Annotated in this window: 55 protein-coding genes and 5 pseudogenes (2 of these 60 cut by a window edge); 26 read left to right on the top strand and 34 right to left on the bottom strand. The window is 60.5% G+C overall.

Features of this window, described 5'->3' with window-relative positions; all coding sequences use genetic code 11:
- Window positions 1-26: the final stretch of a LysR family transcriptional regulator gene (locus DTA15_RS39510; protein WP_425127196.1), read on the top strand. It extends 877 nt beyond the left edge of the window; the window shows 26 of its 903 coding nt (coding positions 878-903); its start codon lies off the left edge, out of view; it ends in the stop codon at window positions 24-26.
- 1,332 nt (window positions 27-1,358) lie between these two features.
- Here DTA15_RS39510 and DTA15_RS32865 read toward each other — a convergent pair.
- On the bottom strand, window positions 1,359-1,709 hold the full coding sequence (locus DTA15_RS32865; protein WP_012493794.1) for a helix-turn-helix domain-containing protein: 351 nt from the start codon (window positions 1,707-1,709) through the stop codon (window positions 1,359-1,361).
- A 143-nt stretch (window positions 1,710-1,852) separates the two neighbouring features.
- On the opposite strand from DTA15_RS32865, the gene DTA15_RS32860 reads away from it, so the two are divergent.
- Both DTA15_RS32860 and DTA15_RS32855 read left to right on the top strand, forming a co-directional pair.
- Window positions 1,853-2,227, top strand: coding sequence for a hypothetical protein (locus tag DTA15_RS32860; RefSeq protein ID WP_034178654.1), 375 nt, complete (start codon window positions 1,853-1,855; stop codon window positions 2,225-2,227).
- Between the two features lie 122 nt (window positions 2,228-2,349).
- Complete coding sequence (locus tag DTA15_RS32855) at window positions 2,350-2,835, top strand: hypothetical protein (RefSeq protein WP_006482390.1); 486 nt, start codon at window positions 2,350-2,352, stop codon at window positions 2,833-2,835.
- 373 nt (window positions 2,836-3,208) lie between these two features.
- On the opposite strand, the pseudogene DTA15_RS32850 reads toward DTA15_RS32855, so the two are convergent.
- Both DTA15_RS32850 and DTA15_RS32845 read right to left on the bottom strand, forming a co-directional pair.
- A pseudogene (locus DTA15_RS32850) lies at window positions 3,209-4,152 on the bottom strand (IS3 family transposase); the annotation flags it as partial.
- 265 nt (window positions 4,153-4,417) lie between these two features.
- Window positions 4,418-4,558: pseudogene (locus DTA15_RS32845) on the bottom strand (IS110 family transposase); the annotation flags it as partial.
- Between the two features lie 94 nt (window positions 4,559-4,652).
- On the opposite strand from DTA15_RS32845, the pseudogene DTA15_RS32840 reads away from it, so the two are divergent.
- From DTA15_RS32840 to DTA15_RS32815, 5 genes and pseudogenes are all read left to right on the top strand, one after another.
- Window positions 4,653-4,931, top strand: a pseudogene (locus DTA15_RS32840) (transposase); the annotation flags it as partial.
- Between the two features lie 46 nt (window positions 4,932-4,977).
- Window positions 4,978-6,003 (top strand): IS110-like element ISBcen4 family transposase, encoded by a 1,026-nt coding sequence (locus tag DTA15_RS32835; protein ID WP_006482428.1) that lies wholly within the window; start codon window positions 4,978-4,980, stop codon window positions 6,001-6,003.
- Window positions 6,004-6,216: 213 nt separating this feature from the next.
- Complete coding sequence (istA, locus tag DTA15_RS32825; RefSeq protein ID WP_006482449.1) at window positions 6,217-7,245, top strand: IS21-like element ISBcen13 family transposase; 1,029 nt, start codon at window positions 6,217-6,219, stop codon at window positions 7,243-7,245.
- Window positions 7,242-8,015 (top strand): IS21-like element ISBcen13 family helper ATPase IstB, encoded by a 774-nt coding sequence (istB, locus tag DTA15_RS32820; RefSeq protein WP_006482411.1) that lies wholly within the window; start codon window positions 7,242-7,244, stop codon window positions 8,013-8,015. The genes istA and istB overlap by 4 nt, the downstream gene beginning before the upstream one ends.
- Before the next feature lie 214 nt (window positions 8,016-8,229).
- Window positions 8,230-9,173: pseudogene (locus DTA15_RS32815) on the top strand (IS3-like element ISBcen6 family transposase); the annotation flags it as partial.
- Here the strand turns inward: DTA15_RS32815 and DTA15_RS32810 are convergent.
- The 3 genes from DTA15_RS32810 to tnpA form a co-directional block, all read right to left on the bottom strand.
- A complete protein-coding gene (locus DTA15_RS32810) occupies window positions 9,165-10,139 on the bottom strand; it encodes a reverse transcriptase domain-containing protein (RefSeq protein WP_006482424.1) in 975 nt (324 codons plus the stop codon). The pseudogene DTA15_RS32815 and the gene DTA15_RS32810 sit on opposite strands and share 9 nt — an antisense overlap.
- A gap of 329 nt (window positions 10,140-10,468) precedes the next feature.
- Window positions 10,469-10,801: an IS66 family insertion sequence element accessory protein TnpB gene (tnpB, locus tag DTA15_RS32800; protein ID WP_006482416.1), complete on the bottom strand. Its 333-nt coding sequence runs from the start codon at window positions 10,799-10,801 to the stop codon at window positions 10,469-10,471.
- Complete coding sequence (gene tnpA, locus DTA15_RS32795) at window positions 10,798-11,205, bottom strand: IS66-like element accessory protein TnpA (protein ID WP_012493797.1); 408 nt, start codon at window positions 11,203-11,205, stop codon at window positions 10,798-10,800. Before tnpA ends, tnpB begins: the two co-directional genes overlap by 4 nt.
- Window positions 11,206-11,362: 157 nt before the next feature.
- Between tnpA and DTA15_RS32790 the strand changes: the two genes are divergently transcribed.
- The 3 genes from DTA15_RS32790 to DTA15_RS32780 are packed head-to-tail and all read left to right on the top strand — an operon-like array spanning window position 11,363 to window position 12,106.
- Window positions 11,363-11,659 (top strand): H-NS histone family protein, encoded by a 297-nt coding sequence (locus DTA15_RS32790; RefSeq protein ID WP_006482413.1) that lies wholly within the window; start codon window positions 11,363-11,365, stop codon window positions 11,657-11,659.
- A gap of 21 nt (window positions 11,660-11,680) precedes the next feature.
- A complete protein-coding gene (locus DTA15_RS39275; protein WP_012493798.1) occupies window positions 11,681-11,890 on the top strand; it encodes a hypothetical protein in 210 nt (69 codons plus the stop codon).
- 12 nt (window positions 11,891-11,902) lie between these two features.
- Window positions 11,903-12,106, top strand: a complete 204-nt coding sequence (locus tag DTA15_RS32780; RefSeq protein ID WP_006482384.1) for a hypothetical protein — start codon at window positions 11,903-11,905, stop codon at window positions 12,104-12,106.
- 64 nt (window positions 12,107-12,170) lie between these two features.
- Here DTA15_RS32780 and DTA15_RS39270 read toward each other — a convergent pair whose 3' ends face one another.
- From DTA15_RS39270 to tssF, 11 genes are all read right to left on the bottom strand, one after another.
- Window positions 12,171-12,635 (bottom strand): hypothetical protein, encoded by a 465-nt coding sequence (locus DTA15_RS39270; protein ID WP_012493799.1) that lies wholly within the window; start codon window positions 12,633-12,635, stop codon window positions 12,171-12,173.
- A 1,496-nt stretch (window positions 12,636-14,131) separates the two neighbouring features.
- Window positions 14,132-14,692 (bottom strand): imm11 family protein, encoded by a 561-nt coding sequence (locus tag DTA15_RS32765; protein WP_034178652.1) that lies wholly within the window; start codon window positions 14,690-14,692, stop codon window positions 14,132-14,134.
- Window positions 14,685-14,876: a hypothetical protein gene (locus DTA15_RS39535; RefSeq protein WP_489752844.1), complete on the bottom strand. Its 192-nt coding sequence runs from the start codon at window positions 14,874-14,876 to the stop codon at window positions 14,685-14,687. Before DTA15_RS39535 ends, DTA15_RS32765 begins: the two co-directional genes overlap by 8 nt.
- Window positions 14,877-14,926: 50 nt before the next feature.
- Entirely contained in the window at window positions 14,927-15,352 is a 426-nt protein-coding gene (locus tag DTA15_RS32760) for an NTF2 fold immunity protein (protein WP_012493802.1), read from the bottom strand.
- 69 nt (window positions 15,353-15,421) lie between these two features.
- Window positions 15,422-15,946: an SMI1/KNR4 family protein gene (locus tag DTA15_RS32755; protein ID WP_012493803.1), complete on the bottom strand. Its 525-nt coding sequence runs from the start codon at window positions 15,944-15,946 to the stop codon at window positions 15,422-15,424.
- Between the two features lie 9 nt (window positions 15,947-15,955).
- A complete protein-coding gene (locus DTA15_RS32750) occupies window positions 15,956-20,203 on the bottom strand; it encodes an RHS repeat-associated core domain-containing protein (RefSeq protein ID WP_006482389.1) in 4,248 nt (1,415 codons plus the stop codon).
- A gap of 21 nt (window positions 20,204-20,224) precedes the next feature.
- Complete coding sequence (locus DTA15_RS32745; RefSeq protein WP_006482386.1) at window positions 20,225-20,683, bottom strand: DUF1795 domain-containing protein; 459 nt, start codon at window positions 20,681-20,683, stop codon at window positions 20,225-20,227.
- A gap of 65 nt (window positions 20,684-20,748) precedes the next feature.
- Window positions 20,749-21,192: a hypothetical protein gene (locus DTA15_RS32740; RefSeq protein ID WP_012493804.1), complete on the bottom strand. Its 444-nt coding sequence runs from the start codon at window positions 21,190-21,192 to the stop codon at window positions 20,749-20,751.
- Window positions 21,193-21,235: 43 nt separating this feature from the next.
- Window positions 21,236-22,105, bottom strand: coding sequence for an ankyrin repeat domain-containing protein (locus tag DTA15_RS32735; protein ID WP_012493805.1), 870 nt, complete (start codon window positions 22,103-22,105; stop codon window positions 21,236-21,238).
- Window positions 22,105-25,104, bottom strand: a complete 3,000-nt coding sequence (locus DTA15_RS32730) for a type VI secretion system Vgr family protein (RefSeq protein WP_006493008.1) — start codon at window positions 25,102-25,104, stop codon at window positions 22,105-22,107. The genes DTA15_RS32735 and DTA15_RS32730 overlap by 1 nt, the downstream gene beginning before the upstream one ends.
- Window positions 25,105-25,251: 147 nt before the next feature.
- The gene (gene tssF, locus DTA15_RS32725) at window positions 25,252-27,132 is read right to left on the bottom strand and encodes a type VI secretion system baseplate subunit TssF (protein ID WP_006482408.1); all 1,881 of its coding nucleotides are present in this window, start codon (window positions 27,130-27,132) and stop codon (window positions 25,252-25,254) included.
- A 579-nt stretch (window positions 27,133-27,711) separates the two neighbouring features.
- Here tssF and DTA15_RS32720 point away from each other — a divergent pair.
- Window positions 27,712-28,167, top strand: a complete 456-nt coding sequence (locus tag DTA15_RS32720) for a hypothetical protein (RefSeq protein ID WP_006482406.1) — start codon at window positions 27,712-27,714, stop codon at window positions 28,165-28,167.
- A gap of 355 nt (window positions 28,168-28,522) precedes the next feature.
- Here DTA15_RS32720 and DTA15_RS32715 read toward each other — a convergent pair whose 3' ends face one another.
- The 7 genes from DTA15_RS32715 to DTA15_RS32680 all read right to left on the bottom strand — a co-directional run bounded on the left by DTA15_RS32715 (window position 28,523) and on the right by DTA15_RS32680 (window position 36,147).
- The gene (locus tag DTA15_RS32715; protein WP_006493005.1) at window positions 28,523-29,266 is read right to left on the bottom strand and encodes a hypothetical protein; all 744 of its coding nucleotides are present in this window, start codon (window positions 29,264-29,266) and stop codon (window positions 28,523-28,525) included.
- 357 nt (window positions 29,267-29,623) lie between these two features.
- Window positions 29,624-30,355 carry a lecithin retinol acyltransferase family protein gene (locus tag DTA15_RS32710; protein ID WP_006482388.1) on the bottom strand — a complete coding sequence of 244 codons (732 nt, stop codon included), beginning with the start codon at window positions 30,353-30,355 and terminating at the stop codon, window positions 29,624-29,626.
- A gap of 489 nt (window positions 30,356-30,844) precedes the next feature.
- Window positions 30,845-32,377 (bottom strand): hypothetical protein, encoded by a 1,533-nt coding sequence (locus tag DTA15_RS32700; protein ID WP_006482435.1) that lies wholly within the window; start codon window positions 32,375-32,377, stop codon window positions 30,845-30,847.
- 615 nt (window positions 32,378-32,992) lie between these two features.
- Window positions 32,993-33,430 (bottom strand): hypothetical protein, encoded by a 438-nt coding sequence (locus DTA15_RS32695; protein WP_006482456.1) that lies wholly within the window; start codon window positions 33,428-33,430, stop codon window positions 32,993-32,995.
- 505 nt (window positions 33,431-33,935) lie between these two features.
- Window positions 33,936-34,601 carry an RES domain-containing protein gene (locus DTA15_RS32690; protein ID WP_227743130.1) on the bottom strand — a complete coding sequence of 222 codons (666 nt, stop codon included), beginning with the start codon at window positions 34,599-34,601 and terminating at the stop codon, window positions 33,936-33,938.
- Between the two features lie 60 nt (window positions 34,602-34,661).
- Entirely contained in the window at window positions 34,662-35,348 is a 687-nt protein-coding gene (locus DTA15_RS32685; protein WP_012493808.1) for a hypothetical protein, read from the bottom strand.
- Between the two features lie 10 nt (window positions 35,349-35,358).
- Window positions 35,359-36,147 (bottom strand): hypothetical protein, encoded by a 789-nt coding sequence (locus DTA15_RS32680; RefSeq protein ID WP_012493809.1) that lies wholly within the window; start codon window positions 36,145-36,147, stop codon window positions 35,359-35,361.
- 239 nt (window positions 36,148-36,386) lie between these two features.
- Here DTA15_RS32680 and DTA15_RS32675 point away from each other — a divergent pair, with 239 nt between their 5' ends.
- A complete protein-coding gene (locus tag DTA15_RS32675; protein WP_006482430.1) occupies window positions 36,387-36,803 on the top strand; it encodes a hypothetical protein in 417 nt (138 codons plus the stop codon).
- Between the two features lie 81 nt (window positions 36,804-36,884).
- Complete coding sequence (locus DTA15_RS32670) at window positions 36,885-37,802, top strand: hypothetical protein (RefSeq protein WP_006482374.1); 918 nt, start codon at window positions 36,885-36,887, stop codon at window positions 37,800-37,802.
- Window positions 37,803-37,998: 196 nt separating this feature from the next.
- Here the strand turns inward: DTA15_RS32670 and DTA15_RS32665 are convergent, their stop codons facing one another.
- From DTA15_RS32665 to DTA15_RS32650, 4 genes are all read right to left on the bottom strand, one after another.
- Complete coding sequence (locus tag DTA15_RS32665; protein ID WP_006482402.1) at window positions 37,999-38,346, bottom strand: hypothetical protein; 348 nt, start codon at window positions 38,344-38,346, stop codon at window positions 37,999-38,001.
- 311 nt (window positions 38,347-38,657) lie between these two features.
- Window positions 38,658-39,185, bottom strand: coding sequence for a TniQ family protein (locus tag DTA15_RS32660; protein WP_011880225.1), 528 nt, complete (start codon window positions 39,183-39,185; stop codon window positions 38,658-38,660).
- Entirely contained in the window at window positions 39,163-40,032 is an 870-nt protein-coding gene (locus DTA15_RS32655) for a TniB family NTP-binding protein (RefSeq protein ID WP_006482415.1), read from the bottom strand. Before DTA15_RS32655 ends, DTA15_RS32660 begins: the two co-directional genes overlap by 23 nt.
- Window positions 40,033-40,040: 8 nt before the next feature.
- Entirely contained in the window at window positions 40,041-41,072 is a 1,032-nt protein-coding gene (locus DTA15_RS32650; RefSeq protein WP_227743131.1) for a TnsB C-terminal domain-containing protein, read from the bottom strand.
- Here DTA15_RS32650 and DTA15_RS32645 point away from each other — a divergent pair.
- Entirely contained in the window at window positions 41,071-42,096 is a 1,026-nt protein-coding gene (locus tag DTA15_RS32645; protein WP_006482370.1) for an IS110-like element ISBcen2 family transposase, read from the top strand. The two genes, DTA15_RS32650 and DTA15_RS32645, sit on opposite strands and share 2 nt — an antisense overlap.
- 162 nt (window positions 42,097-42,258) lie before the next feature.
- Here DTA15_RS32645 and DTA15_RS32640 read toward each other — a convergent pair whose 3' ends face one another.
- Window positions 42,259-43,032 (bottom strand): TnsB C-terminal domain-containing protein, encoded by a 774-nt coding sequence (locus DTA15_RS32640; RefSeq protein ID WP_227743132.1) that lies wholly within the window; start codon window positions 43,030-43,032, stop codon window positions 42,259-42,261.
- A gap of 224 nt (window positions 43,033-43,256) precedes the next feature.
- On the opposite strand from DTA15_RS32640, the pseudogene tnpC reads away from it, so the two are divergent.
- Window positions 43,257-43,960: pseudogene (gene tnpC / locus DTA15_RS32635) on the top strand (IS66 family transposase); the annotation flags it as partial.
- Between the two features lie 34 nt (window positions 43,961-43,994).
- Window positions 43,995-44,393: a hypothetical protein gene (locus DTA15_RS32630; protein WP_012493810.1), complete on the top strand. Its 399-nt coding sequence runs from the start codon at window positions 43,995-43,997 to the stop codon at window positions 44,391-44,393.
- A gap of 131 nt (window positions 44,394-44,524) precedes the next feature.
- Here DTA15_RS32630 and DTA15_RS32625 read toward each other — a convergent pair whose 3' ends face one another.
- The gene (locus tag DTA15_RS32625) at window positions 44,525-45,256 is read right to left on the bottom strand and encodes a hypothetical protein (RefSeq protein WP_006482391.1); all 732 of its coding nucleotides are present in this window, start codon (window positions 45,254-45,256) and stop codon (window positions 44,525-44,527) included.
- A 470-nt stretch (window positions 45,257-45,726) separates the two neighbouring features.
- Here DTA15_RS32625 and DTA15_RS32620 point away from each other — a divergent pair, with 470 nt between their 5' ends.
- From DTA15_RS32620 to DTA15_RS32600, 5 genes are all read left to right on the top strand, one after another.
- Window positions 45,727-46,242 (top strand): TetR/AcrR family transcriptional regulator, encoded by a 516-nt coding sequence (locus tag DTA15_RS32620; protein WP_227743142.1) that lies wholly within the window; start codon window positions 45,727-45,729, stop codon window positions 46,240-46,242.
- A gap of 196 nt (window positions 46,243-46,438) precedes the next feature.
- On the top strand, window positions 46,439-47,239 hold the full coding sequence (locus tag DTA15_RS32615; RefSeq protein ID WP_227743133.1) for an N-acyl homoserine lactonase family protein: 801 nt from the start codon (window positions 46,439-46,441) through the stop codon (window positions 47,237-47,239).
- A 174-nt stretch (window positions 47,240-47,413) separates the two neighbouring features.
- Complete coding sequence (locus DTA15_RS32610; RefSeq protein ID WP_006482372.1) at window positions 47,414-48,619, top strand: MFS transporter; 1,206 nt, start codon at window positions 47,414-47,416, stop codon at window positions 48,617-48,619.
- A 258-nt stretch (window positions 48,620-48,877) separates the two neighbouring features.
- A complete protein-coding gene (locus tag DTA15_RS32605; protein WP_006482404.1) occupies window positions 48,878-49,246 on the top strand; it encodes a CidA/LrgA family protein in 369 nt (122 codons plus the stop codon).
- Window positions 49,236-49,955, top strand: a complete 720-nt coding sequence (locus DTA15_RS32600; protein ID WP_006482383.1) for an LrgB family protein — start codon at window positions 49,236-49,238, stop codon at window positions 49,953-49,955. The genes DTA15_RS32605 and DTA15_RS32600 overlap by 11 nt, the downstream gene beginning before the upstream one ends.
- Before the next feature lie 102 nt (window positions 49,956-50,057).
- Here DTA15_RS32600 and DTA15_RS32595 read toward each other — a convergent pair whose 3' ends face one another.
- From DTA15_RS32595 to DTA15_RS32580, 4 genes are all read right to left on the bottom strand, one after another.
- Entirely contained in the window at window positions 50,058-50,345 is a 288-nt protein-coding gene (locus DTA15_RS32595) for a putative quinol monooxygenase (protein ID WP_006482378.1), read from the bottom strand.
- Window positions 50,346-50,539: 194 nt separating this feature from the next.
- Window positions 50,540-51,076, bottom strand: a complete 537-nt coding sequence (locus DTA15_RS32590; protein WP_006482423.1) for a carboxymuconolactone decarboxylase family protein — start codon at window positions 51,074-51,076, stop codon at window positions 50,540-50,542.
- A gap of 354 nt (window positions 51,077-51,430) precedes the next feature.
- Window positions 51,431-51,799 carry a BON domain-containing protein gene (locus DTA15_RS32585; RefSeq protein ID WP_012493813.1) on the bottom strand — a complete coding sequence of 123 codons (369 nt, stop codon included), beginning with the start codon at window positions 51,797-51,799 and terminating at the stop codon, window positions 51,431-51,433.
- 436 nt (window positions 51,800-52,235) lie between these two features.
- The gene (locus tag DTA15_RS32580) at window positions 52,236-53,168 is read right to left on the bottom strand and encodes a LysR family transcriptional regulator (protein WP_012493814.1); all 933 of its coding nucleotides are present in this window, start codon (window positions 53,166-53,168) and stop codon (window positions 52,236-52,238) included.
- Window positions 53,169-53,307: 139 nt separating this feature from the next.
- On the opposite strand from DTA15_RS32580, the gene DTA15_RS32575 reads away from it, so the two are divergent.
- The 4 genes from DTA15_RS32575 to DTA15_RS32560 form a co-directional block, all read left to right on the top strand.
- Window positions 53,308-54,315, top strand: coding sequence for a zinc-binding alcohol dehydrogenase family protein (locus DTA15_RS32575; protein ID WP_006482443.1), 1,008 nt, complete (start codon window positions 53,308-53,310; stop codon window positions 54,313-54,315).
- 61 nt (window positions 54,316-54,376) lie between these two features.
- Window positions 54,377-55,600: an L-dopachrome tautomerase-related protein gene (locus DTA15_RS32570; RefSeq protein WP_006482453.1), complete on the top strand. Its 1,224-nt coding sequence runs from the start codon at window positions 54,377-54,379 to the stop codon at window positions 55,598-55,600.
- 36 nt (window positions 55,601-55,636) lie between these two features.
- Window positions 55,637-56,290: an oxygen-insensitive NAD(P)H nitroreductase gene (gene nfsB / locus DTA15_RS32565; RefSeq protein ID WP_006482441.1), complete on the top strand. Its 654-nt coding sequence runs from the start codon at window positions 55,637-55,639 to the stop codon at window positions 56,288-56,290.
- A gap of 72 nt (window positions 56,291-56,362) precedes the next feature.
- Window positions 56,363-56,389 carry the start of a DMT family transporter gene (locus DTA15_RS32560; RefSeq protein WP_006482417.1) on the top strand. 894 nt of this gene lie beyond the right edge of the window, so 27 of the gene's 921 nt are visible here — the first part of the coding sequence; it begins with the start codon at window positions 56,363-56,365; its stop codon lies off the right edge, out of view.

The raw sequence follows: 56,389 nt of genomic DNA, 5'->3' as shown, positions 1-56,389 counted from the left end.
GCTTGCGGTTGACGCGTGCCGCGTAACGCGGACGCTCCCGCGATGGTCGTCAGGATAGCCCCAATAATCTACACACGGCACCTTCAAAGCCGCGTCTTGCCACGCAGCTTCGACGGCCCAATCCCCGGCGCAAGCATGCGCCAAATATTGTTCCAGTGGCTTCGTCATAAACGATCGCACCGTCGTCGACATAGGCCGACGCAGCGCGTGGGCACTTCGCCCAGACTAATTCGAGAGCCTGAGCCTCCGCCTCGCGGCACAATGGGCTACGGTTGCTCCACATGTCGCTTCCCGATTTCGCGCACGCGAAAATCACCGTCCGCCCTTCTATCGCACCGTGCCGTTCTTGCAGTGTCCACGTCACATGCCTTTGCTCGCATTGCACAATGCGGGGCGGCCGCAATACGGGCAACGGCTGGGGATTGCTCTTGGATACATCGCATTTCCTCGCTCAGAACGGGATCGTCAACCGGTACGTCGGTCCCGTGGCGCATCAGGACTACTTCGGGCAAAGCTCGCTACTCCTTGGCGCCAGCCGCCTCGTGTGCGCAATGCAGGCGCTGGTCCGCGCCGCCCAACTGCTCAGCTAACACCGGCTAACTTTACGACCACGACCGATCAACCGTTCATCGCAAACCGAGGTGCGGGAGTGAGTCGACATCTGGCTGCGATCGGCCCAACTGTGACTGCGGATGGAAGCGACGCAAGGAAGCGCCCTTCTGAGACTCGTGGCCTGGAACGCATGAACCGTAGCGCCAAAGGGAACGAACTAGCAGTGCCGACCTCGCAAATTTAACTCGACCAAGCGTCTGCACCGACGGAAGACGCGAGCAGACGTTCTGCCGGTGGCTAACGAAAAGGCATGGACGACCTCGCAGACTCCACGCGCGGACCTCACGAAAGCATCGGTCGAAGCACTGGAAAAACGGCATTGCAAAAGTGATAGCAGGATAGGTTCGCGTCGGTTTTGGGCACCATGCACGTCTGAACTGCCCGGAATAAGAGTTCGAGCGACGGAAAGCTGCACCGCGACCAGTGGAAGTTCCGCTACTGTCCGGCTGTACCTCAGTCTTGCAATAGCCGGATCACCCCTCTGATAACGTATGTCAATGGCCAGCGGCACACATTAGGAAATACATCGGGCCCGCGCCATCGGATGAAGTACCGCCACCGAAGGCGTCTACATCCAACGAGACCCGCCACCATCATAGCGGTGCGCGGTGGCGGACGGTTGCGTCAAAAAAGCCAGTCGTCGTTCCTGGGGAGGACCGTTGACGCGGCTTGCTTCAGCAGGAGAGTCATCGGCCTTAGTGGGGCCCGATCTCATCTACAGGTCGCGCGTCTCGTCGTCGGCCGTCTTAGCCGCCCTTCGACTCACCGTTCTGTTTCGTACGGTGTGTTGATACACCCATGGTGTCTATAAGCGCCAGCACTGCAATGCGCTGATCTGCGTCGAGAGCCCTGTATCGAGACAAGATCTGCTGTTCCTCGACGGTCGATGCAAGCGTCGCAACCCGCCCAGTAAGCAGGTAGTACACATCCACGCCGGCAGACGCCAGCCCGACGAGGTAATTGGAGTTCGGTCGGCGGGTCCCTCGCTCGTAATGAAACTGGGCCTGCTTATGAACCCCACCCAGCTCTGCGAATTCGGGCTGAGTCAAGCGCATGCGCTTGCGTTCCTGCTTGAGGCGTGTCGGAAAATCATCCATTTGTCATGTTTTGCTGGTTGACATAGGTACAAACGAGTACTAATCTCGTCATACCATTTGACTTCTCGATGTTACCGCACGCTGTCGAGCGAGGCGCCACTGCGCTCTACTCACGCGAGCGGAGAATCGGTCCGGAGGAAACCATGGCCAACTACATACTCCGTGGCGCGCTACCGGTCCGTGCCCAATTTCGCCATGCGCACGCCGAGAACCTCGCCAACAAGTTGACCGAACACGTTGATGCTGACTTTTATTTTGCCACCGACACCGTGGCGCGCTGTCTAGTCATCTGCCTCGCCGGCGCACTATTACCGAACGAATGGTTTGCAGTCGAGCAAGTGCTTGCCGACTTTGCGCAGAAACATGGGAGCGCCGCTGCAATTTTCACAAGGAACTGGGCCGGCGACGTTTCATTCTTGCCGCTCGGCCTTGACCGCCATATCGACCTCTCCCGAGATTCGATCAACTGGACACGCAGACTAGAACGTTGCGCATCGACAGGGGATGGCGACTCCTGACTTTTCTGCCGAATGCCCAGCACGGCAGCACGCCGTTGCGTGGCCGCTGGCCGAGTGTCCCACGCCGGAGCATCGAGCCAGCCGCTTGACCTGTCCGGCGAAACATCAATGGAGTGACAATCATGGAGATCGAAGATGCCCTAGACAAGGGCGAATATGTATTGTGCGGCGCGATGCCAGTGGATGCAGATATGGAGCTCGAACATCTCGAAAGCGTTCGCCGGCACTTGGGCGGCATTGCCGACGTTTATCTCGCGCGTGACGATGCGGCGAGCACAGTCTCGATCCGCCTATCTGGCTCCATTTCGCGTGACGATGCAAAAGTGGTCGACAGACGGATCCAGAAGTTTGCACACGATCATTGCAGCGCCGGCGCCATCCTGTGGCGCGGATGGAACAATTCGTGGAAATGGTTCGTGGTCGGGTTGGATTGGCAAGCCCAATGCCTGCTGAAGCTTGCCGCAGCTGAGGAACAGTTCGAGCGCCTCGAGGAACGGGGTTTTGATTACATTTTCTGGGTCCATCTAGATGCGACAGCCCACGGCGATCACACCAAACGTGGCAACCGGGTCGGCCGCCTTTCAATTAAGACAGAAAGACGAGAGTGACGAGTGACGGACCGGTTCTACGCCGGCGGCGAAGCCGGTCCGTCCCTGATAAACGAGAAGTGGACGTTTCAACTTAGCCACTACAAGCGCTTCCGACGAGAGTGTTAATTATGTAAAATTCAGTGTTCCTAATTAAATTGCCTCGTTGGCAGCGTCCCACCCGCCGCGCCACCCACAGGCTCACCGAATTCTGGTCGCCCGCCAAGCCCACGAGCTGAACAATAGCGCGACCGATCGAGTGCCCTCGCGGGACTATAATGTGCGTGGTGTATGCGACGCCGCGTCGAATACCGATGGGCTTTTTACTCACTGTTAATTTTCTAAGAAGACATCCCTGCACACTGGAGTTGACCCTGTAATACCGGACACGACATCACACTAAGGTTGCTGAATCCATCGAGCGCCGGAACTCGCGAGGCGAGCGGTATTTCAGCGCGCTATGGGGATGCTTCTCGTTGTAATGCTCGAACGCGATGGCCAAGTTGCGTGCAGCAGTCGCTGCGTCCGGTTTCGGCATGAAGGCGACGTAGTCGCGTTTCATCGTTTTCACGAAGCTCTCGGCCATCCCGTTACTTTGCGGGCTGCATACCGGCGTGGTCAATGGCTTCAGGCCGATGGCCACTGCGAACCGGCGCGTGTCGTCGGCCGTGTAGCCCGAACCGTTGTCGCTCAGCCACTCGATTTCGGACGGGGTATGCAGTTCGTTGCCAAACCGATTTTCCACTGCAGCCAGCATCACGTCGCGCACGATGTCGCCGCTGTGGCCTGCCGTCGTGGCCGCCCAGCTCATCGCCTCACGGTCACAGCAATCCAGCGCGAACGTTACGCGCAGCGGCTCGCCATTGTCGCAGCGGAACTCGAAGCCGTCCGAGCACCATCGTTGATTGCTGCGCGCGACGGCCACCTTGCCGTCGTGTCGACGTTGGGGCCGAGGTGGAATCGGTCGGCGCTGCATCAGCAGCCCATGTGTGCGCATGACGCGATAGATTCGCTTGGCATTAAACGGCACCAGCCCTACCGCGACGCGCTCGTTGCGCAATATGCCCCAAACCCGGCGATAGCCATAGCTGGGCAAATCGCCGATGACCCGGCGGATTTCCTCGACCGCGGCCGCGTCGTCAGTCTGCCTCGATTGACGGCCATCGCGCCACGTCGCCGGACGCGACACTCGTGCCGATACGTTCGAGCGCGACACGCTGAGAACTTCACAAACCAGTTTCACTGGTCGTCCTCCGGCAGCGAGGGCGAGTGCGCTATCCATTTTTTTGCCCGGCCGTACTCGACTGCTTCGCGGAGAATCTCGTGCTCCATGGTCTTTATATGGACGCCTCCGGCTTGCCAAGGTTTGTTGCTCTGTCGAACAGATACAGGCTGCGGTTTTATATCCGGCCCATGCAGGTCGAAGCCCGCTGGCCCCAATGGAATCCGCTGACTCATGCCTCATTTTTGCCACGGACCGTGATGTCCAGAAGACGATGCAGGTTTGATGAGTCCCGGTCTTACCTGTTTGCCATTACAACACTACCTTGCGCAACCTTGGACTACAGATCGGTGATAGAACGCGATACGATCTCGACACACATCATGCTGCAGTAACTGGAGGCGGATAGCTCTCGCAGTATGAGCGGCCATGAGCTAGCAGAGCCCAGATCGTCCGCGCGATCTTGTTGGCCAGTGCAACGACTACGACATTGAGCGGACGCCGCATGCTCAACTGCACTGCCTGGAGCAGCCCCTGAAACACCGGACATAGCCTCTCACTTAAACTAGCGGGTAGGCATAAGACTGTGTTTTTGACTAACACCAGGCAGGAAGTGATGGAAGTGTTGACGGGCCCTGAGCGTCGGCGGCGCTGGACGGCGGAGCAGAAGCTGGCGATGGTTCGCGAGAGTTTCGAGCCGGGGAAATCGGTTTCGATGGTCGCGCGCCAGCACGGCGTGAATCCGAACCAACTGTTCCACTGGCGCAAGCTGTACCAGGATGGGAGCCTGTCAGCGGTCAAGGCCGGCGAGGAAGTAGTCCCGGCCTCGGAACTGGCCGATGCACTCAAGCAGATTCGTGAGCTGCAACGGATGCTCGGCAAAAATGGTATGGACGCCTCCTCATCGCATAATGAGGCGTCGTTCAACCAGGAGAACGCAAATGGAACCGACAGTCGTAGGCGTAGACATCGCCAAGCGGGTCTTCCAACTGCACTGGATCGCTGCGGACACCGGCGAGGTGTTCGACCGGCAGCTCCGCCGCAGTGATTTTCTCGAGCACTTCGCCAATCGTGAGCCCTGTCTCATCGGCATGGAGGCCTGCGGAGGCTCACAGCACTGGGCACGCCGTCTCACCGAGCTCGGCCATCAGGTCAAATTGATGCCAGGCAAACTGGTCAAAGCGTTCGTGACAGGAAACAAGAACGATGTCGCCGATGCGCGCGCAATCTGGGCAGCTGCACGACACCCGGGCGTGAAAGCCGTCCCGGTGAAGACCGAGGCCCAGCAAGCGGTTCTGGCACTGCATCGTATTCGACAGCAGTTGGTTATATTTCGGCGCTCTCAATCTAACTGCCTGAGAGGCTTGCTCGGCGAGTACGGAGAGGTCATGGGCGTGGGACGCGCAGCAATGAATCGCGCCATGCCCGACCTGCTGCTACGCCTCGAATTGCGCCTGCCGCGAGTCTTGATCGATTCCCTGCGGGAACAGTGGCAACGCCTTGTCGACATCGACAAGCAGATAACCCTCATCGAGCAGCGACTCCGCGCGTGGCTGCATGAAAACCCGGCCTGCAGAACGATTGCCGAAATCCCCGGTGTTGGGTTCCTGACCGCCACTGCTGCCGTAGCAGCTATGGGCGATCCCAAAGCGTTTCGGTCCGGCCGCGAATTTGCAGCATGGCTGGGTCTCGTCCCTGCGCAGTTTGGAACTGGTGGCAAGGTCCGGCTGCTCGGCATCAGCAAGAGAGGCGATCGATACCTGCGCACGCTGATGATTCATGGCGCACGGTCCGTCATGAAGCACGCAAAAGACCCGGGTTCCTGGGCAGTGCAGTTGAGCATGCGGCGTCCGCTCAATGTCGTAGTCGTTGCACTGGCCAACAAGATCGCGCGGACGATCTGGGCTCTGCTAGCTCATGGCCGCTCATACTGCGAGAGCTATCCGCCTCCAGTTACTGCAGCATGATGTGTGTCGAGATCGTATCGCGTTCTATCACCGATCTGTAGTCCAAGGTTGCGCAAGGTAGTGTTGTAATGGCAAACAGGTAAGACCGGGACTCATCAAACCTGCATCGTCTTCTGGACATTGTTGGGCGCAAAGTAATAATGAGCCACTTCGCGCGAAGTAAATCTGAGCCACCTTTCAGTACAGTCAGCCTTTTGCGCGCAAAGGCTGGCGATGCTCCAGAAGGAACAGTGGATGCAAATCCATGTGCTCAAAGCCCAAGGCGTATCGGAGCGCGAGATCGCGCGGCGCCTGGGTATTTCTCGCAACACGGTGGCGCGGTACCTGTCGGCCGAGGACGTGCCGCGCTACAAGCCGCGTGAACCGCGGCCAACCAAGCTCGGAGCGTTCGAGGCGTACATCCTCGATCGCATGAGCGCCGCAGCACCCGAGATCATCGCTGCGCCGGCGCTGCTGCGCGAGCTGCGTGCGCGCGGCTACGAGGGCCAACTGCGAAGCCTGCAGGCTTTCATGAACGCGCATAAGTCCGTGCCCAAGCCAGACCCGGTCGTGAGGTTCGAGACCGAGCCTGGCCGGCAGATGCAGTGCGATTTCGTGGTCTTCCGCCGAGGCACCGACCCGCTTTACGCCTTCACCGCCACGCTCGGGTTTAGTCGGTGGCGCTGGGCACGCTTCACCACCGATGAACGCGCCGAGACGCTGGTCGCCTGTCATCATGCGCTGTTCGAAGCCTTGGGTGGCGTTCCTCGCGAGATCCTTTACGACAACGCCAAGACTATCGTTGTCGAGCGCGATGCATATGGCGACGGTCAACACCGCTGGCACGCCGGCATGCTCGATCTGGCCAAGCGGTACGGCTTCCTACCCAGACTGTGCCAACCGTACCGCGCGCAAACCAAAGGCAAGGTCGAGCGATTCCACCGCTACCTGCGTGGCAATTTCTATGTGCCGCTGGCGAGCCGGCTCAAGCAATCCGGCTTGATGCTCGATGCCGTGACTGCGAACGTCGAGGTGAGTAAATGGCTGCGCGACGTGGCTAACCAGCGAGTGCATCCGGTTACAGGGCTGGCACCCGCGATTCTGTTGGAGCAACGCGAACGGGCTTGCTTGCGCGATATGCCGGGTTACGCGGTGCCCCGATTGCCGGCTCGTGCCGTCGCTCGGCCACGCGTTGATCCAGCAATGTCGATCCAGCACCCGTTGTCCGTCTACCAGCAATTACTGACCGAGGTGCGCGCATGAACTTGCAGCAGGAACGCATCGACGGGCACTGCCAGAGTTTGAAGCTCGAGGGGCTCATGCACCGATACGTCGCTCTGGCCAGCGACGCGGCGGCCAAACAATGGAGTTTCCTCGATTTCCTCGAGAACGCGCTCGCGCACGAACGAGAGACGCGGCAAGTTCGTTCGCGGCAAACACTGGTGCGCATGGCGGGGTTCCCCGCTCTCAAGACACTGGATGACTACGACTACAGCTTCGCCGTCGGGGCCCCGCGCAAGACGATCGACGAGCTCGCCACCCTGCGCTTCATCGAACGGGGCGAGAACGCCGTGTTGCTTGGCCCGTCAGGCGTGGGCAAGACGCATCTCGCGATAGCGATCGGATACGCTGCAACGCAGGCCGGCATCAAGACGAAGTTCATTACGGCGGCGGATCTAATGTTGCAGCTCGAGGCCGCACGCCGACAGGAGCGATACGACGCCGTACTTCGACACAACATTCTCGGCCCGAGGTTGCTCATCGTCGACGAGATTGGCTATCTGCCACTCTCGGGAGATCAGGCCAGCCACTTCTTCCAGATCGTCGCCAAACGCTACGAGCGCGGTTCAATGATCCTGACCAGCAACCTGCCGTTTGCGCAGTGGGACGAGACCTTCGGTGGCAACACCACACTGACTGCAGCGATGCTCGACCGCATCCTGCACCATGCCCACATCATCCAGATCAAAGGAGACAGCTACAGACTGAGACAGCAACGTCAAGCCGGTCACGTCTCGTCATCGAAGAAGTAACGACTGGCTCAGTTTTACTTTGCGCGATCAGGCGCGAAGTGGCTCAGATTTCAAATGCGTTTGACAACATCACGGTCCGTGGCAAAAATGAGGCATGAGTCAGCGGATTCCATTGGGGCCAGCGGGCTTCGACCTGCATGGGCCGGATATAAAACCGCAGCCTGTATCTGTTCGACAGAGCAACAAACCTTGGCAAGCCGGAGGCGTCCATATAAAGACCATGGAGCACGAGATTCTCCGCGAAGCAGTCGAGTACGGCCGGGCAAAAAAATGGATAGCGCACTCGCCCTCGCTGCCGGAGGACGACCAGTGAAACTGGTTTGTGAAGTTCTCGGCGTGTCGCGCTCGAACGTATCGGCACGACTGTCGCGTCCGGCGACGTGGCGCGATGGCCGTCAATCGAGGCAGAGTGACGACGCGGCCGCGGTCGAGGAGATCCGCCGGGTCATTGGCGATTTGCCCAGCTATGGCTATCGCCGGGTTTGGGGCATCTTGCGTAACGAGCGCGTTGCGGTCGGACTGGCGCCGTTTAATGCCAAGCGAATCTATCGCGTCATGCGCACACATGGGCTGCTGATGCAGCGCCGACCGATTCCACCTCGGCCCCAACGTCGACACGACGGCAAGGTAGCCGTCGAGCGCAGCAATCAGCGATGGTGCTCGGACGGCTTCGAGTTCCGCTGCGACAACGGCGAGCCGCTGCGCGTAACGTTCGCGCTGGATTGCTGTGACCGTGAAGCGATGAGCTGGGCGGCTACGACGGCAGGCCACAGCGGCGACATCGTGCGCGACGTGATGCTGGCTGCAGTGGAAAATCGGTTTGGCATCGAGCTGCATACGCCGTCCGAAATCGAGTGGCTGAGCGACAACGGTTCGGGCTACACGGCCGACGACACGCGTCGGTTCGCAGTGGCCATCGGCCTGAAGCCATTGACCACGCCGGTATGCAGCCCGCAAAGTAACGGGATGGCCGAGAGCTTCGTGAAGACGATGAAACGCGACTACGTCGCCTTCATGCCGAAGCCGGACGCAGCGACTGCTGCACGCAACTTGGCCATCGCGTTCGAGCATTACAACGAGAAGCGTCCCCATAGCGCGCTGAAATACCGCTCGCCTCGCGAGTTCCGGCGCTCGATGGATTCAGCAACCTTAGTGTGAGGCTGTGTCCGGTATTACAGGGTCAACTCCAGATACATACTGGAAACCAACAATGGTGTCGTCCGCGTAGCGGACGACGATCATGTCGGCACTCGCATGACGTTTCCGCCACGACTGGACCCACAGATCGTACACGTAATGCAGATAGATATTCGCAAGCAGCGGCGATATTACCGCTCCCTGCGGTGTCCCCTGCAACGTATCGATCCGCTCGCCCTGTTCCAGCACGCCCGCCTTGAGCCATTTCTGGATCAGGCGGATGATCCTTCGGTCGCCGATACGGTGCTCCAGAAACCGGACCAGCCATTCGTGGTTGATCGTGTCAAAGAAGCGGCTAATATCAGCATCGAGGATCCACCAGATATTGCGTCCCTTGATTCCGTACGCCAGAGCATCCAACGCATCATGCTGGCTGCGTCTGGGCCGGAATCCATAGCTAAAACCCAGAAACTCCGCCTCGTATATCGGCGTGAGGATCATGACCGTCGCCGCCTGGACGATTTTGTCTTCCATGGCGGCGATGCCGAGCGGCCGTTGTTTGCCATCTGCTTTGGGTATGTACACCCGCCGCGAAGGCAACGCTCGGTATGCTCCTGTGTGGAGCCGTCGATGCAGGCACAGGAGATTCTCTTCCAATGCTGCCTCGTACATTCCCCACATCATCTGGTCAACGCCTGCTGACGCGCTCTTCTTTAACGACAGGAAGCCCGCGCGCAGGATATCAACGTCGATGTGATGCAGGAGCGCTGTCAGTTTCTCCTTCCTGTTTCTGTTGACAGCTTCCCGTATGCGACTCTGCGCCTGTGACACGGCTTCCCGGCTCTGCGTCCGGACCATGCTTTGCATCATCGCATTCCCTTCGGTCCCGCTCCTTCCCTCCACCAGCTCCGCCACGGCTGACGCCGCTTTGTTCGCCGGCTTCCTCGGTACTATGAGCGAGTCTGACTTCTCCGGACCGTGCATCATGGTCTACGGCTCCCAGCCTTCACCATGCGGCCCGTCGCCCGGCTGGCGAGGGCGGTCCGGAGATCTCGCGGTTCCCGCTCAAGAGACGTACACGCATGCCAGGGTCTACAGACGACGCGGAGCCGCCCGCCACTCGCGATATCGCGGCGGGACGTATTGCCTTCTGCTGACTGGAAAGCATCAGCACTCCGATTGGGAAGTCTTTCGTCGCTCAATGGCTGGCCTACGTGCGCCCCTGTCAACGCTTCGGTGACACCCTCGCGAGTGCCCCCGCATGACTCGGGGTCGATGTGATTCGCTAGTTCTTCATCGTAAAGGACTTTCACCTTCTATCTCTTGACGGTCTCCCGTCGCACCCAGTCGATACCTTCGAGCAGCATCGACAGTTGCGCCTGGCTCAGGCACACCACGCCACCATCGGCACGTGGCCACACGAACCGACCGCGCTCCAGACGTTTCATCAGCAGACACATGCCGTCGCCGCTCCACCACAACACTTTGACCAGATCGCCACGCTTGCCGCGGAACACGAACACGTGGCCGCTGAACGGGTCTCGCTCCAGCACGGTCTGGACCTTCGCGGCCAAGCTATTGAAGCCCGAGCGCATGTCGGTCACGCCGGCGGCCAGCCAGATCTTCGTGTGGCTGGGTAGTCCGATCATGCTGTCGGTCCCGACGTGCCGCGCAACATACGGAGCACCAGCAACAGCGTGGCTTCATGCGGCGAGCCTTCGATGCGCACTCGGGTGTTGCCTACGCTGATCTCGATGGCGCCCGACGGAGCGGCACTGGCGACCGGCGCCGGGGCCGGTTGCTCGATCTCTTGCGCCGGTGCCTCCACGGTCACGGGCAGCAAGTCCACCGGATCGTATTCGCCGGCACGCAATGCTCGACGCCATTTGAACACCAGGTTCGGATTCACCCCATGCTCCATCGCCAGACGCGCCACCGATACGTCCGGCTCGCAGGCCAGCTTGGCCAGATGCCGTCGAAATTCGATCGGGTGATTCGGGATGCCTTTGCGTGAAGTTCTCTTCGGCGTATCTGTTGCCACTTTGGTCCCCACTACTTTGGTGGGGACTACTCTGGCAACTTCCTTTCACATCGTCGAGACGGTGCTGGGGACACGCTTACGGTGTTAGTCAAAAACACAGTCTTATGCCTACCCGTTATTGTAAGTTGGTGACTGTGTCCGGCGTTTCAGGGGGCTGCTCCACACACTTATGGCTACCTATCTCGAACTGAAGGCGCAAGCCGAAGCGCTGGCACAACAAGCGGAAGAAGCGAGGCTCGCAGAGCTGGACGCCATCATTTCCTCCATCCGTGAACAGATTGCCGAATACGAGATCACGCCTGAACAACTCTTCGGTCGACGTCGCGCCGTTGCATCGAGCCCTCGTGCCCCGATCGCGCCGAAGTATCGCGATCCGAAGACCGGTGCGACCTGGAGCGGGCGCGGCAAGGCTCCCCATTGGATTGCGAACGCGAAGAACCGCGAACGCTTTTTGATCGAACAGTAAGCCGATAGGCGGTTCGGCGCGATGTCTTCATCTTTACCCGACGGGACATACTGGGCGACATGTCGTGAGCGGACGATCTTTGCAGCGTCCGCAAACGGCCACGGCGACATATTTCCGCGCGCAGAGATGATCGTGAAAGACGGATGGGCTACGTTCACCCGTGACGGCGTCGAAGTGTGGAACTGCAGCGCGCGCTACGCCGCTGCGCACTTCGACGTTCAGTCCGCTTAGGAAGACCTGCCGATGAGCCAGCTTGTTCAGATTGCGCCTGGTGTCGTGTTCTCCGCCGATGTACTCGGGGCCGACTGGGCACGTAAGTATCAGCAGATCACCGAAATTGAAGTGCCAAACGGGCATGCGCAATCCGCAACTCGGCGGAACCGGCCCGCCAAGGAAACCGGTCAGGCGATCGACGAAGGCACTTCGAGCCAGATGTCGTTGTTGTAGGCGACGACCGGTCTGCCAACCTATGCCCGTCCGCCTCGCATAGAGAAGATCAAGCGGCGCATGTTCATTGTTCGGCCAGCCGTTCGAGCTCGTCGAATTCACCAAAGAAGTCCTGCTGCCCTGGCAACGGCGCCGGCGGCCGACGTGCTGCTCGCGGCCGCGGATGCCCCGCTCTCTTCAACGTGCGCGCAATCGCATTAAGCTGCGCCCAAATCTGATCTGCTTCGGCGCTCGACAAAGTGTCGGCCGCCACTTCGAGCGCACCAACGAGCCTCTCGAGCTTTTCGGATGCGCTGGCCAGCACGGGGCGCACTTGATCGCGCGCCTTGCTTTCCCGATAGGCTGCGAGCCATCGCTCAAGCAGCTTCCGCTCGTCGCGGGACAAAGCGTCAAGCAAACCAGTCGGGACAGGTTCATCGGCACGAAACGTACCGATGACACATTCGCGGGCCCGCGCCCTGATGGAAGGCCGCTTGGGGGGCTCGGCCCGAAGCAACTTGATGAGGCGCCCTTGTTCTCGAATGAGCATCGTTCGTCTCTGATTCCATGCGATCACACCAGAGCATAACAAAACAGTACGCCACGAGCGATTGAGCAACGGCTCATATCCTATCGCGTCATTGTCCGCCAACTACAATCTCACTGAGCTGAAACGCGCCGGTGCGTCGCGCATCCGGTTGAAAAGCTCACCTCCCGACCGCTTCATGTCGCCGCTTGCGGCGAGTCTCTTCGGTTGTCGTGATACTGATGAAATAACACCGAGCACACCAGTGGCCACGTCGAATCGTATTCGGTGTGGCGAGCCACCGATGGCCTCGGGCACATTCCCACTCAAGTCTGGTTGCGCTATTCACATAAGTCGCTGAGATACACTTCCCACCACGCTCAAGCGCAATGTTCTTCATCAGATCAAGCCCAAGCCTCGACGCGTCGCGGCTACACACAGGGCACCAATGCCCCCGTACAACTGCCGCAGGAGCAGCCTCCCAACGATGGCCGTACTCGCACTCCCATTCCAGCCGAGTCGCCGCGTTTCGGTATGTTTCAGACAAGCACCGGCCGCCGAGCTCCCTCGCCCGCTGGCGCATGCGCTCGATACCAAAGCGCATTGCCTCCCGCTGACACTCCGGGCACCAAGCACCACGAAAGATTCTCGCGCCTTGGGTTTCCCACTCGTGATCAGCACCACACCGAAATCTGTAGTAGGCCTTGCTGCCCTCGTAGACCTTCGAGAGACAAACCCCACCGTGGCTCTTCGCTCGTTCACGTAACCTTGGCAGGCCGTCCTTGTGACGATATGCGTGCACCTTCTCTCGGTCCGAACAAATGCGACACCATGCACCCCGCACGATCTCGGTACCGGAAGTCTCCCATTCGTGTCCAAGAGCACACCGGAAACGATAGCGCTCTGTCAGTTTCGTGTAGCCGGTCGACAAACACTTGCCACCTCTCGCTTTTGCAGCGCCTCGCATGCGCGTCATCCCATCCGGATCGGCCATGCGCCTCGAATGTTGCGCCCTCGCGCAGAGTACGCACCAAGAGCCTTTTCGCAGATTCTCGGCAGTCTTCTCGAAAACGTGCCCTGCCTTACATACAAACTGGAGTGGTAAGCCTCGGCCCGCGTACTGCTCCGAAAGACAGCGCCCGCCGGCCTGGCGCGCAAGTTGATGGATCTGACGAAGTACCTCGTCGACGCGACATGTCGGACACTGGACCATCGTATAGAACAGATAGGAGCCGCATCGGCTCGATTCGTGTCCCTTGCGACATCGAAATCGATACTGCGCGTGCCAGCCTTTCCATTCCGATTCCAGCAACTTCAGTCCGTATGGACGAAGAGCCTCTCGCATTCGCTTCAACTGATCGAGTGACAACGTTGCAGCTCCGCTAAATTCCTTTCGTTGGCGTACCCGCGCATAGAGGCCTAGAAGTCGACCACCCCGATGTATGATTCTCACACGTTACTCTCGTGAAATCGAGGCCACCCGGGCCATTCTCTGACCAGTCACCGGGAGTTGCGAAATCCTACTTCTCAGATTGCGAAATGACCTCTCCGAAATCGAACCCTTTTAATTCATTTTGCTCTACAAGCTCCCTAAAACGCTCGGATACAAATACTGTAGCAAGACTTTCTTTTAGGCGAAATATATCAGCCCCTTCAATGCGACTCTTCAGAAGAAATATTTTATTAAAAACCGTCGCCTGAGGGTAGACTTTGAATTTTGATGCATCCATATCGACGGCATTCTCGATCACCCGGGTTACATGAAATCCGAACATGTCTTTTATCGGGGCCTCGACCTGCAATATCTCCCCGCTGTCACGAAGTACCGGCGCCAACACATCAAGCGCCCTCTCACTAAACAGGAGAAACGGAGATAGCATCGTATGAACGTCGCTGGTCTTTTTTCTGCGCGAAGTACCCCACGTAAGCTTAACGGGGTCATAATCTTGGCCAAACCCTCGCCCACATAGAGCGGTTGCTCGTATAGCTACGCTCTTGTCATATGCGATTTCACCGTCATCATCGACTTGAACGAGAGGCTGAAATGCTTCATCCTGCCTCAAACCGTAAACGTTACTCACGCACCGCCCCACATCCAAATTCCATAAATACCGAGAATCCATCAGCTATTATGGCGCGGTGCAGCTCCTCGTGCATCCCGGCCCCACACGGCTCAAGAAAAAATGTCGGCGTGTTACTCTCAGCACCCACGACATCCAGACCGATACTATTTACCTTTCTGCGCGGAACCAAAGGGTGCCCCATTCCGTCCGGCTTGACAACGCCCAATCAGAAAAACGGGGCGAACGACGTTGTTAGACAACTGAGCGCTGCCATTTGTCGTTAAAATTAAGAAACTCTTTTTTCTTCACCATCCATTTACCCGCCTTTTCCTTCATCGTGAATCGGGATATCGTCAACATTCCCAATGTCTGGCGAATGGTGAAAACCACCTCTCCGTCTGTCGATTCGGCGCTATCTTCAACATCAGTTTCAGGATCGTATGTCGGCGGATCCGAACAACCCAAGTCAATCAAACGACCTTGGTTTGTTTTTTCTTGGAACACCCATTTCTCCAAAATAGCAGAAAGATCCTTCCGTGCACGGTCATCAATACCAGAAACATCTCCGCCACTTTTCAGAGCGCTATGTTTTTTCTTGTAAAAATCCTTTTCCCACCGATTCATTTCCAATGTGAATGATCGCAATGCCGTTCGCGCTTGTTCAAAATCGTCATTCATCGCCTTCAACCCTTAATCATTGAAAATACCGCCCTAGTGCGAGATCTCAGCGACGATGACATCCATATTTTAGCCAGGCCAGTCGTCGACCGCGACGAACTGCATTTGCTGTGTTCCGGCGACGATCATATTCAGAAATGCCGAGAATCCATCGGCTACATTGTAGAGGTTGCCACATTCTGACACCTCTGCAATATCCGGCTTCGCTGTGTCATCCGCATGCAGATGCGTTCTATCCCAATATAGGACCTTTTCAACGTTATCGAATCGCGCCAGCGCGTAGTAATTACCCCCTGGATCATCTCCAATAACAAAGAAATCGTTTAGAAAATCGACCTCACCTCTGACACGTTCGTTTTGCTCGATTAAATCAAAATTCTCGTTACTCGTTCCGACGCCAAAAAGCGAAGCAAATGAAATTATTCCATTATCGACACCGGGAAAATCAAAATCGAGATAGTCGGCGCCACCAATGAATATGCCGTTCCACTTCTTCAAAAAATCCTTGTAATCCGCCGGAAGAACGAATCCGAGTTCCGCCTCCAATTTACCGAGGAGCGGCTGTGCAGGTTTTGCTCCATACAGAACTGGCACCTTACCTCCTTAACACGACGATTGATTCTTCAAATTAGAGACACCACCCCTATGGGTGAACTCACTGTGAATATCCTTCGGAATTTCCTGCATCGTTACCATGTTCTCGTGGTGGTGCCAAGTATTTTTTGTGTAGTCGGCGGGGCTTCCTGCCTTCGCATCCGCCAATCCAAAGTCCCCTGCTGGCGCCCTACTGTGATTTCCTTTCAGCCCCTCAACGTCTACAGATCTGACCTCATACGGCTTGAAATCAGGATAACCATTTGGATAACGGACAACCGTACCTTTTGCATTGGTATATACCCACGTCCCCGACTCCACCTCGACGTGAACGGTACCACCTTTTTCAAGCCATTTCGTCACATCCGGAGAGTTCAACGGCTTCTCCCCAAACCAGCCCCACGGATCGATCCATCCGGTAGGATTGGGGGCATACGCATACAAATTGTCGCCACCTAGCAGCCCGATCGGATCGTGGTTAATGAACCGGCCTACATCAGGGTCGTAGAACCTGAAAGTATTATAGTGAAGGCCCGTGCTTTCATCGGCATATTGTCCGGCATAGCGGAGCGGCTGATCCGTGCGTGCCGAAGTCAGTTCTCGACTGTTCGGCTTGACCTTGCCCCACGCCGTATATTGCCCCGCCCACGCTAGTTCTCCAGCTTCGTCTGTAACTTCCAATGGGGCGCCCACCAGGTCCGTATGGAAGTGGTATATCCGCGACGCCAGCTTCGCCGTGTCGATCGCTGCCGCCGCCAGTGCGTTCGCGATAACCGCATCAACGCGTGCCGCTGGAGAGTACGACGCATCTGGACTGTATATGTAACTGCTCACGCCAGTCTCGCGCACCTCTTGCGCGAGCCGTAGCCCCTCCCATACGAACCGCTTCGTCTCGCTGCGCAGTTTTACGCCACGCAGGTCGTAACTGGTATCCGTCTTCGCAATCCGCCTCCCGATCGGGTCGTATTCGAACCGAGATTCGACCGTGCCACGCGCGTCGTGCGTTCGGACTGCGATCAGTCGGTTCTGCCCGTCGTAGGTGAACCGCTGCGTCTGGTTCGCTCCGCGCAGCTTCGTCGTCAGATTGCCGAACGGATCGTACTCGAAACGGAGATCTTGCCACATGAGCAGGCGATTGCCTTCGACGTACCCCCGGCTGCTGCGCTGCGCATCGTCAAGCAGGTTGCCGGCGCCGTCCCACGCGAATTCTTCAACTTGCCGATCCATCGTGTTAACCCGCCGGGTCAACTGCCCGGCAGGATCGTAGTTGTACTGCGTACTGCCACGGAGGCCGTCGCTCATCTCGATGAGCTCGCCAGCGGCGTCGTACCCGTAATTCCGCCACAAGTGCCCGCGCCCACGACCCAGCGCTTCGGGTTGGAATCCTGCCGACTGCCAGACTTTCCGACCAAGCGGATCGTATGCGGAACGCTGAGTCAACCGCCCCTGTGTGCGCATCACTTCACGATGCAAATCGTCACGCTCGAAGTCACTCACCACCTGATCGCCACAGCGGATCTGGTGAACGTGGCCTGAACCATACCGCAGGATCTGCAAGGTCTGGGCGTGCGGCAGCGCTAGCGTTGTCACGTTGTCGAGCGCATCGAGCACATATTCGACTGTGCCGTTCACGCCGTGCTCGGCCATAAGGCGACCCGCTTTGTCGTATTCGAAGCTCACGACGTCAGGAGTGATGCCAAGCGCAATACCGGCTGGAGTTGGCGTACGCTCAACCTTCACCGTCCGGTCGCCCTTGTCGCGCTCAAAGCGGGTTACCTCGGTCGGCGTATGCTGGACCTTCAGATTGCCCATCCGGTCGCGCTCAAAGCGAATAGTGCGAATCGGGCGGTTCGCATTAGCGCCATTGACCGGGGCCCCTACGATGTCAAGCGTGAGCAATTCGCCAGCGTCCCCGTACCCGAACCGCCGTTCCACGCCGTCCGGTCGCGTCTCGGTCAAGAGCCGACCGCCGGCACTGTACGTGAACGCATAGCATGCGCGGTCCTGCAGTAGCTCTCGAAGCCGCCCGTCGGCATCGTACCGATAACGGGTTCGGCGCCCTGCTGGATCGCTTATCTCGACGACTTGGCCACGCGCATTGCGCAGCGACTGTCGGACCCTTCCGCCGAGGCCAACGTGCCGAACCATAAGCCCGGCTGCATCGTATTCGAAGGTCTCCGAACTTCCGTCGGGATAGGTAATGCGGAGCGGCTCGCCGGTCGGACGCACATGGTACGTGATGCGCTGACCAAGCGCGTTCTCACGCATAACCGGCAGACCGAACGGATCAAAAGTGGTTCGCGTCGCTTTGCCGGAACAGTCAGTGCGCGCGACGAGCTCACCGAGCCTATTCCACTCCAGAGTCTTACGCCCCCCCAGTGCATCAATGTGCGCGAGCGGGAGCGAGGTCAGCCCTTTCGGATACTCGTAGCGGTTTTCGCGGCCAAGCGGATCCTGACTCACCAGCAGCCGACCCTGCGGATCGTATTCTGCACGCCAGGCACCACCGTCAGGCCCGACAATCTCCACGGGCCGCATGCTGTTGCCGTCATAGCGAGTGCGTGTCGTGCGGCCGAGCGGATCAGTCTCGGCGACGATCCGGCCCGCGTCGTCGTACTCGAACTCGGCCGTGCGCTCACCGGGCAGCATCAGCATCACCGGCATGCCGGCGTCGTTGTACTTGATCCGGTAGAGTCCCTCGTCGAAGTCGGTGTACTCGACAATCTGAAACTGTGCGTCGAAGCGCCAGTGCGCGGTGCGACCATCGGCGTGCCGGACGCGCGTCTGCCGGCCGTCGACGTCGTATTCGAACGACCAGTCCTCGCCCTCGCTGGTGCGCGTTGCGACGACCCGCGGCTGCCCTTCGATCGTCGACCACACATAACTGGACGTGAAACCCAGTGCGTTCACATGACTCGCCATCAGGCCGTTGGTATATACGAACTGGCGCACGACCGCGCCATTTGCATCCGTCACCGACGCCAACTGGCCGTTCTGATCGTATCCATAAGCGACGGCCAGCCGGCGCTCATCGCCATGAACGAGCGTGACCGCGCCAAGCCGCCCGTGTTCCTGCTCGTAATCGAGAACGGCATTCAATCCGCCGCACGTCAGAATCTCGGTGACGCGGCCGCGGCTATCGCGCTCGAACTGGCACCACTGCCCAGCCTGATCCTCGATGCGGCGCACCCATGCGATGCGGCCGGAGTCCGGATCGTATCGGCCGAAGTCGTAATACGTCTCACCGATGTCATGCAGGATGTAGCGGCCGTCGGGCGTACAGGTCAGATACCGTTGCTCCGCTTCGCTGAAGGCGGCTTGCCCGGCACGCAGCAACGGAAATCCGCTCTCGCGCCCTTGCGCGTCGGTGTACCAAAGCCGCCCGTCGCGGGCATGCAGACGAAGCTCCCACGGCGCTACCCAGCCACGGCCAAGCGTCCCCGCATAGTCGATGCTGCTCGAATAGAACCGCTTGATCGCGACCGGCATCGGGCTCGGGATCACGAAGTCCGTTTCCGATTCGGCCAACAAGATCTTTCTTCCGGTCGTGACGTCGACCGGGTTGCCGAACATCCCGCCGAGCGCCTTGTTGATCGCCGGCCCCGCAACGTACCGCCCGAAAGCCTCCCCGAGCACGTACCCGCCGATGAACTTCGCAGCGCACGGCAGGACCGCACGCGACAGGCCGCCAGCCTGCTTCAACAACCCACCCAAGCCGCCGACCAGACCCGCCAGCACGAATGCCCATTCCGTCGCCGTTCGCAGCCACGGCGGCACTTCGTCGTCGACCGGCAGGTATGTCTGCGTGCCGCCGTGAAAGAACGTGTCGTGAGAACCGTCGCCGATCGTCGCGCCGCAGGTGATCTTGTCGTCCTTCCGCGCCGCGGGCCGCCCGTTGATGAAGATGTTCGTCGATCCTTGCGCGACAAGCGGAATGGGATTGTGCTTGCTGCATGCCACGCCGCTCAACGTCGCATAGGCCGCCGACAAGGAATTGACGTAGACGTCCGGCGAACCTGTAATGATGTTGCCGGATTGCGAGCTGAACATCTTCCCGATCGACTCCCCTATTGATAGGAGAGCCTGCGCTCCGATACCGGCCATCATGCCGGCCAGCAACGCCACGCCGAATCCGCATGTGAACGTGGCGAACGCCACTGCGGCGATCAGGGCGATGCCCAGCACGGCTCCGACCAGAAAGCCCGCAAGTGCGCTGGTGTGATCGATCGGATCAGTGACTCGTGCGGCTTCGTACACGATGATTGTCCTTTGCTGTTGTTATGCCGACTCTTGTTCTGCCGGACGGTAGCCGTCGAGCCAGTTGCGCCACAATGCGTCGAGCGTTTCGCCGAAGCTCTTCGCGCTCGACGCGGTAAAGATCAGCACGCGTCCCGGGGCAACGATGAATGCGCCTTGCCGTTGAAAAACGGTCTTCGGGCCGTTCCGATAGGCAGCATCGATGCGCTCCCCCGGCATTCCATCAGTTTCAGGCCCGAGCCGTTCAGCCTGACGCGAAAGCACCCGGTGTCCCTGCAATCGCGATTTGAGCAGCGCGATCTGACGATCGATATACGGCGCAAGGGTCTCTCCGTCCTTCAGCCAGTCGCGTGCGACACTGAGGTTCGGCTGCGCGGCTGTATCGGCCGGCACGAACAGGTTGGTCGTGCGATCCTCGAAACCGTTCGGCAGAACGATGCTGCCCTCGTGAATCCGGATACGGTTTTCGGAATCCGTCATGCTGGTTCTCTCGTCATGTGTAGTTGTTGGAATGAGTGGAAATCAGCGCGCACTCGCGCCACCACTCATTTTCCTTGCAGCGCGACGGCGCTTTCCCGACGCAAGCGCAAGCTGCCGGCGAGCAATACGACATGCGCGACGAGCCACGCGTAAAACGCAACGCCGTAGCCGGATATCGGCGTCGCAGCTGCTTCGTTGAAGTACCACTTCGTCGTGAACAGTGAGCAGAGCGCACACGCGAGCGCAGCGGCCGAAAACTGGCTCGCGCGGGTATGTCGGCTCCGAGCGAGCTGGACGGCCGCAACCACGTAGAGCGGATTGGCCAGCCATGCTGGATTGAGCATGAACAGTCCCAACCAGCCCTGGGCGAGAACCGACAGCCCGCTGAGCGACGCCTCCTTTTCGAAATGCATCGCCGGCAAAGTCAGCGAGAGCAGGTACAGCGCCCCGGATACGCCGAGGACCATCTCTCGCCTGACACCCGGCGTCGAATCAAAAGCGTTCATCATTTCGCGAATCCATTAGACGTCGCTTCAATCATCACGCGTGCGTTCAATCCGTCTGGCCGGCCGGCGTCACAACCTTCTCGCCGCGCGCGCGCATCGCCGCGCGTTGCGCCTTCGGATCGAGCGGCGGCCACGGCGCGCCGGCCGTTACGATCTTTCGGCGGATATCTTCGATGCGCGTACGCGCCGCGGAATCCGCAGTCGTATGGTTCTTCAACTCGTTCTGCAGCACCCACCCGTACGACACGCCGAGCTGGCTGGCAATCTTCGGATCCGCGCCGTGCGAGAGCAGGTAGTCGACGACGTCCCACTGCTGAATCATCGTCGCCTCGAAGAGTGCGGTCTTTCCGAGCGAATCGCGGGCATTCACGTTCGCCTTGTGCTCAATCAGCAGCTTCAGCTGGGGCAGCAGCCGGTTCTCTGCAACTGCAAAAATCATCGGCGTGTCGCCGTTGTATTGCCAGTTGGGATCGAGCCCACTGTTCAACAACACGCGCAGGAGGTTGGGCGTATCGGCCCGCAATGCGACATCGACTACCGATCCGCCGCTGGCACCGACCGGCGCCTTGGGATCTGCGCCGTTCTTCACGAGCACCGAAATGATCTGGTAGCGCGGATTGGACGCGTCGTTCTTGACAGGGACGATTTCCTGCACGGCATACGACAGCAGCGTCGTATTCTTCGCGCCCGGCGCATTCAGATCGGTCTTAGGCGCAAGCTGCTGAACGCGAGTGAGATCGCCGTCATGAATGGCCTGAGCCAACGTGAGTTGCTGCCCCGAAAAGAAATCTTCCGGTGCGTAACGCTTGAAGCCAGTCATGTTCGTCCCTTGGGCTTGAGTAGGCCACCAGAGCGGCGAGGACACTCCAACGAGTGCGGCAATCGCGCCGGCGGTTATCGCTTTTTTGTATCGCATCAGTGAGATGAATTCAGTTGGGAGACCAAGTCGAGCTGATCCTTCGCGACCTGCTGGTTGATCCCGTTCGTCACGTCACCCATCAGGTGACGGCCGACCGTGGTCACGCTCTCACCATCGAGCGTGACGGGGCTACCAACCGCCTTGGGCATCAGCGCCGCCGTACCATCGCTGATCGGCCCGAGCCGGCCTTCCTGCAGGCCGGTCAGGATATCGCCGTCGACGCGGTAGGCCGTGATGTTGGCCGGCTGGGCGGTCCCGCCGTATTGTGCGACGGTCTCCGGATTGAGGCCGGCAGCATTGAAGGTCACCGCCGAACCGCCGCTGGCCTCGGCTGCAGCAGACGCCAAGCCACCGCCGAGCGAATGCCCGGTGAAATCGACGCCGGCCGACGCGCCCGTGGTCTCGATGTTCTTGCCGATCGTGACCGCATTGCGGTAATACGGCGCATCGGCACCGAGCCCTTGCGCCATGTTGTTGCTCATGTCTTCGCCGAAGAGCTGCTGCGTCCCCTTGAACGCGACCGTCGGCTTCATGCTGTCGCCGAAAACATTCGGATCCGGGATATACATCTGCGACCCGAAGTTGCTACCGCTTTTCTCGAAGTCGCTCGGCTTGAGCCCGAACGCCTTCAACGCCTCCGGATCGTTCGTCGCCATCTTCCACCCGGTCGGCGGCGGATCGTTCGGGTGATACACGTGATCCGCGAGCTTCGCCAGTTGCTGCGCCTTCAACGAGCTCGCCAGTTTGGCCGCCGCCGCGCGCGTCGCCGGATCGGGGCTCGCCAGCCCCTTCGCGATCGTCGCCTGCTCTGCCGCCCATTCGAGCGCAAGCGCCTGTTCCGCGGATTGCGCACTGCCGCGATTCAGATGGATGACCGGCCCGTCGAGATAGATGCCGTTCGCGTTGATGACGATCGTTGACGGACCGAAGGTCAGCTTGATGCTGTCCGGCGTCATCGTCACGACGCCATCGCCGACACGATGCTCGATGCCGTCGCTCGCCTGATGGCTTTGCATGCCGGGCCCGGCCTTGCTTGCGATGGCCTTCGTATTGATCACGTTCGCCGTGGTGTCGCGCGTCAGCGCGATGGTTTCCTTCAATCCGCCCTGCGCGATCTGCTTCGTCTCGCTGCCCTTGAGCAGCGACACCGTGCGCCCGCCGGCTTCGACCGTATGCGTTTCCGAATCCTTGATAACCGTGTTCATGTCTTTCTGCGCGTGCAGAAAGACCTCTTGCGCGCCGTTCACATCGGAGAACCGCAGTTCGTTCGAGCCGGCGCCCTTGTGCGTCTGGCTCTTGATCCCCATGGTCTGCCCGGCAGCCCCGTGATAAGGATTGCCCTGCTCGCCGTTGTAGACGCGGCCCACAATGACCGGATTGTCGGGGTCCCCTTGATTAAACGCGACCAAGACCTCCTGATTGATCCGTGGGATGGCGGCCGCCCCCCACCCGTCGCCCGCCCAAGGTTGGGACACGCGGATCCACATCGAATCCGAGCCGTCCAACTTGCCGCGGCGATCCCACAGGAAGTGCACCTTCACGGCACTGCCGTTCGTGTGAATTTCTTCGCCCTTTGGGCCGACCACGATTGCCGACTGCGTGCCGTGAATGACGGGCTTCGGCGTATTTCTGGGCGAACGATACGGAAACTTCTTTGGAAGCAGAGAAAATGTATTGCGGTACGGCAGTTTGGCGTTGTGTTCCGTGTAATCGTTCACGGCCTCGTGACGAACGTGCAGGACTGCGTATTCCTGATTGTTGGCCATCACTGGATGGTTGGTCACCGTCACGCTGCCTGCAGCGCTCATCCGCCACGCATAGCCGCTGCCCGTATACCGATGTGCGCTCGCTTCTTCTGCTTGCATCGCAATGCGTGCGTAACGGTCACCGTCATCGCCGTGGTCGAACAACGACTGATGTTCGAAACGCTCTGTCGTTTCGAGCCCCGCATGCCGGAGATTCTCCGGCTCGGCCTGCGCCAGCATCAGCGGCGACGACGGATTCTGGTGATTGAAGTCGCGAAAGGCGATCTTGCCGACGCCAAAACGCCGGCCTTCATGCAACTGGTCGATACCGTTGTCTTCACTCGCCGCGCTGGCGTTATACGGCAAGTTGGCCAGCCCGTCGATCGGGCGGAAAACGAAATTCGTATCGCCGATGACAAGGAAGTGCTTTTCCTTCTCGAAGCGGTGCGTCCAGATCAGGCCTTCCTGCTCCATCAGACGCGCACAGAAGTTGTAATAAGACTCCTGGTACATCACGATGTATTCGAGCGGCTTCTGCGCGGTCCGGATGTCGAACTCGAAATCGGTGAACCCGTGATCCTGGAAAATCTCGGTGAGGATGTCCTGAGCGGTCTTGTTCTGGAAAATCCGGCAGTCGGTCGAGCGCGTCAAAAACCAGAACCACGGCGCCACCGTCATTTGATATTGCGTCACCTTGCCCGGGTTACCCGCCCGGTCGAACGACGTGACGTAGCCGTCGAAGTAACGGATGCTGTCTGCCCCGCCTGACGAGACGATGCGCTCAAGTGTGGACTGCCGCGCGCTCTGGTCGAATCGAATCTTGATCGGTTGCCCGATCAGCTGATCAGGCACCAGGTCATGCTGGTGTGACAGCAAATCGAGGTGAATCTCCGGCAACCGATTGACATGTTCGTCGATGACCGCGGTGCTGACCAGCAGCACGTCCGGACCAAGCGGCGAGTCGATGGTCACGTATCGATTTAGCTGAGTCAGCCGAGCAACGCCACCGGCCGCATTGTTGAGCGCGTCCGCAATCGCGGCCGGCGTTTTGTTCATCAGCGAGAAGCCGGTCTGCGCAAGCTGAACCGCGCGTTGCACGGTGTCGATATGACTTGCGACGCCGGCGAGCGGGCCAATCTGTCCTGCCACCGTGGATGCGACCGGCCCGGCAAGGCCGCCAAGCGCGCTCAGCGAGCCCAACAGATTTCCGCCGGAACCGGCCGGAATACCGCCATTCGGGGCGAAACTCATTTGAATTCCCTTTATTTTCGTCTCAGGTTCTGTCCCCAATTGGCTCACCAGCTTGAGGCCCCGCTACTGTAGGACAAAACGTTTGCAAGCGAAAGATACCTGAAATTCCTTTGCAATTTCCCTGCTGGCACCCTCTTCCGTCACCAGTCAAATAAGCGGTTGGGAACCGGCGCAGGGTTCGCCGCGTCGCAGTACCACACCGGTCTCTGCCGAGATCAACACGATTTGCACAAAGCTGGTGACTGGAACGTACGGGGAAAATAGTCGATCCATCACGCGCCCCAGTCCGGCGAGACTGAATTGGACGAAACGCTGCTCGTCGATCACGAGCCGGACCTCCAATCCTTGGACGAACGCTGAAGCGGGCTTGCCCGGCATCCAGCGCCGCATCCGTTCAGTCGAGAGGGACACGAGCGCGTCGAATCGCCGGCCGGCATCGGGCGCAAACATGCCGAAGCGGGCGCACAGCCGCTTGAGCTCATCGAGGCCTTCGGCGTTTAGCCGCGCTGCCTGCGGAACCAGCCACGACAGCAATTCCCACAGGTCGCCGCGGCGAAGAATCGGCGCGGGACTTGCACTGGGCTGAGCCAATAACTCGATCTCGTCACCCGAGTCCCCATCGCGCACGGCCAACTGGCGCTCGCGCATGTCCGCCAGGTTGCCATTTGTGCAAGACAGCACGATGTCGAGCTGGCGCTGCGCGGCCGGATCAACGGGCTCGCCGCGAGCGTTCACCAGCGCGAGTTCCAAGCCACGCAATCCGTCTGCGCGCGCTCCAGTTGCCTGTCCGCGCAGCGCTTCCTGTCCCGGCTTGCCGGGCTCGGAAGGCGGCTTCGGCGCGCGCCGGGCTTCGTCCCGCAAAACAACCCAATACGGGCCTGGCGCTGCGCCAAGCGCGTGCTGCAAGGATTCGAAGGGCGGCAGAAGCGCGGCGCCCTGGGCGGTCGTTATACGGACCTGATCAACTGACCAGATCTCGGTCGTGGCCGCGGTCTTCAGCGAAAACGGTTTCAGCGCATAGTACGCTTGCCCAGCCTTCGTTTCGATTGGCTCCGCATTGCTCGAGAACAAGTTGACTACTGGTGTGCAAAACAACCGGAGATTGTCGGCCGACGCTGCAATCAGTCGTTGGGCGCAACGTGAGTCAGGGTGGACGCCGGCAAGGGCCAAATGCAACGTGATACGGCGCGCACCGCCCGCCAACCGTTTCAACCGCGCCAAATCCAGATCGAGGTTGTCAAATCGAGCGGGAAACGCGCCGTACTCCCTCAACAAATGAAACGGAGCAGTCGTGTTGTCGCGAGGCGGCGGAAGCAGCGCGTCGGCATCGTCGAAACCTGCGGCCGCCAGCGGCATGTCCACCCGACGCCAGCGCCCGTTGCCGTCCAGTTCAACGAAGGCCCGCGTGGCGTGCATCAGCACGCCGTCGGCGAGCGCAGCCACCACCTCCCTCTCCCCCGCCAAATGCAACCGCACCGTATCTGGAGCGATGGAGAACTGGGCTGACGGTGCCGTGAGCTCAAGGGTGAAAGACAAAATCCCCGTAGTGTCGGCCGGCAGTGTGGTTTGCATCGGCGCGACGGTCGACGTCGCGTAACGTACACCGGAGACGGTCAACGGCACCAACGTGACGTCGGCGGCGGTGCGGAACACCAGGCGGCTATTCGGCGCCACCAGTTGCGTGCCGCGTGGAACAATCCGCGGCTCGGTCTGCTTGCTGTCTCGATCCACGCGGAATTGGGCCATCGCACAAGATGGAAACGGCCGCAGGAACGCTCCGTGGATTGTGTTAATCAACGCGTGCGTAAACTCCGGCACCTCATCTTCGAGTCGGATGTCGTGCCGAGCGCACATCAACGCGAACGATTGCAGCAGCCGTTCGACATGTGGGTCATCCGAGTGCTCACCTGACATTGCAAGGCGAGCTGCGATTTTGGGGTAAAGCTCGGCGAATGCGCGCGTCGAGCGGCGCAGCAGACCCAACTCACGCTCAAAATGCGGTAGAAGATCCTCGGGTTCGATGGCCATACGCGTTTCAGACGGTCACGCCGATCTGTCAATCAGTACCGTGCTCATGGGTAGACGCAGCGATTCTAACCGGGCGTCGCGCACGCTTATCTCGAATTCTATCGAGTCGGGAGCGAAGCAATCATAGTGTTTGAATACGCAAGCCATGGAGCATGCCGTGAAGCGAGGGCCGCCACTATGGCCCTCGTGACAGCCCTCTGGGCTTCGGGAGGTTCGGTTGCCCATCGCCAAGCGAGCAAAAGCGATGAGCACGCTCTCGAAACTTCTCGGCATCGTAGCAGAGCACGTTCGTTCGTCGAGACCGTTTAACGATTGTTCACCGATTGCCAGCGATGCGCTCAATATCGCCCGTCCGCGGGCACCGATCTCGAGAACGGTTTCCACCTCGACACAACTCTCCAGTTAGCCAAACGATCGCCGCAGCGCGTACGTCCCTGTTCCTCGCGCCTCCGACGGCCGACACTTTCGGCCAACGACTCGGTACGCAGAATATGCGCCGGACCGCAGCAGAAATGGTGTGCGCTTGCAGAACGACGCTCGCTCGCCTATACCGTACTCGATGCGGCACCGGAGGCCATCGTGATCGTCCCTTTTTTGATGCCACGCTTATTCTGTACGGCCTTCGAGTTGGCCGGCGCAATCTACGATGGCGAGGTGTTGGTCGATGCTCGCCGGGTTTCGAAAATTCGCAGGATGCTGATTTCGTTCTACGGTGCAGATCCTGGCCCTTACGAGCTTGCTCTCGCGACCGTCGCGACCGACGTGTTCTCGGACGAAAACACGCGGGCCTGTTTCCTCGAACGAGTCGATGCGTTCGACCGACTGCTCGGGAATAAAGGTTTAATTGAGGCGTGGGGAAAAACCGGCTGGGTGCGCCGCAATGCGATCGATGCAGATCGATTCGCTCCTGCTCGATTTGTTGTCGAGGCCGCAGCCATCTGCGCGTTGGACACGCGTCGCCGCGTATTCGACCTGCAGGATTTCCATCAAGCGGCGTACAAGCGAGCTGCTGCTAGGGGTGTCGAATTTTGGTAACCACCTAGCAACATGCGAGTGCGCTTTCGCATGTGAATCGTTAGGTGGCGCTGTTCCCCGCATGTTCCGACACACGCTTGCGATCACGGCTCCGTTTCCCCTGCGCTTTTTTAACAGCGGCTTTGCCAGTCGCAGCACGGACTTGCCAAAGCTCGCACGCCGAATTTACGGAGTCGTCGGGCCTCCCGCCAAAGCACCACGTCCCGCTGGGAAACCGTGCAACCGTCCAGAGTTTTTCGTTCATCGTCGTTTCCTAGTGGGACTGATTGAGAATTTCGAAGTCGAAATTCGGGTACGACATCCGCGTAGTCGTCATCGCGCGGCGCGCGCAAGCGCACGCACGCACGCTGCGCGACTACTTGGCCGCGCCGATGAGCTTGAGAAAACGCTTGCTGCACTGCTTGATGTGCTCGATCGACTGATGATCTCTCGGCGCATGAGGAACAGCCCAGTACTTCGATTCGTTCCATCCGTGCTCCCGTGTCTTGCCGGCCACGGTCTTCTGCGTCACGAAGCCCCAGAACCACAGATCATCCCATACCAGTAGTTCCCGATCGCGATACCCGAGGTCACGGTGGAAAAACCGCCCGACGTTCGATGCGGAGATTGCTTTCCCCCAATTGAGGTGCGGCGCGAGCGCCTCAAAGATCGTCAAGATCACCGCGTCGACCGGCAAGCGCAATTGGTCCCCCTCAAGGACACGCGTGTCGCGCCAGAACTTCGCGCGCAGGTTCGACGTCGATTCGATATACGCCAGGTTACGCACGAACAGCGCCGCCGTCTTCGTGCCCCAGCCCGGCTGCAAGGCAAGACCGTCGACCAGGCCCACGCTGCCCCCGACTGTAATGTGCTGGCGGAAGGCGGCGAAGTTTTCGGACGCGCCCCGATCCCTTATCTCGCGGAAAAACTGACAGATCGGGTCAAGCCTCGGTCTAGACTGGGTTTGCAATACGCGGTGCATCAACAACAACGCACGATCGTCGACGGTCGCCGGCGACAGCGACTCGCCGAGGAAGCCTTGTTGGATCGCTGCGTTGACGTGGTGGTGTTCGACCAAAAACGCATAGAGTTCCCTGATCGGCTTCGGCCGTGCTGTCATCGTGATTCCCCGTTCGTTGTGTGTATTTGAAGGCTCGCGTTTGGATCCGTAGAACCAAATAGACTTGTCACCGTTTGCGAAGCAACGTTGTCACTTCGCCAGTCGACGTCGACCAATCGTGCGGTCGTGATAGGAAATTTTATATTGCTCTACGGGGAGTCTTCGCGCCGACCCAGTCCGGCAGCTACGGGCGTCGCATGCCGTCGAGCGGCCGCGCAGCGCAATTGTGACTCCGCGCCCATTCTGGGTACAGGACATCGGCCGCGAATACAACAGCCGGAGCGATCTGAATCATCCGTATCAGCGGCAGGTTGAACGGGCACAGTGGCGCCCTAGCAGCGGCATCACCTGTCCCCCTTAATCAAAAATACTATCCCAAAGGGCGCTCGCAACACCGACGGCAAGACCGACACCAGCGGCCATTGCCACTACCGGAACACTCAACGGGACGGACATGATCCCCGCAGCGGCAGCACCTAGACCACCCGCAGCGGTAAAGCCGCTGGTAATCGCAGTGGCAGCGACCGGGGCCGACGAACTGAAGGCGGTGCTCACTGTGGGGGTCAGTGACGCGGCGGCCTTGACGGTGGTCGCCGCATTTGCCGCAGTCGACGCTTTGCTTCCCGCCCTTACCATCTGTGCGGCGACCCGGACCGTCGGGCCCATGGTCTTTTTCGTCGCCCATGTCTGGTACCATCGGTTCATCACCGCGGCGGCGGTCGCTCGCCCCGCGGTGCGAACCTTTCGGTTGACCTGTTCGCTGGTATGCTTGTCCTCGATGCACCACATCACGAAGTGCTCGCAGTTGTTGAACACGAGGTTGTACTCATCCTCCCCGATGCGTGCCCTCGCCCGCCCAACGCTGGCGCTACGGTTGTGCAAGCGGTTCGGGTGATCGACGAATCGGACTTTTCGGCCCTTCGCGAACGTCGATAGCAGGACCTCCTCGATCACCCCCGTCTCGAAGATCCCATCTTTCCCCGAATACTGAATTACCGTGTTGGACCCGGAGGCCAGCCCGTGATGCTCGTAGCCAGGGCGCTGCACCCACAAGTGGTCCCCGGCGCGAACCATGCGTTCGTCGCTCATGATGATCTTCCCGCCTGATCGTGTTGTTCGATTCCCGCTCTACGGCAGATCGTTGCTCAACTTTACAGTACCTCGGAAGCGCGCGGTGCAGCTGGCACACCAGCTGAGGCACGCCAAATCCGACAGACACTTTCGAGCTCGCCGGGCAAATTGGTCTGTCGCTGTAGGAGTTCACAATCAATGCTAGCCGTGCCCAAAGGAGTGCTAGCAATGTTCACTAATACTGCTAGCGTAATGTTTTGCTTATCTAAAAGTCGACGCCCATCTTCCACAACAGCACGACCCGCTTCCGTGAGTCTCGTCCGTCTGCCGCTGCGATCGAACAGCTCGACAAGGTACAGTCGACGTTCGAATGGCTGCTTGAGAGCGATTGCCTACGACTGTCGAGGCCGACTGCTGCCCGACATGAGCGGCAACAGCCGACCCACTGCTGCCGCCTGTATAAACGCTGCCTCGACGGCAGCTTTCAGGTGCGGAACGGACTTTCATTCAGTCACGCCTCTTGGGTGGCTCCATATCTGGGGGCGTGACCGGATGTCTATGACAGAAATCGGCTATTGCATGACGTACTTCGTCGTTGGCGCTCGAAATGGCATGCAGCCAACGAAACCATTGGTCCCGCCGGAATACCTCCGAAAACGGACTCATCAATTCGATGACTCTTCGCTGCTCGCGGTAATCCACGAACCGCCCTTTGTCTGGCATTACGAGCTGATGGACGTATGCATTCCGACAGTCATAGATGCCGAGCGCAGCATTAACGAATGCCTCCTGTGCACCCCCTCGGATCTGCGGCCACTCCTGTTTGCTCAGTTCCTCTAGTAGTTGCAGTCTCATACGATGTCCGAGTGATTTAACCCGGGATAGAACGCCATCGCAATCGTTCGCCGCAGTCTCGAGGGCAGCCGAAACACTCACCTCAAGAATTGAATTTATCAACACGAGTGCCTCCATGAGAAAGCCTCCTTCCATGAGCATGCGAAGGCGACTCAGCGAGCGTCGCATCGGATGAAGTGTCGGCGTCGTCCCGTCAGCTACTGACTCAAGCGCTCCGCTAAGATGCCATTCGCCCTTGAGGTTAAAACTATGTCCGGTGAATGATGAGTAGTGGCCGAGGCATTTCTGACCGGATCGCAACTTGTGGATAACTGTGAATCTTCGCTGTAGCGATGACGGCGACACATGAGCAATCGGGACCCCCCCGTATTCCTGCCAGAATGCCTCTATTACTCTGTTAGAGAAGTCCGCAAGAAACGGTTGAAGATAGTTGTTGGCCATTGCAACATGCCATGCAGTCGATGGTCCGTCGGTGGGCCTGCGCCCACTGCGCACTAGCTCCATATTGAACTGGTCACGTAGGAATTCATAGAGCGGATCGTCGGCGTCTGCCAACACACCACGCAGTATCTTTCTTAGGCGCCCCGCGGGTATTTCGACTTCGAACACCCCACCCACTGGCACCGCTGGCTGTGCTAGACCTTCCGGACTCTCAATGCCATGCGGACCCAACAACAGCTGCAGCGGATGCTCTCCAGACGGATCAGAGATATTCCGGATAGTGAATGAGAAAGGCTCTGGTTTAGCGTTCCGGTTGAATCGAATCGGCAACTGGCCGTGGTAAGGCCCGGCCAGATGCGCCCATGGTTGATCAAAAAGCACCAAAACGATGAGATCGGACACATAGTCTGACTCGTCAATCGACGCGACCTTCGGGTCCGCATCCTCAGCGAATTCACCGGTATTTAGTGAGTCCATCAAATACCCGTATAGTGCATTGCTTGGTTCAACGGGCACAAAGCCGAGGTTCGTGTGATAACCCGTATGCAAGCCGGACTCTGAGTATGTTCGCTTTGCGTACGAAAATTTTGGAGGCTGTGCGAACAGCTTATGTGATTCGATTTCCTCTCGAATCCGGGTGCAATCTGAATTACTGACATCATTCGGTACCCATTTGGGTGGAAATCCATCTTCATGAACCTTGTAGCCTTTCAGATTGCCCCGCCAGTCTAGGTCGAGTTCCACACTTTTCACTTCTCCGCTCCCATTCAATCGTCGAGTCTCTACTGCCCAGTGAACTGACGTTTCGCATTATTATGCGGGCTTTGAAGCATGGTTGACCAGTCGCATCGATAACCCGCACGATACGAGTCATTGCGCGGTCCGGTTGTACCTGCAACGTGCCCCCGCGACGCTGGTCGTCACGGAATGACGGCATAAGTCCGCTACTGATCGGGAGCCGCCGTTCAAACGGCAAATTGACCATTTGAGCTAATGACCGACTCTGGCCGAGAGCAGCCGGACGCAATCGACCACGAACGTCCCGCAACACTGCTTTCCCAGCATAGGTGCCCGAGCTTGAGGCAGAGAGAAGAGAGTTCTGCTTGAACTCAGCGCTTCGGCCGGCAGACCGGTGCGTCGACAATCGGTCTAGAAATCAGGACGTTACGGCCGGAACGCTTGGTCCGCAACGCGAATTGACAAATTTACTGCGGACGTAGGCGAATTGACGACATTATTTTGGAACGACCGTCAATAAAGTCGTCAACTCCGGGGCCGGATGCCTAGATCGGCGGGGATTCTGGAGTGGCAGATTTAATGTGCTCTACGGTCGGCGCTGTATCGATCGGCTGATGCACGTCAACTGGCGATGCCATGGGAGGTCAGGAACTGTTCAAGGCGGGCGAGCACGCGGGTTCCGAAGCTCTGCATCTCCACTTCGGTGCCATCCGGCCAGCGCACCCATCGCTCCTCGCTGGCGTTGAACGCCACGCTGTTGAATGCGGCGCTGCCCAAGGCGCCGCTCACGCGATGCGTGGCCGGGTCCGGCCGACCGCGATCGAGCCTCATGTGCTTGGCCTTGTTGGACACATCCCGACACAGCTGGATATCCGGCTCGGCCAGCAACGTGGATCGATCGGCCTCGGCGACGGTGCCTTTCAGGTAGTCGGTCGCGGAATGTGCGGTGACGAAGAAGTTGAACACGTGGTCGATCGACGGCTCGCCGGCCAGGCGGTCAAGCTCGCGCCGCGCCTTGCACACCATCGCCGCGGCGTCCGTCAGTTCGAAGAAGCCCATCGGTGCCCTCGCGGGGAGGCCCGCTCCTCGCGGGGCGGGCCAAGGTTGAACAACCTGCGGCGTGACCGTATCGGAGACCGGCACGGTGCGCCACAGGGACACGGTCGCGGCCGCTACGCCGCGGCGCTCACAGGGCGCTGCAGCCGCGCAGCTGCGCGAGCAGCAGCAGCAGGAGCATCAGGACGGATACCGCCCACCCCCGCACGTTATTGGGCATCGAACACTTCGCCACTTGGGTCCGTCCGGGTCGCCCGCCGGCCAGTCTCGGGGCAGGTCGCCCTTCACGGCCTGCCAGTCGTATAGCGCGCGGCTACGCGTCGGCAAGGTGAAATAATCTAGGTAGTTTCCCTAATGCTCTGCCCCGCTCGCTCAGGGCCAAACCGCACATTGGCGATTCAAGGGCATTAAACGCAATGCCGATAAGCGGAGTTATCGGCATTGACGGCGCGCCACAAAAACCCGGCCGCAGCCGGGTTGGTCGCCGCCTGCGCTCGCACCCATCCGTTCACGGTCCCAGGTCCGCACGGCCGACGGTCGACTCGGGTGGCTCCCCCCTAAGCGGATCGGCCAGCAGTCGCGCATACGTCTCGTGCTCGACGAAGGGCGTCGTGGTATAGGTGATACCCGCCCGGAGCGGCGCAAGTGCCTCAAACGAGAGAATGATTGCGCCCTGCCCGGGGTAACGGCGTGACGGATACCATGCCCCGTCCGGTCGCTGCGCCGGCGCGACCTGCTGCATCGCCTGGTGCAGCTGCGCACCGAACCATTGGCACCAGTCATGGGCCGGCGACGACAACTCATCGTAGATCCCTAGCAGGCTCGACGCGGGTGCACCCAGATCCCACACTCGAAGCGCCCGCGGAAACGTCAACGTCGCAATCAAGCCGTTACGTTCGGCCTCACCGCTCAAGTAAAACGTCCCCGGCCGGCAATCGTTGCGCGCGAAGCGCGCCTCCCAGACCGTCGTTTCGGGCTCGAGAGCCAAGTACAGCCAGCCGAACGGCGAAGTGCCATCCGCCGCGATCAAGGCCTTCGGCGGACCGAACCGGTACGGGTTCCACACGCGATCGGGTAACACCCCCGCCGGTGAATAAGCGGCCCGATGCAGCACCGGGCCGACAGTGCGCGTACTACGCTCCAGCGCTGCGACGAGCTGGTCCACCGACGGCATCGACTCTGCTATGTCCGGCGGCGGTATTACAAGTTGAGGTTTTCCCATTTCATGGCCGTTTTAGTAGGCCACGCTCTCCCCGGCTCGCGGGATCGCGTCGATTACGCGACGCTGGCGCTCGACGGGGGACAGGTTCAACAGCCGACGCTGACTCGCGTGCGGCGCCCCGCGCCCCTCGAAAAGCTTCCCGGCCAACAGTTCCGCAGGCGCGAGCTCATTGAGCTCGTCGCACGCAGTCACGAAGAAGGCGTGGACTTCCGTTTCCAACGCCCCTCGGAACTGGTCGAGCACTTTGGGCAGCAATTCCGGCACGAACTCCACAAACTGCCATGCTGGAAACACCCGTCCATTGGTCTGGCCTCGCGGCCGGACGCAGTAAAACCGACCCGCCTCCACTGATCGGTAGAGACTCGCGATTGACAGCGCCACCAACTTTCGCTCGACAACTTCCGAAGGCTTCAAGTTGGCAACAGGCAACGCATCCGATACCGTCCCGGACGCCCCTTCCACTTCCGGAATCAGCATCGTCGCCAAACGGCGTTCCAATGTATCCCGAACGAGCAAGTGGAGCGTTTCGGCGCGGACATCCAGCGAGATCCGACCACGGAGGGAGCCCTCGATATCCGTTGCAAACAGTTCGGCGACGTCACGTGCGATTTGGGCAGTGTTGAGATACTGCCCTTCGCTGGGCACCGCCCGGATTTTGAGGTCGGCTATCCGGCTGGTTTCGTCAATTGCCTGTGCCATTTTGAACTCCTTAGGCGAAATGGGGAGGCGCGCCAAGCGGGTTCAAGCGCTTGGCAATGGCAGCGGCACTGCCCGTCTCTGAAGGTTCATCAAGCATCCGCCGGGCGGCCAAGGTGCGAACGCTGGCGGCCGCCATGGAAAGTCTTTCCCGGTGAGCGGAAACGAAGGGAGCGGCGACCTCTTCAAAGAAAAAATCGCGCGCGATGCGCCGCGCGATCCCGCTCGCGAGATCCAGGCCGACCGCCCAAGCGAGCTCGGCTTCGGGATCAAACAGCACCCCGGCGTCGAGCAGCTCTTGAGCAAGTGCGAGCTGCGTGGGTACCGGGAGCACATCGGTGGGTCTCACGTCGATCAGGTGCTGCCAGATGCCCATCGCAGGGCTGGCGACGTGGGACTCGGCCGGCAAGGCTTGCGTTCGCAACTCTTCGCTTTGCCAAGCCTCGAGCTCGTAAAGCGTCATGTACAAGATCTGCAGGCGCAGACGAACGGTCGACTGACGGGAATCGAGGCGCCATTGCTGAATAAACTTGGCTCTCGATGCGGTCAAGCTATCGACATCTCGCTGCTCGACCTCCAATGCCCATACTTCGGCGGTGAGGGAGGCGATCTCGGCGCGAACATCGGCGATCCGTTTGAGTCGCCGTCCCTGCTCCTGCGCCCATTTCCGGACGTGTGCCTCCGCTTCCGCAAAACGATGCAGCGCGAGCGGATCCTCGATCGATTGCGTGCACGGAATCTGCACAAGCGTGCTCATATGGCACGGCGGCGGTCCCAGGAAGTCGGCTTCGATCATCGTCATGGCGATCTCCAAACAGTTACTCAGAGTTTATCAGTTTTCGCGTAGTTTGCAAGTTTATCGACTGCCGCATTTTTCTCGCCTAACCGGTCCCGACAAGAACAATTATCAGAAGTGAGATTTTCTCAATTTGTCTGAATAAAACCAGGGGCGCCCCTCCAGAAACCGCCACTGCGGCCGTCATTCGGGCTAGGCCCGGCGCACGTACGCCGGCTTTCTCCGTTCTTCAGGACACCCGCCCCATGGCACTCGTACCGATCCCCCAGCTGCCGCACATCCAGCCGCCCACCACCTACGTGGATCCCGACCAGATCATCGCGCTCTACACGCCGAAGCAGCACCCGGGCTGCGCCGAGTTGATCCTCAATCTGCGTGGTGCGGACGGCAAGGTGCGGAGTGTGTTCGCGGACCTGACCGTGGCGGCTGCCGTTCTCGCCTACGGGCCGTTCGTGCCGGTCGAGTTGCAACGGATCACGAACGACGTCGCGACTGACTACCATGTGCGTGCGAGCGCGATCATCGAGCTAGCACCGCGTCCGGACGGCCACGCCAACCTCTGGCTGACCAACGGCGATTGCAAGGCGATCACGCCGGCGGCCTATGCCGCGGTGGTGGGTGCGCTCGCCGGGCCGGCTGTCGCCGCAGCCGGCCACATCTGACGCCGAGGCACACCGAGGCGACGTCGGCTCATGCGAGGCTCGCCGCGCCCTCTCGCCACCTGAATCCTTCAAGAGATATTGATGACCCGACCACCCCGCAAACTCATCCCGGACGATCAGTGCATCGTCGTGTTCGACACCACGCCCGTGCGCGCGCTCGCCGAGCAACCCACACTGCCCTCGTGGGTGGCGACGTTCGCAAAGATGTCGAGAGACGGCTACTCGTTCTCGCTCGCCGACAACGCGCTCACCGAGCTGCTGAACCAGCGTATCAAGAACGGTCTGGATGACGCCGACTTGCGCACAATCGTTGGGGCACTCGCGCAATTCCTCAACCCGAATGTCCCGGTCCTGCCGGGCAAGCGGGACCTCATGAGCATGATCGGAGAATCCGACGATCCGGCCTGGTCCGAGGCCGAAGCCGCAGCGTTCGCCCAGGCGGGATGGACGGTCCTTAAGGACCCGACACTGCTCGACGACGACAGCCGCAAGAAACTCGCCAAGGCCTTGCAGGAAGATCGCGACGATTGGATCGAGACATTCGAGACTTTCGATGCTATTCGTTCGAAATGGCTGGACCAGGATCCGGAAGGCGAGGCTAAAAATCCGCTGGATCAATACAAGCATCCGATCCTGAGTGCCGCTCTCGCGGACATCGCTTCCCGCGGCAAGTCACAATCACCGACGATGGCGGAGCGCCAAGATCTCGTCATGCGATATCTCTGGCGCCAATGGGTGCGGACGCGCAAGTCCGTTCAACCTTACGATCCGAGTAACGACAGCAAGATCAACGACGGGATCGATTTCGATCTCTATCACTACCTGACGTTGCCGGCGTACGTCGTTGCGACCGAAAAAGGGTTCCACGGCGCAATCGAGGACATCAAGGTTCCTCAGCGTGACTGGTTCTGGAAGCCCGAGGAGCTTGCGGCCGCTTGGGAGCGCGGCGAGAGACCCCGTCCGACATGGAAGGATGAGCGTACCGATTCGAGCAAATGATTCGACACGGCTCTCAACCTCTGGGGCGCGCGAGCTCGTGAGGGTGAAAAAAGGGGCCGAAATGAACTGCACCCCAAAAGTTGGACACCCGTCCGACGTTTGGGGTGTTTCACATGACGAAGTACAACGAGCAGTTCAGACAACGCATCGTTGAAGAGTATCTTGCCGGTGGAATTGGCACCAAGTCGCTGGCCGCTCACGCAGCGGGCTCGCCGTCCGGCAGTTCGGGGTCCGGCAGGAACGACACCTGGCCTGGCGGGATGACGAAGCTCGGCAACCAGTCGTCGAGCGCCGTAGACACGTGCTCGTAGGCCGCGTCGAGCGCGGAACCCTCCGGTGCGTTCGGCTCGTCCGGAAACAGGCGCCGGCCGGTCTCGATCATGTCGTCGCAGAGGAAGCCGTACCGCCCCTCTTGCAGCATGGTCCACAGCGCATCGTAGCGCTCGGCCTCGAGGGACATCAGACCGACCGACATCGCGTCGGCGATCCGGAATTTCATGTAGCCGATGCACCACTCGAGGAACATCTGCTGGACAGCAGTCATAGGGGGTGTCACTTCACGATCCCTTTGCCGGGCCCGCGTATCGCCGGAATGCCCGTAGGATAGCGAGTCTCCCGACACTAGCGTGCGCGCCGCGCGGCAAGATGCCGGGCTTCAGGTGCAACAATACCTGGGTGCTCGACGCGCGCACGTTATCGGCCTCCGATCCGCGCTGAGCGCAGCCACGCCACGTGCAGCGCGCGCTCCTACGGCGGCGCTGCACGCGATCAACGTCCCGGCGGTCGCCAGCTGTTGAAGTCCGAAGTTTGTGCTAATGGCGTCCGCTGCAACGCTAATCGTGTCCGTTAATTCTGCTAACACAGCCATCTGCGGTCCTTGAACACTCGTTTCTCGCGATAACGGCTGATCGCGCGCAGCGCGGCAGCAAAGTGACCCGACAGCCGAAAGACAGAGGCGGGGACTGTTTCCAAAACCGTGTGATGCACGCTACAGAATTCGGCTGTCGGATCGAGCCACTCACGTTTCCAGCGAGGCACTGAAACGTCCGCGTCGTTCAGCACGAGGCATCTGAAGCAGTACGGCACGCAGCGCCAGTTGAAGAGCCAGTCCGATGGCGTCTGGATGTGCCTCAATCTGTCTTCATCAAGGCGTGCGAGCGTTGAGAATCGTTGAAGCGCTGGCTGAGAAATCGGAGGAAAAAGAATCCATCCAGCAGTCCCAAGCGAGGGCAGCGGCTCGCTCGAGCTCATCTGCCACAGCATCGCAACGCTCACCTGATATCGCGTCGCGACACGGCCTAACCAGCCACCAAAGGCCTCCTCGTAGAAGGGCCTGGGGGCAATCGGCCATGGAACGACGTTACTGCTCGACTCGGCAGACATGCTCGAGATGCGTAATGCCGATAAATTCGTCGCCGCTGCGAATTGATAGTTCGGCGGCATTGTTCAGCAACGTGGATATCTCACCGGTAAGTCCGCCGCTCGCGCTCAGAACAAACTGAACGATCTCGCGTCGTGCGAGATCCGATGGCTTGCGCAGTGGCAGCACGCGTTCGAAGGCCGCGAGAAGCCGCCGTAGACCATCGCTCTCCCGCCACCGTGGTATTTCGAACGGCACATACCGACTAATCATCTGGGTATCGGTTTGAAGCGCCAGCACCGCGTCGCGGGTGCCGAGCAGAACCATGCTGATCTGAAGGTCGTTAGCCAGAAATTTCAGCAGGTTCAGCGACGCGCGCTGCTCGCGATAAGAGCCCGCAAGTAGGTGATGCACCTCATCAACGACCAGCATGCGCGGTGACATCCGCCTGAGAATCTCGCGTGCTAAACGTTCAAGGGCTGCCAAGCCGGAAGCGGCATTGTGCGGAACACCTAGCTCGACCAGTAAGCCTGAATAGAATCGATGCTGATCAGGGGTCGGTGGCATCTGCATCGCGACGACCGGACAACGTTCGACCCCGCTTTTCTCGTCAAACTCGCTTGGATGTGCGCGGCGAAATTTGGCCGTTATTTTCGTCTTGCCAATATTTGAATCACCGTGCAACAGCAGGCACGGCATACGTTCGCGGCGGGGCGTCTCAAAGAGGCGCTCAAGTTGCTGCAGGGCTTGCGTCGCGCGGGGATAGTCGATCCAGCGGTCTCGAAGAAGTCCGAGGATTCGTTCGTCGTTCCCTAACTCGGCTTGCTGTCTGGCAGCCGGTAGCAGATGCGCAAGTGCCCCACCCTTCATGTTTCACCTCACCATTGCTCCACATCGAAGGCCTGAACTGACGTCGCGTAGTCGACCGCCTCAGCCTCCTGCTCCTTCACGTCATGTCTGTACGGGACAATCCTGTCGCGCAACTCTTCCAATGGGACGATCTTTTTGCGTGACCGTCGACGTGCACGGGCCGTTGTCTGTTTGGCTCTGGAAATTACATGCCGTTGCTCTTCTATTGTCCTGAAGATCAGCGACTCAGAAACAGTTTGTTGTCCTTCCAACCTAATGGAATGCAACGCTGCCCGGTGTTCAAAAAGAGAGATCGCCGGCCGCCGCATGTCTGCGTAACGGACTTCGAGATAGTTGCCGCTCCCTGCTGTCACAAAAACCCGCGAGAGGTCCTCCGGATGATACCGAACGGTGACCGCCCGCCGCGTCTGGCGCCAGGCGACGAAAATCGGATGCCAATAACGAACATGGAAGAGCGTCAGTCCGTCAGCCTGGATTTTCCTCTGCACTACGGGCAAAAACCGAATCAGGAACCTGAGCTCAGCGTCGCTGGAAGCGGGAAGCTGCCGCGAATCAAGGCTAAGGGCAAGCATCCGCCACGTGTCAGCTGGCGTCGCTCCAAGCAGCCCGCGATGCGGAACGTGGTGGTAGCGTCTGGCGATCTCGATCGCGAGCCATTGCTCGAATTCTCGAAGCGTCAACGAGGCCGTCTTTTCAGACTCTCGCGCCTTCCGTCCTTTGGGAGACGATCCAGTCGCCCCCGGTAAGCCCCGGACACGCTCCATCAGGGTGCGGTTCAGGCGTTCAATATGGCCGCCAAAATGAGGCCGCCCGACTGGACGATACATCAGGTGGATACCGTATTCCCGACATCCACTGCGAAGCGCCCTGCTCTTGAACTCGGCAGCGTTGTCCAGATGTAGAACGTTCGGAATCCCACGCATTGGCCACTCTGCGTCCGCCTCGATCTTCGCGAGCCAGGGGTTAATAGGATGGTCAGCCCGATCCTCACTCAGTGGACTACGCTGAGTGAGGATTTTGTCCTTCTGGAGGACCATCATGGACACGGTATCGCTGATCGGAGTCGATCTCGGCAAACACTGCTTCCACCTGCATGGGCAGGATGCGTCAGGCAGGATGGTGTTCCGTAAGAAGCTCACGCGCAGCCAGATGTTTACGCTGCTGGGCAATTTCCCGAGTTGTACGGTGGTCATGGAGGCCTGCGCGGGTGCTCACTGGATCGCCCGCCGACTTCAGACGCTGGGCCACGAGGCCAAGCTGATTTCCCCTCAGTTCGTCAAACCGTTCCGGCAAGGCAACAAGAACGATTTCGCGGACGCCCAGGCGATCTGCGAAGCAGCTTCGCGTCCGAGCATGCGTTTCGCGAGTCCGCACAACGAAGCTCAGCAGATCGTTTCAGCCTTGCACCGCGTGCGCGAGGGCCTTGTGCGTCAGCGCACCTGCACGATCAATCAGATTCATGCGTTTCTGTTGGAGTTCGGCATCAGCTTGCCGCGCGGTATGGCGGTGATCCGACGGCTGCCCGCCGTGCTGGAGGCAGAATCGTTGCCGCCGAGACTGGTGAGCGTGCTCGAACGTCTGCACGCGCACTTCAAGTATCTGGACGAGCAGATCCATCAGCTCGAACATGAGTTGCTTTCCCAGTTACACGAGGACGAACGCAGCGAACGGCTGCTCGAGATTCCGGGCATTGGCCCCATGACTGCCAGCGTGTTGATGTCGGAGTTGGGCGATGCGCGTCAATATGGTTCGGCAAGGCAGTTTGCGGCGTCGGTCGGGCTGGTGCCGCGGCAGTACAGCACCGGCGGCAAACCAACGCTACTCGGCATCAGCAAGCGCGGGGACAAGGAATTGCGGCGGCTGCTGGTGCAATGTGCGCGGACCATCATGCAGCGCATCGAGCACCGCACGGATGCATTGGGCGTCTGGATTCGCAGCCTGTTGGCGCGACGACATTCGAACGTAGTGGCCTGTGCCTTGGCCAATAAATTGGCGAGGATCGCGTCGGCCATCCTCGCCAAAGGGACACACTACCGAAGCATCGAGGCTGTTCCTGCAGTCTGACGCTTCCTGTCGCTTACTGCTTCAGTTGCAGTAGTCACACCAGGTTTTGCGACGCGAGATACGTGAAGGCATAAACGACTCAACGGCCGGGCAAGTAACCTGACACAAAAAACAGCATCTCAATGCTGAGGGGTTTTTGAGGTTTGCCCGGCGCGGCTCCCATCATGGGGCGGGATCTTTCCCATCCGCGACCCCGGATAGATTCGAGCAAGTCCACTTTAGGTCAACACCACCTCGCTTGCAAAAATCGGGCTGACCATAGATTTTTGGCAGTGCCGCCCTGGTCAGCAGCAAACCAACGGTAGCCGCTCCCGGACGCTCCATGCCAACGTAAAAACTCAACACGCACCTGGTTGCAACGTCCAGAGCGATAGTCAGCCACGGGCGGCCAATCACCTGTCTGTCATATTCGCTAACCAAAACCACGTCCGCCTGGGTATGGTCGACCTGAACGATTTCCAGAGGATACTTTGCGACAAGTGAACCTGGCGCTGCCAGCGCGCTGGGAAGGGCCGCGCGCTGCAGGGCGTCCGCCTCGCGATGCTGAGCCCACCGCCGGCCTATGGTGGTTCGGCCTGGTGGTTGCAGTCCGGCAAGCTCACATCTGCGTCGAACCTCCAGCACGAGATCGGTTGCAGGATGCGCCAAATGTCGTTGAGTGGGCAGCCAGACGTGCACTACTTCGTCAATCACTGCATCAACGGCCCCTCCCAATCGATGGCTGCTCTCAGATGGGCCTCGTCGTTTCGGAATGACCGCGCTCGCTACCGGGTTTGCCAGAAATTTCCGCCGCAGACGATAAACAGTAGTCCAGTGGACGCCCAGCAGATTGGCAGCCGAAACCGCGCGCTTCTTCGAAAGCGGTCCTCGCCCCAATGGCCGGAGAACATCTGCTACTTTTTCCGCTCTGCTAACTGCTTCCTCGGAAACCGTCATTGCCGCTCCTAATCGAGCCTCGTCAGACGCGTTAGCGGAATTAAAGGACACGTATAACGCGTTAGCAAAATAAACGGACATCCGATCGTGCGCGCGTTGCCAAAACGCAACGCATGAAAAGACGCGCGAGACGGCAGCAATGCCTTATCTCGCGGGGCCGTGGCCGTGTCTTACATTAGCGTAATCTATGGACACGATTAGCAGTTTTTAAGGGCTTCAACACCTACACACCTGATCGCCGCGGCGAGCATCCGCAGCGGCATCTTGCTCACTTCGCCGGTGTGCTGCAGGCCGACGCGTTCGCCGGCTACGCCGAGCTGTATCGCGGCGGCACCATCCAGGAAGCCGCGTGTATGGCGCACGCGCGCAGGAAGATCCATGATCTGCATGCCGTGCGTCCCAACGCCGTGACGGAGGAGGCGCTGCGTCGGATCGGCGCACTCTACGAGATCGAAGAGCAGATCCGCGGCAAGCCACCCGACGAACGGCACAGCATGCGCCAAGCGCGAGCGATACCGCTGCTCGACGACATGAAGCGGTGGTTCGATGCGACACTTACCACGCTCTCCGCGAAGTCGGACACGACCAAGGCGATTCAGTACGCGCTGAACCGCTGCCGGCGCTCGTCTTCTACTGTAGCGATGGGCGTGCGGAAATCGACAACCTGATCGCGGAGCGAGCGCTGCGAGGTGTCGCGTTGGGCCGTCGCAATTACTTGTTCGTTGGCGCGGACTCGGGCGGAGAACGTGCCGCTGCGATGTATAGCCTGATCGGCACAGCACGCCTGAACGGCCTCGATCCCGAGGCCTATCTGCACTACGCCATCGAACGTATTGCGGATCACCCTGTCAATCGCATCGACGAATTCCTGCCATGGAACGTTGCGGCTCACCTTCCGTTGACCGCAAGAGTCACACCGGTACGATAATGATCGGACATTAACCGATCAACGTGAGGCAGTAATGGAACGGATCGAGTTGGATATCCGCGGTGACATGGAGAATGGCAAGGCAGTCCTCTTCTACGAAGAGGATGATGAAAATTGCCAGGTGAAACTCGAGTACAAGGCGTTAAGTCTGTCGGGGGACGGACCGGACTTCTTCGAAGCCTTATCCGCAGTTCGTCAGAGGTTGGAAGCACATGGACTCCTCCTTGGCTGTTATGGCGCGAGCCTCAATGTGTTTCCTTCGCCCATGGCTAGGCAAATGGGCAGCGGGCTCAAGGCCTATAGACTAACGCTAGGACAGCAGGCAAAGAGACAGGACCTGGTTCGTATCTTTGATACAGGCCCGGACGTTCGACCGGCTTCAGTTGCCGCACAACGAGAATACTTCGATACGTGGCAAAAGAGCCTTGAGTAGCGTCCGGAAACGTATGCGATAGCTTCCCGCTGTCAATACGGCCCAAACCGAACGCTTACCTGCGGGCCTGCACGCGGTCGATAACTTCCAGCATCCACTCCCAAGCCGAACAAGCGGGTGAAACACGCACGTCACTGGCCTCCGGTCGGCGCCGGGTGCAGCCACGCAGTGCGCCGCGCGATCCAGCCGAGCCCCCAGCTGGCAATCGCCAGGCCGGCGAAGCCGAGACCAAGATGCACGGCCACCATCGCCGGCGCCTCGTGCACGCGAGGCGCGTGATAGAGCTTCCAAATGACGTCGAGAAACACCCAGAATCCCGACCCCGCGACGGCAGTACACCACTGCGGTGCCGCGAGCGCCGCGCGGGCGACCTGCTGACGGTAGATCAGCGGCACGAGCACGTACGCTGCAGTGATCCCTCCCATCAGCACACGCGTGCCCGGATACATCACGGACCCCACGCCGTAGCTCAGGGCGGCTGCGGCGAGCGCGAGGATCGCCCATTGCCACGCGATGAACGGTTCGGCGAACGGCTCGGCGGACCGGTCGCGCCCCGGCACGAGCACCGCATAGCCGACCTGCAGGATCCCGAAGCCGATCAGCGCGCAGCCGGCGCCGGTGGCCGCGTGCTCGAGCGCGGACAGCGCATCGTGATGCCCGACGGCCGCGCGGACCCATGCGCGCGCGGCGCGCGCGGTTGGATCGCCGCGTTCCGCCGCCTTGCGCCATGCGGAGCCGGCGGTCTCGCAGCGGAATGCGATCAGGATGAGCAGGCAGCCCAGCAATCCGTGATAGAGGGCGTGCAGCAGTTCCGGCCAGGTTTCGATCGACCGCCAGCGACGCGACGCACGCATTTCGTTCATGCGTCACCTCCGGTTGCCGCTCACTGCAGCGCATCTTCACGAGCGAATCCATGTGCATCAGCGCGTCACGCTCGAACACCGGCACCGCACGCTGCGGGCGTCCAGGCCGAAGCCGCGTTCTCGCCCTCGCCCGAGCACATCCGGACGGAAGGTGGACAGAACAGCTCTCCATGTCGCCCGTGGCAACACCTTCCGGGTGACTCCGAGCGTCGCGGCGTTCCTCCCAACTGCGCGACTGCATGTTCTCCCTGCACGAGACAGGCGACGGCCGTCACCATTTCCCAGTAGCGGCCTCGCAGGACACCCTGCTTCGGCATAGCAACGATGACGGGATCCTAATCGGTCGAACACAGCCAAGCACATACTGAACGCAAATGCCGACACGAACTGAACCGTTCGGTTTAAAATGTCCGCATCTCATCGCGCGGTGTTCCGAAATGGGCAGACCCAAAAAATTCAGCCGAGACGGCGTGTTGGAAAAGACGCTGCCCGTCTTTTGGAAATACGGCTTCGCCGGGACATCGCTCCAGCAGCTGGAACAAGCAACCGGGGTCAACAAGTCCGGGCTCTATTCGGAGTTCGAGGACAAGGAAGACCTGTTCCTGCATAGCCTCCTCTATTACTACGAGCATCGGGGTGCGCAGCAGATCCTCACCGCAGAGCCAAAGGGCTACGGCAACATCGAGCGCTTTCTTCGGCTCGGCGATCCGCAAGACAACGGCTGCGTGGGCTGTTTCTCAGTCAATTCGATCCGCGAATTCCCGTCGCTGTCTGAGCGTGTACGCGAGATCGTCGGCGCGTACCACCACCGACTGATGCCGCAGATCATCGAAAACATCGAGGCGGAACCTCACCGGCTCCCTGCCGCCACCATCGCCACGATCGTCACGGTGTTCTTTGCCGGTTATTGCATCGAACGTAATCTGCCCGAACTGGCGGAAAGCGACGCGGTCGGCTCTTTTATGCAAGCGCTGCGCGTTCTCTGAAGCACCATCGCTCGGTTGCTAGTCGATAGGGCGGACTTTCCGAACCGATTGGTTTTTTTAATTGGCGTCGTGACCTCGGCTTCTCCATACTGAACCAATCGGTTCAATAAAGTGCCGATCCAAACGGAGAGCAGCCATGGCCTTGAAGATCCATCCCATCAACTTCGGCAACATGTCGCTCGATTCGAGCGGCCTCGTGCTGTTTCGCGAACCCGGCAAGCAGGTAACGATCCCCGTGCTGGGCTTCCTGATCACCGGCGGCACTCACCCGGTCCTCGTCGATACGGGCTCGCGCAATGTCGAGCAGTACGCGGCGTTCGGCCTGCCGTACGAGGTGACGCCTGAGATGACGATCGAACATCACCTTGCCCAGCACGGGCTGAAGATGAGCGACATCCGTCACATCGTGCATACGCACGCCCACATCGATCACGTCGGCATGACCGACCGGTTCCCGATGACGACCACCGTAGGGATCTCACGTCGCGAACTCGAATTCGCCGCGTCAGGGATCATGGGCCCGCTGATGTACACCGCCGCCGATACCAAGCATCTGATCGACCGCCTGCACACGCGCGGCGCGATCCGTCTGTTCGACGTCGACGGTACGTTCGAGGAGGAGGTCATTCCGGGCGTCGCTATCCGCCTTTCCGGTGCCCATACGCCGGGTTCTCTGTCGGTGCTCGTCGAAACCGACGAAGGCATCGCTAACATCAGCGGCGACATTGCATACAACCTGAAGGACCAACTGATCTATCCGATCCTCGATCAGGCGGCGCACGAGCCCACGATTACCGCTAATCGTGCGATGTCAACGCTCGACGAAAAACGTGCGATCAAGCGCGCGCTCGCAACGAGCCGGTTTCTGCTGCCGAGTCACGATGCGCCGGCGCTCGTGAGTGGCGGAAAGATCGTCGGGGTGATGGAAAACGCGATCTCGAATCCGCAGGCCGACGTCACGAAGGCAGCCAATTACACGCTCCTGACGGCTGGCTGACGCCCTATGTCGCGCCCACTACGTCGAGCGCTCGGCCTGCTGATCTGCGCTGCGGGCGCATGGCACGTCGCGACCGAGCTGGTTCTGCATGCACTCGGTGGTTGACCGGTTGAACCGCGTGCGTCCCGCGGGCTTGCCGGGGCGCGCGCTTCCCAAGACTCGAAAGGACCACACATGGCTAAGCCCTTTTCACCGCGCACAACAAGCGCGCTTCGCATTCTGAGCCTCGCATACTTCGTACAGGCAACGGGGGCGCTCTCCGTCGTCGGCAGCCTCGATGCGATCTCGCGTCAGTGGGGACTCGCGGATTCGCAGAGTGTTTACCTCGTTACCGTGTTTGGAGTGACGTTCGCGTTTGCCGCGCCGCTGCTGCAGGTCGGCTTTGGCCACCTGCGGCGCCGTCGCCAGGTACTGCTCGGCCTGACAATGTTCAGTGCCGCGGCGCTTCTGCTGGCAGCCGCGCCGAATTATCCGGTACTGCTGCTGTCGCGTGTACTGATGGGCCTTGGCGCGGGCTTCATCGGCCCGGTGCTTGGTGCATTGGGCTCCAGCCTCGTCGAACCCGACGAACAGGGCAGCGCGATCGCTGTCGTGCTGCTTGGCCTGAGCGTTGCCGGCCTGGTGGGCATGCCATTGTCCGCATGGATCGCGCACGCATGGGGCGCACGAGCGCTCTTTCTCGTCATTGGACTCGCCGGCGCGGCGACCGCCGCGCTCATTGTCGCCGCCATACCCGACACGAGCCAGGGAGAAAACATCGAATTTGCAACGGTTGCGTCGCTGCTGACGCGCACCGATACGCTCAGTGCGTTCCTGGTCGTATTCTTCATCGCGGCTGGCGTCTACTCGACGTATGCCTTCATCGCGCCCATCATTCGCGATGTGTTCCACGCGGGTGCCGATACGGTATCGACCGCGCTCGTTGTGCTGGGCGTCGCAGGCATCGCCGGCAACCTGTTCGTGACTCGCGCCGCGCGCCGCTATAGCGCCGAAGCGATGCTGTTCGCCGGTCTCGCATTGCTTGCGCTCGACCTCGTATTTCTTCGCTTCACGCCCCCGAACCTGCGGCTGCTGTTCGTCGCGCTGCTCGCATGGGCGTTCGCGACCGACCTGCTGTGGCCGTCGCAGCAGCGGCGCATCGTCGAACTCGTGCCGCAATGGCGAGGCATCGCGCTGGCGTTGACGGCGTCGTTCGTGTTTTGCGGTATCGGCGTCGGCTCGGCCGTCGCTGGGTGGGTCTATCCCGCGTTCGGCCTGACAGGCACGATCGGCAGTTCGCTGGCATTCCTGGCGCTGGCGACCGGCAGCCTGCTCGTGTCGCGCGCATCGGTTAAGGCGCAGCGCGGCGTCGATGTGTGCCGCGCTTCGCTTCAACCATGACATCGTCAAAACCTCTCACGCATCGGCGTTGCGTCGTGGGACGCGCGGACCCCGCGCCCACGTCGCAGCAATCGGCCGCCCCCCACCACAATGGCGGGCAACCGGCTGGCTGGGGTCGGCAGCCCCATTTTCTGTCTATTGCAGAAACTGCTTCTCGCCATCTCGAGCTACTCGTCGGCCGAGCGACGTACGACAATCCCGATGACTGCTCTGATTGCATGAACGCGCGTTTCGCGCCCCTTCCACGGCATATCCATCATGTTGAATGCGTTGTCGATACTTCTCGTCAGCCAGCTCGTCGGCGAGCTACTCGCGCAACTGACGCATGCGCCGATTCCGGGCCCCTTGATCGGCATGCTGTTGCTGCTCGGTGTTCTGATGTGGAAGGGCGGGCCATCGCAGGAACTCGAAGGATTCGGCAAAAGCCTGTTGTCGTGGCTCGCGATGCTGTTCGTGCCCGCGGCCACGGGCCTGATAACCGAGTTCGATCGGTTGGCGGCGGACTGGTGGCGCATCGCCGCCGCCATATTCGTGTCGACGTTGCTCGGCCTCGCGACGACCGGATGGGCCATGGAGCGACTCAGCAAAACGCTCGCTGCTGAAACGGAGTCGGAACATGACGTCTGATCTCGCCTCTGCGTGGGCCGCGTTGCAACACCAACCGCTTTGGGGGTTGCTCGCGACACTGGCCGCATATCGGATCGGGCAGGTCGTGAATCGGGCGGCTCACGGACACGTGCTCGCTCACCCTGTTCTCGTCGCAGTGCTGATGCTCGTCGGTTTTCTGTCGATCACGCATGTGCAATACAGCGATTACCTGCTGGGCGCGCAGTATTTGCACTTTCTGCTCGGGCCGGCGACCGTCGCGCTCGCGATTCCGATGTTCCGCAATTTGCACCACATTCGCAGAACCGCCCGCGCGCTGGTCCCGGCACTCGCGATCGGTTCGATCGTATCGGCAGGCAGCGCCGCATTCATCAGCAAGGCGCTGGGTGCAGCGCCGGTGGTGACGGCGTCGCTGATCGCACATTCGGCGACCACGCCCATCGCAATGAGTATCTCTCGCGACATCGGCGGCGACCCGTCGCTGACCGCAACGTTCACGCTGGTTACCGGCATTGCGGCCGTGTTGCAGATCGGCGTGACCATGAAGGTGATGCGCATCGTCGACGCCCGTGCGCACGGTCTCGCGGCCGGAACCGCAGGCCACGGGCTGGCCACCGCGCGAATGCTGAGTATCAGCGAAACGGCGGGCGCGTTCGGCGGGCTCGCGATCGGAATGAGTGGCATCCTGACCGCACTCGTCGCGCCATTGCTGGCCGTGCTGACCAGATGAGCGACTCGGCGCACGGTCAGCGTGGTTCCGTCGCGCGAAAAAAACTGCGGCGGCTGGGATTCCCCTAAGCCGCCGCCTCTTTCAGAGCCGATATCCGCACGTTCAAATAATCTTCTCGAGCAGCGCGACGTCGAGTGTAGCCTTGCCGTCAAGCGCACGCGCAAGCGCCAGGAAAGCTGGCGCTTCGCCATGCACCTTGAGCGCGTGCTCGTCCCGCCATCGTTCGATCATCGTGAAGCGATGAGAAGCGCCGCGGTGTTGGTGCAGATCGTACTGCTCGCATCCATCCTCGGTCCGGACGGCGGGAACGGCCGCCAACAGCGCCGCTTCCACCTCCGCGGCGTGCCGCGGGTCTGCCGTAATCGTGGCAACCACATACTGCTTGGACATTGATACCTCCATTCTCGATTGGATCGTTCGGGCGCGAGCTGGCCGGTTGCCCGATCGCGGCCGCCTTCGTTGCGTGGCTTCAAACAGTATCGACCGCGTGCCGTCCACGTGACATGCAGATTTGTCGACATGAGGGGCCGCACCGACTCGTAAACCCGGCGTCGCGCCGTGAGAACGATCGGACACGGACATGCTCAGTCGACCGCTGGAAAATCCAGCGTCGTATCATTCACGCGGTTCACCAGGTTCGTGAACGTGATCGACGTGATGACAAGGATCGTCTCGATCACTTGGCGTTCCGAAAACCCGGCTGCCAGGACTGCGTCGAGAACGGCAGCGGGCACCGTATCGCGGCTGGTCACGATCGAGCGTACAAACGCGAGCAATGCGTCGCGGCGGGTATCGCCGGATGGCAGCCCGGCGCGAATGTGCTTCATCGCATCCGGCGCGAGGCCGGCCATCTTGCCGATCATCGTATGCGCCGCCAGGCAGTAATCGCAGCCGGAAAGCGCGCTTACGGCGAGGCGCACCGCTTCGACATCAGCCTGCTCGAGCGAACTCGCCGCAATAGCGGCGTCCACGTGCAGCATCGCCGCGAGACCGGCGGGACTGTGTGTGCCGATGGTCGCATAGGCATTCGGGACTTTGCCGATCGCGGTCTTGATCTGGTCGAACACGACTGCGGTTTCGCCGGTCGCTTCCGACGGCTTCAAGGTGGTCAAGCGTGTCATGTATCTCTCACTGATGTGGATAATCGGGCGCCGGCCAGCAAAGGTCGGCGCGATAGCGGGCGCACGAATCAATTCCCGCGTTCCCGGCTTTACTGCGGATCAAACGAGGCAAGAAGCGGATCGGCACAGCCGCGCATCGAACGCGATCCCCTGCGGCCCCTTTTTCCCTTCATCCTGTAGCGCTGAAATGAATGTCGCCCTCGACGTTACACGCGCGCTCAAAACGCCGTTCAAATGGCGACTCGCAGGCGACAATGCACGACGCGCGGTTCTCACGGCACGAATGCAACGGATAACCGTTGAACCGATCTCGCGCACCTCGGCGTGCATGAGAACCGAAGTGCGCGAGCAACATCACCGACCCGGCTCTCCGGGCACCAGATTGTTGACGACGGACGTTACGCCCGCGACGCGCGACGCGCTGTCGGCTGCGAGCTGCACCTGCTCACTGTCTGGTACGTAGCCGGTAAGCGTCACCGTCCCATGGCGGACGAACACCCTCGCGTTGATCGCCTCCAGCCCTTTCGTTTTCGACAGGGCCCATACGATTTTGCGCGACAGCGCCCGATCGGCGGAGCGTTCCGCCTTCCTCTCGGCCTTCTTCACTTCCTTCCGGCTGACGACGGCGTCGGAGGACGGCCCTGAGTCCTGCGCTGCTGCATGGGCGGAAACGCCGAAAGCCAAATACGTTACGTACAGAACCGACGCAATAATTTTCTTCATCACAGGCTCTTTAAAAGACGTTAATGGAAATTCGAAAAGGGGTGAAACCGGATCGAATGGTAGACAGGCGGCTACCTACGCTCAATGGCGCATTTCCGAAAACAGCTTTCAAGCCGCGGCGATGATCGTCCCCTCGCTGCCGCCCGCCACACGGCCTATACCGGCGTATAGGTGCATTCAATATTTCCGGCTAGTGCGAATACCCGACGAGACGATTTTCCGGATGCTCCGGCAACGGCACAGTACCGCCACGTGCTGCATGGTATTCCGCAATACGGGAAATTCTGCCAAGTCACGACAGAGCTGCCGCAGCTTAATCTGACGAGTTTCGGGGCGCCCCGCCCCGCACTGGAGTGAAAAGCCGATGATCGCCACTTTGCAGGAGCTTCGGTATTCGCCACAGGACACACGCGGCCACACGGTGAATCCGTGCACGCTACTCGGTCGCGTCGCCCGTGTAGTCGCGCATCGCGGCGATCATTGGCGCGATCCGTTCGCGCAGATGCGCATGGAGATATCTGACCGCGGGCGAGAACTGACGACGATGCGGGCACACAAGGCTCAGTGGAGCCGCCTCGCCCCGCTGTTCGGGCAGCAATACGTTCAGTCGTCCCGCGCAGACATCGTCATGGACATCGAGCCAGGACTTGTATGCGATTCCGCGGCCTTCGACGGCCCAGCGCCTCGCGATCTCGGCATCGTCGCAAAGCAGTACGCCCTTCACCGTGACCTGACGTCGGACGCCGCTGGCCGGGAAAACCCAGCGATCGTACACACGTCCGCTGAGCACGAAAGGCAGACAGTCGTGCAGCACCAACTCGTCGAGCGATGCCGGTGCACCGTACCGCTTCACATATCCGGGAGACGCTACGAGCACGCGGCGATTGTCTTCCGCGAGCGGCAATGCGACGTAGCTCGCGGCCTCCGGTGCGCCGTAGCGTATCGCCACATCGACGGGATCGCGAAACACGTCGGTCACGTGGTCCGACAACGACAGCCTCAGCACGAGCTTCGGGTGCGCGTCGCGGAACACGCCGAGCCACGACAGCAACGCGTTGCGCCCGATATCCGACGGTGCCGCGATTCGCAACGTACCTTGAAGCGCCTGTTTGTCTCCATGCAAACGCTCGCGCCCCTCGTGGATCGTCGACAGCACTTCTTCCGCATAGGGAAGGTATTGCTCGCCTTCCGCGGTGAGCTTGAGGCTGCGCGTCGAACGGGCAAAGAGGCGCGTGTCGAGCTCCCGTTCCAGTCTTTGTATGGCGGCACTTACCTGACCGGGCAACAGATCGGCTTCCCTCGCTGCGCTCGAGAAGCTGCCCAGCGCCGCCGTTCTCACGAACAGTTGGAGATCCTCTAGCCGCACCATTTTCATTCCCGGAGTGAAGGTCCTGCCTAATGTAACGCGTTTCTCCGATAGATGCGGTCGCGCAGAATTGCATCCACATGCCGGGACCGGCGCGCAACCCGACGCCGGCGACGGCTCGAACACGACACGGAGTTCATCGATGAAAGCAGTTGTCTATACCCAGCACGGCCTGCCCGCCGACCATCCGGAATCGCTCATCGATGCCGACGTACCGAAGCCCGAAGCAGGACCGCAGGACCTGCTGGTGAAGGTCGACGCGATCGCGGTCAATCCGGTTGACACGAAGGTTCGTATGGGTTCGCCCACCGGCCAGCCGCGCATCCTCGGCTGGGACGCCGCGGGCACCGTCGAAGCGGTCGGCAGCGCCGTGTCGATGTTCGCGCCCGGCGACAAGGTGTTCTTCGCCGGCTCGATCGCGCGGCCCGGCGCCTATGCGCAGTACGTCGCCGTCGACGAGCGCATCGTCGGCCGCAAGCCCGCGACGCTGTCCGACGCGCAAGCCGCAGCATTGCCGCTCACGTCGCTCACTGCGTGGGAGCTGCTGTTCGATCGCCTCGGCATCGCCGAAGGCGGCGGCGCCGGCGACGCGTTGCTGATCGTCGGCGCGGCCGGCGGCGTCGGGTCGATGCTCACGCAACTGGCGCGTCGGTTGACCGGACTTCGCGTGATCGGCACCGCATCGCGCCCGGAAACGCGCGCATGGGCGCAAGCGCTGGGCGCACACGACGTCATCGACCATACCGGGCCGCTGCTCGAAGGGCTGCGCAGCATCGGCGCACCGCAGGTGCGCTACGTTGCGAGCCTCACGCAGACGGACATCCACTACGCGCAACTCGTCGAGGCGCTCGCGCCGCAGGGCCGGCTCGCCGTCATCGACGATCCCGACACCCTCGACGCCGTGCCGCTGAAGCGCAAGTCGATCTCGCTCCATTGGGAGCTGATGTTCACCCGCTCCCTGTTCGAATCCGCCGACATGGTCAGGCAGCACGAAATCCTCGACCGCGTCGCCGCGCTGATCGACGACGGCGTGTTGCGCACGACCATGGCCGATCACTTCGGCACCATCAACGCCGCGAATCTGCGTCGTGCCCACGCGCTGATCGAGAGCGGGCGCTCGCGCGGCAAGATCGTCCTCGAAGGATTCTGACGCGCGCCCACCCATGCCGCATCGCCATTCCGAACTCATCGCATCCGACCGGAGAACCACCATGCGCTACCCGCATCCGCAACTCGTCCGCTTCCGTTCCCTCCGCCGCCACGCAGCCGCACTCGCGGCCGGCATGGCATTCGGCCTGCTCGTCGGCCCGGCCTTCGCGCAAGCGCCGGCGCACGACACGCTGCCTGCAGGACAGGCGACCGAGCGCACCGTCGGCGCCATCGACATGGTCGCGACGTTTTCCGGCGCGATGCCCACCGGCGTGACGGTAACCGAGCACGGCCGCATCTTCGTGAACTTCCCGCGTTGGGGCGACACGGTACCGTTCACGGTCGGCGAACTGCGCGACGGTCGCGTCGTCGCCTATCCGAACGCAGAGATCAACCGCGCCGATGCGTCCCACGCGGCCACCCACTTCCTGAGCGTGCAGAGCGTCGTTGCCGACGGCCACGGCCGGCTGTGGGTGCTCGATACCGCGGCGCCGAATTTTTCGGAGCCGGTCGCCGGCGGCGCGAAACTCGTCGCGATCGATCTCGCCACGAACCGCGTCGTCAAGACCATCGTGTTTCCAGCCAACGTGATGCGCGCGCAAACCTATGTGAACGACGTGCGCTTCGACTTTCGCGTCGGCAAGGCGGGCATCGCTTACGTGACGGACTCGTCGCTGTCCGGAGTCGGCGGCCTGATCGTCATGGATCTCGACAGCGGGAAGGCGGTACGCCGCCTCACCGGCGACGTGTCGACGTCCGCGGACCCAGCCTTCGTGCCGGTCGTCGAAGGGCAGACGCTGAAGATCCGCGATGCGAATGGGACGAGCAAGCCGTTCACCGTGGCCTCCGACGGCATCGCACTGTCCGCCGACGGCGAGACGCTCTATTACTGCCCGCTGTCGAGCCGTCATCTGTACGCGATCTCGACCGCGATGCTGCGCGACCCGTCGATCAGCGACGCGCAACTCGCTGCGGCCGTGAAGGATCTCGGCGAGAAGGGCGCGTCCGACGGCCTCGAGAGCGATGCGAACGGGAACGTCTATGCAGGCGATTACGAGCACGATTCGATCCGCCGCCTTCAGCCGGGCGGCGAATGGCAGACCATCGTGCACGACCCGCGCGTGCTGTGGCCGGACACGCTGTCGGTCGGCCCCGACGGCTATCTGTACTTCACCGCGAATCAGCTCCATCGCCAGCCGGTGTTCCACGGCGGCAAGGACGAGCGCCAGAAGCCGTATGCGCTGTTTCGCGTGCGCATCGACGCAGGCCCCGCGCCGACGCGCTGATCCCTCTACCCATCACCGACCACCGGAATTTCCACCATGAACCTCGCCGACGCCATCCATGCCCGCCACACCGTGAAGGCCTTCGAAAGCGGCAAGTCGCTGCCGCAGACGCAGATCGAGACGCTGCTCGCCCTGCTCCACCAGTCGCCGTCTTCGGTGAATTCGCAGCCGTGGCACTTCGTCGTGGCCGCGACGCCGGAAGGACGTGCGCGCATCGCGGCGGCAACGACCGGCAGCTACGCATACAACGAGCCCAAGGTCGTCAATGCGTCGCACGTGATCGCGATGTGCATGCGAATCGACATGGACGACGCGCATTTGCACGCCATCCTTGAGCGCGAGTCCGCCGACGGCCGATTCAGAACCGCCGAGATGCGCGCCGGGCAAGACAAGAGCCGCCGCTCGTACGTCGACATGCACAAGTACGAGCTGCGCGATACGGCGCAGTGGATGGAAAAGCAGGTCTACCTCGCGCTGGGCGGACTGCTGCTCGGCGCGGCCGTGCTCGGCGTCGACGCGACCCCGATGGAAGGCTTCGACAGCCGCGCGCTCGACGCGAGCCTCGGCCTGCGCGAGCAAGGCTTGACGAGCGTCGTGCTGGTGTCGCTCGGATTCCGCAGCGACCAGGACTTCAACGCGGATCTGCCCAAATCGAGGCTGCCGCGCGAGCGGATCTTCACCTTCATCTGATCGTTCGATGCGCGCGTGTCGTGTCGTCGAGGCACGGCAGCGCGCGGCTGCATCACTTCGAGGAGCGTCATCATGTCCGAGCTCGTTCGTATGGACACG

Source organism: Burkholderia cenocepacia (genome assembly GCF_900446215.1).
Classification (GTDB): domain Bacteria; phylum Pseudomonadota; class Gammaproteobacteria; order Burkholderiales; family Burkholderiaceae; genus Burkholderia; species Burkholderia cenocepacia.
The sequence above is the reverse complement of the archived record's forward strand: the minus strand, read 5'-3'. Positions and strand labels throughout refer to the sequence as shown.

Excerpts from the sequence above, each read along its gene's own strand:
- DTA15_RS32865 (WP_012493794.1), bottom strand. The coding sequence starts at position 1,709 with ATGGATGATTTTCCGACACGCCTCAAGCAGGAACGCAAGCGCATGCGC.
- DTA15_RS32860 (WP_034178654.1), top strand. The coding sequence starts at position 1,853 with ATGGCCAACTACATACTCCGTGGCGCGCTACCGGTCCGTGCCCAATTT.
- DTA15_RS32855 (WP_006482390.1), top strand. The coding sequence starts at position 2,350 with ATGGAGATCGAAGATGCCCTAGACAAGGGCGAATATGTATTGTGCGGC.
- DTA15_RS32835 (WP_006482428.1), top strand. The coding sequence starts at position 4,978 with ATGGAACCGACAGTCGTAGGCGTAGACATCGCCAAGCGGGTCTTCCAA.
- istA (WP_006482449.1), top strand. The coding sequence starts at position 6,217 with ATGCTCCAGAAGGAACAGTGGATGCAAATCCATGTGCTCAAAGCCCAA.
- istB (WP_006482411.1), top strand. The coding sequence starts at position 7,242 with ATGAACTTGCAGCAGGAACGCATCGACGGGCACTGCCAGAGTTTGAAG.
- DTA15_RS32810 (WP_006482424.1), bottom strand. The coding sequence starts at position 10,139 with ATGATGCACGGTCCGGAGAAGTCAGACTCGCTCATAGTACCGAGGAAG.
- tnpB (WP_006482416.1), bottom strand. The coding sequence starts at position 10,801 with ATGATCGGACTACCCAGCCACACGAAGATCTGGCTGGCCGCCGGCGTG.
- DTA15_RS32790 (WP_006482413.1), top strand. The coding sequence starts at position 11,363 with ATGGCTACCTATCTCGAACTGAAGGCGCAAGCCGAAGCGCTGGCACAA.
- DTA15_RS39275 (WP_012493798.1), top strand. The coding sequence starts at position 11,681 with ATGTCTTCATCTTTACCCGACGGGACATACTGGGCGACATGTCGTGAG.
- DTA15_RS32780 (WP_006482384.1), top strand. The coding sequence starts at position 11,903 with ATGAGCCAGCTTGTTCAGATTGCGCCTGGTGTCGTGTTCTCCGCCGAT.
- DTA15_RS39270 (WP_012493799.1), bottom strand. The coding sequence starts at position 12,635 with ATGCTCATTCGAGAACAAGGGCGCCTCATCAAGTTGCTTCGGGCCGAG.
- DTA15_RS39535 (WP_489752844.1), bottom strand. The coding sequence starts at position 14,876 with ATGGGGCACCCTTTGGTTCCGCGCAGAAAGGTAAATAGTATCGGTCTG.
- DTA15_RS32760 (WP_012493802.1), bottom strand. The coding sequence starts at position 15,352 with ATGAATGACGATTTTGAACAAGCGCGAACGGCATTGCGATCATTCACA.
- DTA15_RS32745 (WP_006482386.1), bottom strand. The coding sequence starts at position 20,683 with ATGACGGATTCCGAAAACCGTATCCGGATTCACGAGGGCAGCATCGTT.
- DTA15_RS32740 (WP_012493804.1), bottom strand. The coding sequence starts at position 21,192 with ATGATGAACGCTTTTGATTCGACGCCGGGTGTCAGGCGAGAGATGGTC.
- DTA15_RS32735 (WP_012493805.1), bottom strand. The coding sequence starts at position 22,105 with ATGCGATACAAAAAAGCGATAACCGCCGGCGCGATTGCCGCACTCGTT.
- DTA15_RS32730 (WP_006493008.1), bottom strand. The coding sequence starts at position 25,104 with ATGAGTTTCGCCCCGAATGGCGGTATTCCGGCCGGTTCCGGCGGAAAT.
- tssF (WP_006482408.1), bottom strand. The coding sequence starts at position 27,132 with ATGGCCATCGAACCCGAGGATCTTCTACCGCATTTTGAGCGTGAGTTG.
- DTA15_RS32715 (WP_006493005.1), bottom strand. The coding sequence starts at position 29,266 with ATGACAGCACGGCCGAAGCCGATCAGGGAACTCTATGCGTTTTTGGTC.
- DTA15_RS32710 (WP_006482388.1), bottom strand. The coding sequence starts at position 30,355 with ATGAGCGACGAACGCATGGTTCGCGCCGGGGACCACTTGTGGGTGCAG.
- DTA15_RS32695 (WP_006482456.1), bottom strand. The coding sequence starts at position 33,430 with ATGGGCTTCTTCGAACTGACGGACGCCGCGGCGATGGTGTGCAAGGCG.
- DTA15_RS32690 (WP_227743130.1), bottom strand. The coding sequence starts at position 34,601 with ATGCCGTCGGTGGACCAGCTCGTCGCAGCGCTGGAGCGTAGTACGCGC.
- DTA15_RS32685 (WP_012493808.1), bottom strand. The coding sequence starts at position 35,348 with ATGGCACAGGCAATTGACGAAACCAGCCGGATAGCCGACCTCAAAATC.
- DTA15_RS32680 (WP_012493809.1), bottom strand. The coding sequence starts at position 36,147 with ATGACGATGATCGAAGCCGACTTCCTGGGACCGCCGCCGTGCCATATG.
- DTA15_RS32675 (WP_006482430.1), top strand. The coding sequence starts at position 36,387 with ATGGCACTCGTACCGATCCCCCAGCTGCCGCACATCCAGCCGCCCACC.
- DTA15_RS32670 (WP_006482374.1), top strand. The coding sequence starts at position 36,885 with ATGACCCGACCACCCCGCAAACTCATCCCGGACGATCAGTGCATCGTC.
- DTA15_RS32665 (WP_006482402.1), bottom strand. The coding sequence starts at position 38,346 with ATGACTGCTGTCCAGCAGATGTTCCTCGAGTGGTGCATCGGCTACATG.
- DTA15_RS32660 (WP_011880225.1), bottom strand. The coding sequence starts at position 39,185 with ATGTCTGCCGAGTCGAGCAGTAACGTCGTTCCATGGCCGATTGCCCCC.
- DTA15_RS32655 (WP_006482415.1), bottom strand. The coding sequence starts at position 40,032 with ATGAAGGGTGGGGCACTTGCGCATCTGCTACCGGCTGCCAGACAGCAA.
- DTA15_RS32645 (WP_006482370.1), top strand. The coding sequence starts at position 41,071 with ATGGACACGGTATCGCTGATCGGAGTCGATCTCGGCAAACACTGCTTC.
- DTA15_RS32650 (WP_227743131.1), bottom strand. The coding sequence starts at position 41,072 with ATGATGGTCCTCCAGAAGGACAAAATCCTCACTCAGCGTAGTCCACTG.
- DTA15_RS32640 (WP_227743132.1), bottom strand. The coding sequence starts at position 43,032 with ATGACGGTTTCCGAGGAAGCAGTTAGCAGAGCGGAAAAAGTAGCAGAT.
- DTA15_RS32630 (WP_012493810.1), top strand. The coding sequence starts at position 43,995 with ATGGAACGGATCGAGTTGGATATCCGCGGTGACATGGAGAATGGCAAG.
- DTA15_RS32625 (WP_006482391.1), bottom strand. The coding sequence starts at position 45,256 with ATGAACGAAATGCGTGCGTCGCGTCGCTGGCGGTCGATCGAAACCTGG.
- DTA15_RS32610 (WP_006482372.1), top strand. The coding sequence starts at position 47,414 with ATGGCTAAGCCCTTTTCACCGCGCACAACAAGCGCGCTTCGCATTCTG.
- DTA15_RS32605 (WP_006482404.1), top strand. The coding sequence starts at position 48,878 with ATGTTGAATGCGTTGTCGATACTTCTCGTCAGCCAGCTCGTCGGCGAG.
- DTA15_RS32600 (WP_006482383.1), top strand. The coding sequence starts at position 49,236 with ATGACGTCTGATCTCGCCTCTGCGTGGGCCGCGTTGCAACACCAACCG.
- DTA15_RS32595 (WP_006482378.1), bottom strand. The coding sequence starts at position 50,345 with ATGTCCAAGCAGTATGTGGTTGCCACGATTACGGCAGACCCGCGGCAC.
- DTA15_RS32590 (WP_006482423.1), bottom strand. The coding sequence starts at position 51,076 with ATGACACGCTTGACCACCTTGAAGCCGTCGGAAGCGACCGGCGAAACC.
- DTA15_RS32585 (WP_012493813.1), bottom strand. The coding sequence starts at position 51,799 with ATGAAGAAAATTATTGCGTCGGTTCTGTACGTAACGTATTTGGCTTTC.
- DTA15_RS32580 (WP_012493814.1), bottom strand. The coding sequence starts at position 53,168 with ATGGTGCGGCTAGAGGATCTCCAACTGTTCGTGAGAACGGCGGCGCTG.
- DTA15_RS32575 (WP_006482443.1), top strand. The coding sequence starts at position 53,308 with ATGAAAGCAGTTGTCTATACCCAGCACGGCCTGCCCGCCGACCATCCG.
- DTA15_RS32570 (WP_006482453.1), top strand. The coding sequence starts at position 54,377 with ATGCGCTACCCGCATCCGCAACTCGTCCGCTTCCGTTCCCTCCGCCGC.
- nfsB (WP_006482441.1), top strand. The coding sequence starts at position 55,637 with ATGAACCTCGCCGACGCCATCCATGCCCGCCACACCGTGAAGGCCTTC.